Origin of the sequence: Bradyrhizobium sp. AUGA SZCCT0160, from assembly GCF_018130105.1 — a bacterium.
Lineage (GTDB): Bacteria > Pseudomonadota > Alphaproteobacteria > Rhizobiales > Xanthobacteraceae > Bradyrhizobium.
In genome coordinates this window covers 55,375-111,970 of the sequence record NZ_JAFCMD010000019.1, presented here as the reverse complement: position 1 = coordinate 111,970, position 56,596 = coordinate 55,375, and the positions used below count along the sequence as shown (strand labels likewise).

Below are 56,596 nucleotides of genomic sequence, written 5' to 3'. Positions count from 1 at the left end.
AAGATGGCTGCGGCCAATTCAGGCCGGCGGCAAACCGAGCGCCTGTCCGGCCTCGATCCAGACCGGCAATTCGCGCTGATACAAGGCGTTGCTTTCCTTGAAGCCGATCGCCGGTTCGAGCACGAAGGTAGACAGAATTTCCTTCACCTTCGGATCATTATTGGCCGCCACGCAGAGTTCGGACAACCGGTCGACGATCGGCTGCGGCGTCGCCTTCGGCACCGCCCAGCCCGAGAAGCCGCTCACGGTGAAGAATTTCGAGGTCGCGCCGAGTTCAGGCAGCGTCTTGACGTGCGGGATCGCATCGACCTTCTTGGAATGCACCGCGAACACGACGCCGGCGTTGCTTTGCAGCACGGATTGCGCGGCCGTGTAGCTGCCCATCGCGACGTCGAGGGTGCCGTCCGCGATGCCCGTCCACATCGGCGCTTCACCCCGGTAGTGGATCGGCTCGATGTTGAGACCATACTGCTTGTTGAGTTCATTGATGGTGATGTGCGGGGATGAGCCGGCGCTGTAGGTGCCGAAGTTCATCTTGCCGCTCTTGCGCGCGAAAGCGACGAAGTCGTCGAATGTCTTGATGCCGGATTTCGTGCTCGCGACCAGCAGCAGCCCGGCGCCCGGGATGATGCTGACGAGCGCCAGGTCCTTGTCCATGTCATAGCCGGGGTTCTTCATCATGACCCGGTTCATCACGAAGGTCGTCGAGATCGAGCACAGGATGGTGTGGCCATCCGGCTCCGCGCGCGCGACTTCCTGGGCGCCGATCGAACCGGAGGCGCCTGCCTTGTTTTCGATGACGACGGTCTTGCCCACTTGCCTCGAGATGTAATCGCCGAAGCCGCGCGCCAACAGGTCGGTCTGCCCGCCCGCCGGGTAGCTGCAGACCATCCGGATTTGCCGCGACGGCCACGCGCCCTGCGCCGACGCCCCGCGCAACAGGAACGGCGCCGCGGCGGCGGCGGTACCGGCAGCGATGAAGTGGCGGCGATTGAATTTCGTTGACATGATTCCTCCCTGAATTGGCGGAGAGGGTATCGCATCGTCGGGCTTCCGCCATGCGCGAAAGGCGGGACAGATTGGCGCAGCGGCGTAGTGGTGTGCTTCTTTGCATGATTAGCGCACGAGCCTGCGGGTGCAGCGTGCACCCGGTATCCCCTGCGCTCTCATCGAGGATGATCGATTGCCAAAAATTCGGACATGTCGTGCCGCGAGAAGGCGGACGCACATCCAGTTGTCGTCACCCGCGAAGGCGGGTGATCCAGTATTCCAGAGACGTCAGCGATAGAACCGAGGAGCCGCGGCGTACTGGATACCCCGCATGCGCGGGGTATGACGGCGGAGGGGGACTCACGGCGACGTGAAAATGACGGCTTCAATGCGGGATTGACAATGACTGACCAGTCAGTCATATATAAATCATGAGCAAAATACGCCCCAACACCCCACGCCCGACCAAGCCCGCCAAAAAGCGGGTTGTGAGCCGGGCTGCCGACGCCAGGACGCCAAAGGTGGTCTCGGCGAAGGTTGAGCCCTCAAAGCCCGCTTCGAACCGGGCCGAACGCGCCGCCGAGCGCCGCGAGGCCATTATCGAGGCGGCGATGGATGAATTCATCGCGCGAGGCTTTGCGGCCACAAGGCTCGACGACGTCGCCAAGCGGGCAGGCGTCGCCAAGGGCACGATCTATCTGCACTTCAAGGACAAGGAAGCGCTGTTCGAGGAATTGATCAGGACGGCGATCGTTCCGGTGGTCAACCGTCTTGCTACGGCGGGGCCGCCGCCGGCCGGTGCCTCGATCCGCGACATGGTGGAGAATTTCGCCCGGGCGTTCATCCATGACGTGGTGACGACGCGGCGCGGCGACATCGTGCGCCTGATCGTTGCCGAAGGGCCGCGATTCCCCGAAATCGCCGATTTCTACTACCGCGAAGTGGTCTCGAAGGGGATCGCCGGCATGCGCGCGCTGATCGAACTCGGCGTCATCAGGGGCGAAATCCAGCAGAAGGATTTGGCGCGCTTTCCGCAGATCCTGGTAGCGCCCGCCATCGTCGCGATCATCTGGCAAAGCCTGTTCAGCAAACACGCGCCACTCGATGCGAACGAGATGTTTCGCGTTCATCTCGATCTGATTTTTGGCGAGCGGAGGACGACATGACCTCGTCGCGGATAACGAGCCTTTTCGCCGCGCTCGTGCTGGCCGCCGTGCTGGCCGGCTGCAAGGAGCGCAAGGATCCCGGCTTTCAGGGTTGGGTCGAAGCCGACATGATCTTCGTCAGCCCCGACGAATCCGGGCGCGTGACCAAGCTCAGCGTGCGGGAGGGCGACGAGGTGAAACCCGGCATGCAGATTTATTCGGTCGATGACGATCTGCAGAAGGCCGATCTCAACCAGAACAATGCGACGCTGGCCAATGCTCAGCAGACCTATGACCGCGCGGCATCGCTAAGCAAGACCGGTTCGGGCACCCAGGCCAATCTCGACTCCGCGGTCTCGGCGCTGCGCGTGGCGGAGGCGCGCGTCAACACTTCGCAGACGCGGCTGGCCCGGCGCAACGGTTTCGCGCCGGTCTCCGGCACCGTTCAGCAGATATATTTCCGCGAAGGCGAGATGGTGCCGGCGCAGCGGCCGGTGCTGTCGATCATGCCGCCCGGCAACATGAAGCTGCGTTTCTTCGTGCCGGAGACGCAATTGCCGAAGCTTGCGATCGGCGACGAGGTCAAGGTGACCTGCGACAATTGCGCGGCGGATCTCACCGCAAAGATCTACTTCATCGCGACGACGGCGGAATATACCCCGCCGGTCATCTACAGCCTCGATGAACGCAACAAGCTCGTCTATTTGATCCAGGCGCGACCGAACAAGCCGGCCAGTCTGCGCGTCGGCCAGCCGATCAGCGTGTTCGTCAATGCGCCGATACCGGTGGCGGACAAGCGATGAATTCAGCCCCATCGACCGCGCCGGATGTTGCCATCAATGTCGAGGGTCTGTCGAAATCGTTTGGCGGCCGAGCGGTCGTGCAAAACCTCTCGATGCAGGTCAAGCGCGGCTCGATCTATGGCTTCCTCGGCCCCAACGGCTCCGGCAAGACCACGACCATCCGCATGCTCTGCGGCCTGCTGACGCCGGATTCCGGCGAGGGCACCTGCCTCGGCTACGACATCCGCCGCGAGGCGGACAAGATCAAGCGCCAGGTCGGCTACATGACGCAGCGCTTCAGCCTGTATCAGGATCTCTCGGTACGCGAAAACCTGGAGTTCGTGGCGCGGCTCTATGGCCTGCCCAACGCGCGGCAAGCGGCGCGCGACATGATCCAGCGCATCGGCCTGAGCGGCCGCGAGGGACAGCTTGCCGGCGAGCTTTCCGGCGGCTGGAAGCAGCGGCTGGCGCTCGGCGCCTGCACGCTGCCCAACCCGCAATTGCTGCTGCTGGACGAGCCGACCGCCGGTGTCGATCCCAAGGCGCGGCGCGATTTCTGGAACGAGATCCATGCGCTCGCAGCCGACGGCCTGACGGTGCTGGTCTCCACCCACTACATGGACGAGGCCGAGCGCTGTCACGAGATCGCCTATATCGCCTACGGCAATCTGTTGGCGCATGGCACGGTCGACGAGGTGATCGCGCAATCGGCGCTGTCGACCTGGACGGTCACGGGCGACGATCTCAATGGTCTTGCCGCTGAACTGTCAGGCAAGCCCGGCGTCGACATGGTGGCGCCGTTCGGCACCAGCCTGCACGTTTCCGGCCGCGACAAGGCCGCACTCGAATCCAGCGTCGCGTCCTACAGGGACAACAGGGGGTGGAACTGGCAGCATGGAGATCCGTCGCTGGAAGACGTGTTCATCGATCTGATGAGCCGCTCAAAGGACAATTTCCAATGACTACGACCGACACAAACAGCGCACGCCGCAATGTCCGGGAGCCGTCATTCGGCTTCTGGTGGCGCAGCTATGCGATGCTGGTGAAGGAATTCATCCAGCTCCGCCGCGACCGCGTTTCGTTCGCGATGATCGTGATGCTGCCGGTGATGCAACTCGTGCTGTTCGGCTTTGCGATCAACACCACGCCGCGCCATCTCCCGACCGCGGTGTTGCTGCAGGAAGACAGCGACCTGGCGCGCTCGATTCTCAAGGCGATGGAGAACACTGCCTATTTCCGCTTTACGCATGAGGTCCACAGCGTCGCCGAGTTCGACGACCTCCTGCAATCCGGCAAGGTGCTGTTCGGCGTCGAAATCCCGCGCGGCTTTGAGCGCGCGGTGCGGCGCGGCGATCACCCGGCATTGCTGGTCGCCGCCGATGCGACCGATCCGGTGGCGGCGGGCTCGGCGCTGGGCACGCTCAACGGCATCGTGCAGACCGCCTTGGCGCACGATCTGCAGGCGGGCGACCCGCCATCGACGCCGTTCGAGATCCGCGCCCATTCGCGCTACAACCCGGCGGCGTCCTCGCGGCTCAACATCGTGCCGGGCCTGGTCGGCACCATCCTGACCATGACCATGCTGATCTTCACGGCGCTTTCGGTGACCCGTGAGATCGAGCGCGGCACGATGGAGAGCCTGCTGTCGATGCCGATCAAGCCGGTCGAGGTGATGTTCGGAAAGATCATCCCTTACGTGATCGTCGGCTTCGTTCAGGCAACGCTGATCATCGGCATCGGCGTGTTGTTGTTCGGCGTACCCATTCTCGGCAGCCTGGCCACGCTTGCGCTGCTGACGACGCTGTTCATCACCACCAATCTTGCGATCGGCTACACCTTCTCGACCATCGTGCAGAACCAGTTGCAGGCGATGCAGCTGTCGATGATGTTCTTCCTGCCCAGCATTCTCTTGTCCGGCTTCATGTTTCCGTTCGCCGGCATGCCGAGATGGGCGCAATATATCGGCGAGTGCCTGCCGTTGACGCATTTCGTTCGCATCGTCCGCGCCATCATGCTGAAGGGCGCGACCATCCAGAATTTGCAGTACGACACCATTGCCCTCATTGCACTGATGCTTTTGGCGATGACGATCGCCGTGACCCGCTTCCGTCGCACGCTCGATTGATGCAGAATATGATACGCGACGTCATTCCGGGATGGTGCGCCAGCACCAGACCCGGAATCTCGAGATTCCGGGTTCGATGCTGCGCATCGCCCCGGAATGACAGGGTGGGGAAATGTTTGGTTTCTGGGGCAACACAAGCGAGAAGCCGGTGGTGTCGGCTGATTTTCAGCGCGCGCTGACGCAGCAGATCCTGCGCACCGAGCTGATCCGGATCAAGGCGCTGATCGGGACCACCGTCCTGATCGGGGTACTGATTCTCATTGTCCATGCCCTCGATCCCGATGCGATACAGAAGCTCTGGCATGGTCGCTTCGATCCGAGCGAGCTCTTCATCGTCCTGGTCCCGTTCGTTCTGTTTGAACTCTGGGTCCACTTTGTCATCACCCGGCACCTTGGCACGGACCATGACCTGCCGGTGTACCGGCGCTATATCGGTGCGCTGGTTGAAACCTCGATGCCGACGCTTGCTTTGGCGATGCATATCGACAGCATGGGCCCGGTGGACGCGCTCGGCTTCGCAGTGCCGCTGACCTATTTCATCTTCGTCATTCTGTCGACGCTGCGGCTGGATTTCTGGCTTTCGACCTTCACCGGATTTGTCGCCGCGGCCCAGTTGCTCGCCATGGCGATGCTCTATCATCGCGCCGGCAGCACCGATCCACCGCCGGATCTGTATTATCACTCGGTGCGCAGCGTCATCATCCTGATTTGCGGGATGCTGGCGGGCGCAGTCGGCGTTCAATTGCGCCGGCAGTTCGAAGCCAGCATTCTCGCCGCGACCGCGCGCGACCGCATCACCAACCTGTTCGGCCAGCACGTCTCGCCGCAGGTGGTCGAACGGTTGATGGCAGAGGGGGCGGCGACCGGCAGTGAAGTCCGGCGTGTCGCGGTCATGTTCGTCGATTTTCGCAGTTTTACCGCGGGTGCCAGCACCCGCACCCCACAGGAAGTGGTGGACCGCCTCGATGGTGCGTTTGCCGTGCTGGTCGACATCCTCGACCGCCACGGCGGGATCGTGAACAAGTTTCTGGGCGACGGCTTCCTGGCCCTGTTCGGCGCCCCGTTCGACGCGGGTAACGCCGCGCACCGCGCCGTGGCCGCCGCGCGCGAAATGCTTGAGGCGAACGAACGCGCCAACCAGGCGTCCAGCTGGCCGCTGCGCATCGGCATCGGCATTCACGTCGGCGAGGTCGTCGCCGGCAATATCGGCTCGCCGCGGCGCAAGGAATACACCGTGATCGGCGACACTGTGAATTTCGCAAGTCGGCTCGAGGCGCTGAACAAGGATTTCAATTCGCAGTTCCTGATCTCGGCGGCGGTTCACGACGCGCTCGGAGAGGAATGTCGCGATGCCGTCGCGCTCGGCGAGGTGCCGGTCAGAGGCTATGAGCGGCCAGTGACGGTCTGGAAAGTGGCATAGGAGATGGCAATGCAACGGCGTTACATCACCGTCGACGTGTTTACTGATCGCGCCTTCGGTGGCAATCCGCTTGCCGTGGTGCTCGACGCCGGCGGGCTTTCGACGGCGCAGATGCAGGCGATCGCCACCGAGTTCAATTATTCCGAGACCACCTTCGTGCTGCCGCCGGCCGACCGCGCCAATGACGCGCAGGTTCGTATCTTCACCGTGAACCGCGAGCTTCCGTTTGCCGGCCATCCCAATGTCGGAACCGCCTACGTGCTGGCGACGCAGGCCGCAAAACCGCCGGCGCGACTGCTGTTCGAGGAAGGGGCGGGTCTCGTCCCGGTCGAAATTGCGACCGAGCAGGGCAGGGTCGTCAGCACCGAATTCACCGCACCGCAGCCGCTGAAGCGGATGTCGCATCTTGACGCCGAACAGGCGGCTTCCTGTCTGTCGCTGTCGGCGAGCGACGTGAAGGTTGATCGGCATCCGCCGCAGATCATCTCGGTCGGGCTGGCGTTCCTCGCCGTCGAACTCACCTCACGCGAGGCGCTGCGCCGCGCGAGGCCGAATGCGGAGGGATTCGCGAAGACCTTCCCGTGCGATGGCAGCGATGCGGTCTATTTCTATACGCGCGACGTGCCGCCTGGCGAAAAACCCTGCGAGTTGCAGGCGCGGATGTTTCATCCCGGCGCCAGCGGGCTTTCCGAGGATCCCGCCACCGGCAGCGCCACCGCCGCTTGCGCGGCGCTGCTCGCGGACATCGATCTGTTGAAAGATGGCGAATTGAAACTAACGATCGGCCAGGGCGTCGACATGGGGCGGCCGAGCCTGTTGCTGACGCGCGTGCGCAAGCAAAACGGCGCAATTTCGTCGATCCATGTCGGCGGCGCCAGCGTGCAGATGATGGAAGGCACGTTCCGGCTGGCGGGCGAGGGGTAAGAGATTGGGCATCGTTCGTCATTGCGAGCGGAGCGAAGCAATCCATAGTGCGGCATATGCGGATGGATGGATTGCTTCGTCGCTTCGCTCCTCGCAATGACGGCTAAGGTCATACTTGTTTGGCCGTCAGATTCTCCACCTTCACGCCGTCGCGATCTTCGATGATCTCGGCGATCCATTGCCGGTGGCACTGCTGATGGTCGCGCTCGTAGCAGAGAATGCAGACCGGACCGGACTTCTTCACCAGCGCCGACAATTCGTCGAGTTCTTCCTTGGCCTGCGTGGTCTTCAGATGCGCGGAATAGATTTTGTGCAATAGATCGAACTTGCCGCTGCGCGCCGCCTCGCGGCCGGTCTTCGGCGTACCCAGCCCCTTCAGATGCAGATAGGAAATGCCACGCTCGTCAAGGCCGGCCGCGAGCTGGTTCTTGGAAAAGCCGGGCCGCCGCGACGCGGCCACCGCGCGCACGTCGACCAGCAGCTTGACGCCGGCGCTCTCCAGCTCATCGAGCACGGCCTTCGCCGGCGTCTGCTCATAACCGATGGTGAAGAGGCGATTCTTGCGTGCCATGTCGGTGTCCCGGCGCCGTTACGTCCCGACGTCAGGCTAAGTCACCCCGCAACGGATTTCCATAACCGCGGAGGTTATGCCGCAGCTGCCCGGCTGCCAGATGCGTTGCCGCCGGGGGCGCCATATCGCATAGTCGCGAAAACAGCGCCTGTTGATGGCCGGTTATATCGGGGGAAATACGATGCATGGATTTTGCCACTCGCTGGCGTGGATGGCCGCAGTCGCGCTGCTGGTTTGCGGCGGCGCGGCGCGGGCGCAGGGCACCTATCCCGACCGGCCCGTGAAAATCATCGTCCCGATCGGTCCCGGCGGCAGCTACGATCTGGTCGGGCGGCAGATTGCCGACGTGCTTGCGAAACGCATGGGGCAGGGCTTCGTGGTCGAGAACAAGCCCGGCGCCGGCACCGTCGTCGGGACGCAGGCCGCGAGCCAGAGCGAGCCGGACGGCTATACGCTTGTCGTCGGCGGGCTCTCCAACATGGCCTTTAATTCGGCGCTGTATTCCAAGCTCGGCTACGACCCACTGAAGGATTTTGTGCCGGTCGCGCTGGTCTACAAGTTCGGCTATGTGATGGTCGGCCGCAAGGATCTGCCGCAGCCCAAGCTGGCGGACATCGTCGCGGCGGCGAAAGCCAGTCCGGGCTCGATCTCGGTGGCGACCGCCGGCGTCGGTACCGGTCAGCAACTGGTGGCGGCGGCCTTCATGAAAGCCGCGGGCGTGAAGCTGCTGGAAGTGCCCTACAAGGGCTCGCCGCCCGCTTTCACCGATCTGCTGGCGGGCCGCATCGATCTGTTCTTCGACTCGATGGCGGCAGGCCTCCCCCATGTGCAGTCCGGGCAGGCGAAGGGCATCGCCGTGCTGGCGTCCAAACGCAGCCCGCTGGCGCCTGACGTGCCGACGATGTCGGAAGCCGGCGTTCCCGGGCTCGATGTCGATTCCTGGCTTGGAATCTTTGCGCCCGCCAAAACGCCGCCGGAGGTGATCGCAAAACTGCGCCGCGATATCCGCGCCTCGTTGCCCGATCTCAAGGAGCGCTTCGAGAAGAGCGGCGGCGAAGTCTGGGACCTGCCCGACGACAAGCTCAATGCCTTTGTCGCGTCCGAATACGAGACCTGGACCAAGCTGATCCGCGAGGCCGGCATCAAGCTCGACTGACGAGGAGCGTTATTCCGAACGCGTTTTCTTTACGCGAACCGGGTCCACTTCGCTTGAAAACGCTATGCCTATTTCACCCGCTCGATCAACTCCATCGCGCCCGCGGGCGCGCGCACCTTGCCCTCGTGGATCACATAGGCGAAGACGTCGCGCGGCGTCTTCTTAGGCTTGGTCGCATCGACGCGCGGCAGGTCGTCGGGTTCACTTCCCGAAGCCCAGGCCTGAAACCGCTTCGCCCAGGCGTCGAGCTGTTTTGGCGGGTAGCAGGTCTTGAGTTCGTCATTGCCCTTCTGCAGCCGCGCATAGACGAAGTCGCTCGCGATGTCGGCAATACCAGGATACTTGCCGTGCTCGGCGAACACGACGGGCGTTTCAAACTTTCGCAGCAGCGCGATGAAATCGGGCACGCAAAAACTGTCGTGGCGGACCTCGACCACGTGACGCAGCGCGCGGCCTTCGAGCTTGCGCGGCAAGAGTTCGAGGAACTTGCCGAAATCGGCCTCGTCGAATTTCTTGGTCGGCGCGAATTGCCACAGCACGGGGCCCAGCCGGTCGCCGAGCTCAAGCACGCCTGAATCATAGAACCGCTTTACGGAGTCGCCGGCTTCCGCCAGCACGCGTCTGTTGGTGGCGAAGCGCGGTCCCTTCAACGAGAACACGAAACCGTCGGGCACCTCACGCGCCCATTTGCGAAAACTCTCCGGCTTCTGCGAACCGTAATAGGTGCCGTTGATCTCGATCGAGGTCAGCTTCGACGCGGCGTAGGACAACTCCTTCGCCTGCGTCAGCTTCTCTGGGTAAAATACACCGCGCCACGGCTCGAAGGTCCAGCCGCCGATGCCGATAAAAATGTTGCCGCCGTTCTTTGCGGACGATTTTGCAGGTTTGCTCACCGGGGACTCGTACGAAGGAGGGATGATTGCGGACCGATCTTAATCCAGATCGGGCCCAATTGGCCAGATTGCCGCAGGCAAAGATGAGCGTCCGGAAGTGCGGGATAGAAGCGGGGCGGGGCGGCGCGATATATGGACACGGACGCCGGTTCAGCCGACAATACAAGCAGAACTTGGCGCGCCAATTGCAGGCCTTTGCAATGTAGCAGGCCGTAGGCCCAGGAACTTTTCCGTTCATATCGACGCAGGTTCAAAGTTGGCTACGAGCGGATACATGACAGGCAAGCATCAACCATCGCAACGAGAGACCAAGGGCGGCGGGCAAGCCCAGTTCGGGGCCTTGCTGATGACCGATGGTGGAACGCAACGGAGCGGGCCGCCGTCGCTGTTCCATGGCCTCACCGAGTCCGAAATCGCGCAGGTGTTGGGCTCCGGAAAACGCAAAGTGCTCTACCGCGGCGCCCAGCTGTTCAGCCAGGGCAGTCCGCAGGACGGCATCTTCCTGATCGAGAGCGGCCGCATCAAGGTGTTCTACATCGCCCCGTCGGGCCGCGAGATCACGCTCGCCTATTGGCACTCCGGCAATTTCGTCGGCGGCCCCGAGGTCTTCAAGCAAGGCCTGCACATCTGGTCGGGGGTCGCCGCCGTCAACAGTACCGTGCTGCATTTGCCGGGCGATATCCTGCGTCGGATGGTGCTCACGATTCCCGCGCTCGCGATCGGAATCATCGAGGGCCTGACTTTCAAGGGTCAGTGCTATTCGGCACTCGCCCAGATGCTCGGGACGCGCTCGCCGACCGAAAGGCTGGCGCAACTGCTGCTGCATCTGATGAACCTGTACGGCGTTGAGGAGCGCGAGGGGTCGTTGATTGCGGCGTCATTCACGCATGCCGATCTCGCGCACATGACCGGTGTGACGCGCCAATCCGTCACCATCAGCCTGAAGCGATTTACCGAGCTGGGGATCCTGCACGCGCACGGCTCAAACCTCGTCATCAAGGACGCGGATAGGCTGAGCGATATCCGCGACGGCAAGCTCGCCAAGGCCGCGGTCTCTGACGACATCTGAGGCGAGGGACCAAGCGAGTCCCGCGTCAAACCGCCGCTGATATCGGCGGGCCTCCAGACGCCCGGCGGGCTGAGTCCCGTCTGGTTGCAATGACTAATTAATAGACATTTAGCCCGCCGGATAACCAAGACGGGCGCAAAATCTGTTCATTAATTGAGCATCCGCAAATTTCTTAGCAATAGGTTGCTGGTTCGAAGCGTTCGTCGTTTCGGATTCTGAGGAGGCCGTTCAGAACTTGCTGACCGGACGTGATCGCGTCCGTGATGGAAGCAAGCGAGTTAGCGGCAAATGACGCCTACCACTCCCTTCGTTAGCCACGCCCTTCGCGAACCGGGCCTTCGCGAACCGAAAGCCGTCCCCGCCGTCAGAATTGGTCTGATGGCATGTCGTTTGCACCATCAAGGTCATCAAGCCAGTCAGTCTGCTCAGCGCCGAGTAACCCTGCCGCCCTTCGCTGCGGCCGGGGGATTCAGCTTGGGCCATGCAAGTCACACCGCACAGTTAGGTTCGAAAGGATTTGTCTCATGAGCATCGGCCCTGCGTCTAAACTCTCTGGCTTCCTTCCTGTGATCGCCGCGGCAGCCATCGCATTGGCGCCCGGACAGGCGAGCGCGCAGACGCTCGAGATCGGGATCGGCACACAGAATACGACGACCAACACCGTGACCGGCGGCGTCGTGCTGAAGGAGCTTGGACTCCTGGAGAAGCACCTGCCGAAGACCGGCAAGTACAAGGACATCCAGTACAAGCTGAGCTGGCAGAACGCTACTTCCGGTCCGCCGATCACCAACGGCATGATGGCCAACAACATCCAGATCGGCATGATGGGTGACTACCCGTTGATGGTGAATGGCGCCACCGGGCAGGCGACCAAGAACGAAACGCAGCTCGTCGCGATCATCGCCTATAACGCCTATGGCGGCGGCAATGGCATCGTCGTCCACAAGGACTCGCCGTTCTACGAACTCGCCGATCTCAAGGGCAAGAACGTGTCGGTGCCGTTCGGGTCCGCCGCGCACGGCATGATGCTCACCTCGCTGCAGAAGCGCGGCCTGCCGCCCGATTTCTGGAGCCTGGTTTCGCAATCGCCGGAAGTCGGCACCACCAATCTGCAGGAAAAGCGTATCGACGCGCATGGCGACTTCGTGCCGTTCGCCGAACTGCTGCCGTTCAAAGGCTTTGCCCGCAAGATCTATGACGGCGCCGAAACCAAGGTGCCGACCTTCCACGGCGTCGTCGTGCGCAAGGATTTCGGCGAGAAATATCCGGAGATCGTGGTGGCCTACATCAAGGCGTTGATGGAGGCGAACGACTGGATGCGCAAGAACCCGAAGTTTGCGGCCGAGAAGATCGAGGAGTGGACCAAGATCAACAAGGAAGTGATCTACATCTTCCTGGGTCCCGGCGGGGTGCACACGCTCGATGCGACCATAAAGCCGAAATGGGTGGAAGCTGTCGGCGCCAACTACGCGATCCTGCAGAAGCTCAACATGATCAAGGAACTGAACATCGGCGCCTGGGTCAACGACAGCTATGTACGGACGACCTACAAGGAACTAGGGCTCGACTACGACAAGCAGCTCGCTTCGTATGACACCTATAACGTCACCGGCACCGATCCGGTCTGCAACGCGCCGGTCAACAATCCCCTGCAAACCGGCGAGATCTGGATCCAGGGCGGCGACATCGTGCCGTTCAGCTCACCGGTCTGCACGCTGCTCGGCGTGAAGAAGTACGGCTCCGAAGGCAAGAAGTTCAACGCCGTCTATCTGGTCGACCGCGAGCTCGGCATCAAGGTGTTCGCCGACGCCGCGTTCTATTCGGTCGGCGGCCAGGATCCGAAGAAGCCGGATGTCGTGCCGTTCCTGCTCAAGAAGGATGCGGAAGCCTATGCGGCCAAGAATGGCGGCAAGCTTGCCACCTATGCCGAAGTCCTCGGCGCCATCAACCTGGGGCAGTAGGGGAATCCGATGGGCAGCACGGCAACAGCCAAGATTGTGGCGCTCCCTATGGTCGACAAGCACGCCGATCCTGAGCCGGTGGCAGCGGAGGTGAAAGCCTCAGCAGCCCAAATGCCCGCAGCGGAAATTCCGGTGCCGGAACCGGAGCCGATCCCCACGGTCTCGCTGACCAAGGTGTTTCTGGGCCTGCTCGGATACGTGACTCGCGAGCGGATGGTCACGGCATTGCTTGCCTGCATCTCGATCGGGGCCCTGTTCCTGTTCTGGTATCTCGGCACCAAGTACAGGCTGGAATTCTACATCCGCTTCAAGAACGTTCCGACGCCCTATGAGGTATATCAGCAGCTGACGCAGGTCGGGCTGTCGAACAAATACCTCTTCAATATCGCCATGAGCGTGCGACGCATTCTGCTCGGCTTCATGATCGCGACGATCATCGGCGTGCCGCTCGGGCTGGCGATCGGCAAGTACCAGCGCGTGCGTGACTTCTTCATGCCTGTCGTCGAGATCACGCGGCCGATTCCGGCGATCGCCTGGGTGCCGATGTCGATCATGCTGTGGCCGAACAACGAGGCCAGCATCGTCTTCATTACCTTTATCGGCGCGTTCTTTCCGATCCTGCTCAACACCATTCACGGGGTCCATTCACTGGATGGCGTGCTGGTACGGGCGGCGCGCTGTCTCGGCGCCAGCGAGATCCGGCTGTTCATGAACGTGATCTTGCCTGGCTCGCTGCCGCACATCTTCACCGGTCTTGCCGTCGGGATGGGCGTGGCCTGGGTCTCGCTGATCGCCGCCGAGATGATCTCGGGCCAGTTCGGCGTCGGCTACTTCACCTGGGAAGCCTACTCACTGGTGGACTATCCCGCGATCGTGCTCGGCATGATCACGATCGGTGTCCTTGGACTGGCGTGCAGCGGCATCATCCGGATGGTTGGCGTCCTCCTGATGCCCTGGCTCGCATTCGCACCCGGAGGCCGGCGATGAGCATGACCATGACTGAAGCCGAAACCCACAAGGGCTTCATCGACGTTCGCGATATGGGCGTGACGTTCGGTGCCAACGACAACAAGGTCGTCGCCGTCGATAATGTCTCGCTCAACGTGCAGCCGGGCGAGTTCGTCTCGCTGATCGGGCCTTCCGGCTGCGGCAAGTCCACCTTGCTCAGCATCGTCGCCGGCTTCGTCAAGCCGACCCGCGGCGAGGCGTTGCTCGATGGCAAGGCGATCACCAAGCCCGGTTCAGACCGCGGCGTCGTGTTCCAGCAATACTCGCTGTTTCCGTGGCTGTCGGTCCGCAAGAATGTCGAGTTCGGCCTCAAGATGGCCGGGGTGGAGCAAAGCAAGCGCAACACCACGGCGCGGGCGCTGCTCGATCTGGCCGGGCTGCTCTCGTTCGAAGACCATTATCCGGACCAGCTGTCCGGCGGCATGAAGCAGCGTATCGGCATCGTCCGCGCGCTGGCGACCAGCCCGCAGGTTCTGCTGATGGACGAGCCGTTCGGCGCACTCGACACGCAGACGCGGGTCGTGATGCAGGAGATCCTCACCAACATCTGGCAGCAGTTCCGCATCTCGGTGCTGTTCATCACGCACGACATCGAGGAATCGATTTTCCTCTCCGACCGCATCTACGTCATGACCGCGCGGCCGGGCCGCATCAAGGCTGTCATCAAGGTGCCGCTGCCGCGGCCACGAACGGCCGAGATGACCGACACGCCGGAGTTCATGAACCTGGTTCAGGAGCTCAAGGGCCTGATCCGCGAAGAGTCGCTCGCCGCTATGGCGCCGGAGATCAAGGATCGAGGCCTATCTGGCTTTGGAATGAAAGTGGGACCGAAAGGAGTAGGCGAAATCTTCTGAAGTAACTTGAACGTCGCGGCCTGACAGGCGCGAACCCTAAAAATCGATCACAGCAATCAAGCACGGCCGCAAACAGGCGCGCGCGTCAACGATGACTCACGCCTGGCGTCCATCAAATCGGAGCATTCAATGGCAAAGAAACCAAACATTCTGTTTTTCCATGTCGACAATCTGGGCATGGGCGAACTCGGTTGCTACGGCGGCGGCATTCTGCGCGGCGCCGATACCAAGCGCATGGATCAGTTCGCAAAGGAAGGCGCGAAGCTGACGCACTACGTCGTCGAGCCGCAGTGCACGCCGACGCGTTCGGCGCTGATGACCGGCCGTTTCCCGATCCGCTCGGGCAACCACACCATCGCGCTCGGCGGCAATGGCGGCGGCATCGTCAAGTGGGAACGCACCATCGGCACCATCCTGTCGGATGCCGGCTATGCGACCTCGATCTACGGAAAATGGCACATCGGCGCCGAGGACGGCCGCTTCCCGACCGACCACGGCTTTGACGAATGGTACGGCCCGTTGCGCACCTATGACGAATGCATGTGGCTGACCGACCCGCATTATGTCGCGGAGCGCGACGGCTTCTCGCACATGCATGAAGGCGTCAAGGGCAAGGGTGCCTGGCCGCTGCTCGATGAGCAGCTCACCATGGACACCAAGAAGACCTGCGACCTCGAGTACCAGAAGCGTGCCATCAAGTTCATGGAAAAGTCCGTCAAGGCGGACAAGCCGTTCTACTGCTACTTCAACCACTCGCTGATGCACTTCCCGATGAGCCCGCGCGACGAATTCGTCGGCAAGAGCACCAATGGCGACTGGGGCGATTGCCTCTTGATGCTGGACCATGATTTCGGCGTGCTGCTCGACAAGCTCGACGAACTCGGCGTTCGCGACAACACCATCGTCGTGATGTGCGGTGACAACGGCGCCGAGGACCACCTCGCCGGCCGCGGCACCGGCGGCTTCTTCGACGGCTCGTATTTCAGCTCGGCGGAAGGCGGCATTCGTACGCCGCTGTTGATCCGCTGGCCGGGCCACATCAAGCCGGGCACCGAAAGCAACGAGATGGTTCATGTCACCGACATGTTCACGACGCTGCTGTCCATGACCGGCTGCGAGGCACCCAAGGATCGGCTGATCGACGGCGTCGACCAGAGCGAGTTCTTCCTCGGCAAGAAGGAAACGTCGAACCGCGAGTCCTGCATCGTCTGGCTCAAGGACGAACTGCACGCCGTGAAGTGGAAGGACTTCAAGATCAACTTCAAGCGGCAGCAGCACTTCCATGATCCGGAGCTGGCGCTCGGATTTGCCCGCATCACGCATCTGAAGGAAGACCCGAAGGAGCGTGACGCCGTCAACCAGCGCTACGTTCGCTGGTGGGTGATGCAGCACGCACAGCGCATCATCCGCGACTTCGAGGAGAGTGCCAAGAAGGAGGAACTGATTCCGCCGGGCGCGGCACTCGATTTCGTGCCGAAGCAGCGCCAGAAGGCTTGAGCACGATGTCTGCACCGACGATAGCGGCCGACGTCGCGCAGGGTGCAGCCGGCAATCGCCGGGGAGCGGGCTGCTGCTCGCTCCCTGGCAAACCAAACACAGGCGTGACGCCTGGCACAATCAACCGCGATTCCATGGTCTGGATCCCGGGCGGCTCTTTCCTGATGGGCTCCAACAGCTTCTATCGGGAGGAGCGCCCGGTGCGTCCTGCCTCCGTCGACGGTTTCTGGATCGACACCTATCCCGTCACCAATGCCGAGTTTCAAAAATTCGTCGAAGCGACCGGATACGTCACCTATTCCGAACGCCCGCCGAACCCTTCGATGTATCCCGACGCCGATCCGCAAATGCTGGTGCCGGGCTCGCTGGTGTTCAAGAAGCCCGATCGTCCGGTTAACCTGCGCAACAACCTCGCCTGGTGGGAATACAAACCCGGGGCCGACTGGCGGCATCCGCAGGGGCCGGAGAGTTCGATCGCAGGCTGCGAAAATCATCCGGTCGTGCATGTCGCCTATGAAGATGCGTTCGCTTATGCGGCGTGGGCCGGCAAGGAGCTTCCGACCGAGGCGGAGTGGGAATTCGCCGCGCGCGGCGGTCTGGAAGGGAAGGCCTATCCCTGGGGCGATGCCTCCAATCCGGACGGGCAGTTCATGGCCAATACCTGGCAGGGCCATTTCCCTTACCAGAATTCGGCCGACGACGGCTACGAGGGCACGTCGCCGGTCGATGCGTTTCCGGCCAACGGCTACGGCCTGTTTGACATGGTCGGCAACACCTGGGAGTGGACGTCGAGCCCGTATGGCGCCGAGCAGGAGCAGCAACAGCAATCGTGCTGCCATCCGAAGCCCGGTGACGACAAATCAGTGCGCCGCGTGGTGAAGGGCGGTTCGCATCTGTGCGCGCCGAATTATTGCCTGCGCTACCGGCCGTCGGCGCGCCAAGGCGAAACCGTCGATTCCTCCACCTGTCATATCGGCTTCCGCTGCGTCGTGCGTCAACCGCCGGGCACCTGACGAGAATCCCTTTCGCGACCGGCAAGGCCGGAGCACCGCCAAACATCTTTCGGAAGTTTCCCATGCAAGCCGCCAGCACAACGACCAACGCGCAACTCCAGTTTGAAGACTCGCCGTCGATCGGCGCGGTGCTGCGCGCGCCCAACCTGTTCGTCCGCGAGTCGCTGGCCGGCATTGTCACCGCGCTGGCGCTGATACCGGAGGTGATCTCGTTCTCCTTTGTCTCCGGTGTCGATCCCAAGGTGGCGCTGGTCTCTTCCATCGTGCTGTGCCTGGTGATGTCGGCGCTCGGTGGCCGACCTGCGATGGTCACGGCGGCGGCAGGCTCGATCGCGCTGGTGATCGGTCCGATGGTGAAGGTGCATGGCGTCGGCTACATCCTGCCGACCATCCTTTTTGCCGGCATCATCCAGATCGTCTTCGGGCTTGCCGGACTGGCACGGGTGATGCGCTTCGTTCCGCGTTCGGTGATGATCGGTTTTGTGAATGCGCTCGGCATTTTGATCTTCGCCGCACAGGTGCCTCACATCTTCAATGTGCCTTGGCTGGTCTATCCGCTGTTCGCGCTGACGATCGCCGTTGTCCTCATCATGCCCCGCTTCACTACGGCCGTGCCGGCGCCGCTGGTCGCCATCATCGTCGTGACCGCGATCGTGATGGTGGGGCATCTGACCGTACCCAATGTCGGCGGCGAGGGCGCCATGGCGCCGGGACTGCCGGGCCTTACGGCGTTTATCGTGCCACTCAACCTTCAGACGCTCAGCATCATCTGGCCGACCGCGCTCAGTGTCGCCTTTGTCGGCCTGCTGGAGACGCTGCTGACGGCCAAGCTGGTCGACGACCTGACCGACACCCGCTCGCACAAGGGCAAGGAGTCCTGGGCGCTCGGCGTCGCCAATATCGCGGCCGGGTTCTATGGCGGCATCGGCGGATGCGCGATGATCGCCCAGACCGTGGTCAACGTGAAGATCGGGCAGGGCCGCACCAGGATATCGACGGCGGTCGCCGCACTCGTGCTACTGGTGCTGGTCACCGCGCTGAGCGACCTGATGGCGCAAATTCCGATGGTGGCGCTCGCTGCCGTCATGATGATCGCAGCCCTCAAGACCATCGATTGGCACAGCATCACGCCGGCGACGCTGAGGCGCATGCCGATCCCGGAAACGCTGGTGATGGTCCTGACCGTTGCCGTCACGGTTGCCACCGGCAATCTCGCGATCGGGATCGCTGTCGGGGTATTGCTGGCGATGGTGTTGTTCGCGCGCCGGGTCGCCCATGTCATCCGGGCCGACCGCACGCTCAGCGAAGACGGCCTTTCGGTTCGCTATCACGTCCATGGGCCGCTGTTCTTCGGCAGCAGCAACGACCTCGTCGAGCGCTTCTCCTACGGCGCGGATCCCAAGCGCGTCATGATCGATCTCACTTATTCCCAGATCTGGGACGCTTCGAGCGTCGCGGCGCTGGATTCGATTGAAACCAAATACCGCGACCATGGCGCGTCAGTCACGTTCGTTGGGCTCGACCAGCGCAGCTCCTTGTTCCACGAGCGGCTGACCGGCCAGCTCGGCGCCTGAATTTCGGAACGCGGAACGAGAAGGAGCTTCCGATGATGATCTTCGAATGGCTGTCGACATTCGTCCGCAGGATGATGCGAAACTGGTCCGGCCGCTATCGGCCGGAGCGGCATTACATGCGCGGGGCCGGGCCGGCGTCAAAGCGAAGCGCGCGCCACGGCACAAGCTCCTGATATGCGTTGATCGCGGATCCGGCACCTTCTCCGACAGCTCGTACTCCGACCAGCCAAATCAATCGTGATTGGCCAATTCGCTGAATCCGTGCTGTGCACGCTTGCCTCGATCAGGGATCGGGCTACGCAAAACAAGAATGGAGAAAAGGATGCGCATCCTGATCGCCGCATTGGTCGTGATGACGAGTTTCCCTGTTCTCGCCGACGAGGTTGGTGAGGCGCGCAAATTGGCGGTTTCGGGGCGTGACGCCTACTGGAACTGCTTGGCCCGCGAGTATCCGCGGGAGAGCAACAAGAACATGCCGGAACAGGAATTTGGCGCCTTGATCGCAGCTGCCTGTGCGTCAGAGCGGCAGAATTTCCGGGTGGCGCTGGTCGGCTTTCTCGCGATCCAGTCCCCGGACAAGGATGCGGGCGCGAACCTGACGACGGCCAACGATGCCATCGCCTTCGCCCAGAAGGACATCGTGACGGCGTTCGCAAGGCGCAAAGCCGCGTCGAAGTAGCCAAGGCGGCTTTCGCCAGCCTATTCCACCATTCCGGCCTTCCGTGATATTGATTCCCGATCAGACGGGGGATTGTCGGGTATGAATTCTGAGTCGATAGCCGGTATCTTGGGTGCCATTGTCGCCTCGATCGTTTTGGTGGTTGCGATCGCCTATGGGCCGATCGGGCAGTTTGGCAAGCCGGCGCCGAAGCCCGCCGCCGTCCAGCAACCGTCCCAGATGGCGCCCGCGGCGCCCGCACCACGGGGACCGGTGATCCGGGAAGTGCCGAATTAACTGACGCAGGGCGAGGGGTTAGGCCACCCCTTGCGGAAGGCCCCTGGCATCCCTATCTTGCTCCTAACGGCGACGTTGAGCCTTAAGAAGCTCCGGCGCTGGGACGACCATGAATAGGTTGGCTGCGCCGGATGTACGCGCGCCCTCTGTTCGTGGTCGTTGGCATTTTGGGGGTCTTTTTGGCCCGTTTTCCCCGTCCAGAAACCCGGTCCCGCGCCCCTGCTTTGGCGGCGGATTCGATTGCTGGCGCCGTCTTTCGTGGCGCTGGCGGCGCCATTACTAGTGCTGGCGGCGCCTTGGCATCCCCAGCGGCTGCGGATATACGCTGGCCCCATGAATCAAGCCATCAAACCGGGCCCCGAAAACCCGTCGCAGGCCGCCGGTTTGCCTCAGCTTTCGGTCGTCGTCCCTACCTTTAACGAGCGCGACAACGTCACCGTCCTCTACCGGCGGCTGGACGCGACCCTCAAGGACATCCCCTGGGAAGTCGTGTTCGTCGACGACAATTCCCCTGACGGCACCTGGGAAGTGGTGCGCGGCCTGGCGCAGAAGGATCCCCGCGTCCGCTGCATCCGCCGGATCGGGCGGCGCGGCCTGTCGGGGGCGTGCATCGAGGGCATTCTCGCCGCCAGCGCGCCCTATGCGGCTGTCATCGACGCCGATCTGCAGCACGACGAGGCCCAGCTGCCGAAGATGGTGGGCCTCTTGCAACGTGGCGAGGCCGAGCTTGTGGTCGGCAGCCGCTACGTCGAGGGCGGCAGCGCCGACAGTTTCAACAAGGGACGCGCCGGCATCAGCGCGCTCGCGACCGAAGTTGCACGGCGCGTGCTCAAGGTCGAGATCGCCGATCCCATGAGCGGCTTCTTCATGATCCGCCGCGACCGCTTCGAGCAACTGGCGCCACAGCTTTCGATCCAGGGCTTCAAGATCCTGCTCGATATCGTCGCGACCGCGCAGGGCAAGCTGCGCACGGTCGAGGTTCCCTTTACCTTCGGCTCGCGCCAGCACGGCGAGAGCAAGCTCGATTCGATGGTGGCGCTGGATTTCCTGGGTCTGGTGCTGGCCAAGTTCACTCACGACGTGGTCTCGCTGCGCTTTCTGTTGTTTGCGATGGTCGGCTCGATCGGCCTCATCGTGCATCTCGCGGCGCTGTTCATCGCGAACCAGCTCTTCAACATGCCGTTCGCGGAGTCGCAGGCCGTCGGCGCGCTGGTGGCGATGACCAGCAACTTCATCCTGAACAATTTTCTCACCTATCGCGATCAACGCCTGAAGGGCTTTGCCATCCTGCGCGGCCTGCTGCTGTTTTACCTCGTCTGCAGCGTCGGCCTGTTCGCCAATGTCGGCGTCGCGTTCTCGGTCTACGACCAGGAGCCGATCTGGTGGCTGGCGGGAGCGGCGGGCGCACTGATGGGCGTGGTCTGGAACTACGCGATGTCCGGACTGTTCGTCTGGCGCAAGCGATGATCCAAAAATGAATCCGAACGAGGCGCGGCTTGTCCTCAACACGGTTCTGACGATCCTGGCGCTGGTCGCGGTACGGCTGGTAGCCGCCGCCTACACGCCGATCACCTTCGACGAAGCCTATTACTGGATGTGGTCGAAGCATCTGGCCGGCGGCTATTACGACCATCCGCCGATGGTGGCATTCGTGATCCGCCTCGGCACCATGATTGCGGGCGACACCGAACTCGGCGTCCGTCTGGTCTCGATCCTCTTGGCATTGCCGATGAGCTGGGCGGTGTACCAGACCGCGGCCGTGTTGTTCGGCGGCAGGCGGGTGGCGACGACGTCGGCGATCCTGCTCAACGTCACGCTGATGGCCGCGGTCGGCACCATGATCGTCACGCCGGACGCGCCGCTCCTGGTCGCCTCGAGCTTCGTGCTGTTTTCGCTGGCCAAGGTGCTTCAGACCGGACGCGGTGCCTGGTGGCTGGCGGTCGGTCTCGCCACGGGCGCTGCGCTGTTGTCGAAATACACCGCGCTGTTCTTCGGCCCCGCGATCCTGATCTGGCTGGTGGTGGTTCCGAAACTGCGGCGCTGGCTGATCTCGCCATGGCCCTATCTCGGCGGCCTCGTCGCGCTCCTGATGTTCTCGCCGGTCATTCTGTGGAACGCCGATCATCACTGGGTGTCTTTCATCAAGCAGATGGGCCGGGCGCGGATCGAGGATTTCAGGCCGGCCTTCATCGCCGAATTGATTCCGACGCAGATCGCGTTCGCGACGCCGCTGGTATGGATCCTCGGCGCGATGGGTCTGTATGCGTTGTTTCAGCGCCGCGCCGGCGCGCTGCCGGCGCGCGTGCTGGTCAGCACCATGTTCTGGACCATCGTTGCCTATTTCGTCTGGCATTCGCTGCACGCCCGCGTCGAGGCCAACTGGTTCGCGCCGGTCTATCCGGCGTTTGTGGTCGCGGCGGCGTATGCGGCCCATCTGGTGCCATGGGAAAAGCGCGAGCAGCGCACCGTCAATTTCTGCCTGCGCTGGGCGGCGCCGACAGGCATCGTAATGTTTGCGCTGCTGATCGTGCAGGCCAACACCGGCATGCTCTCGGGTTATCGCCGCGACGCCACGGTGCGAAGCGTCGGCGTCGGCTGGCGCGAAATCGCAGGCGAGATCGAAGCGGTGCGGGCGCGCGCGGGCGCATCCTGCGTGCTCGCGCCGGATTACGGCACCACCGGCTGGCTTGCGTTCTATCTGCCGAATGGAACTTGCGTTGCGCAGCAAAGCCAGCGCATCCGCTGGGTCAACATGCCCGAGCCGACGGCGGCGCAGCTCGGCGGCAGGCAGCTGTATGTTCGCGAGGCCTTGCCCGGCGTTCATCCGTTGAAGGACGAGTTCGCCCGCGTCGAAAGGGTTGGCGAGGTCACTCGCAAGCGCGGCCCGCTCGTGGTCGAGACCTACGCGCTCGATCTGCTGGAGGGACCGAAGGGGGGTGTGCTCGACCGTTCCCCGCCGCCGGAACTGGCGTTGGAAACCAGCATTTTGCCGGCTTGGTTGCGCCGAAAATAGTCCGACGGTCATGTCGGAACGGCCGCATTGGGATCGTCTTGTAGGGAACCCAGCACGCCGTCCAACCGTGAGGTCATGCCCATGTCCGGTTCCAGCCTGAAGCCCGCCGCTGAACTCGCCCGCGGCAATACCGCGCGCATTCCCAACGAAAGCGCTGAATATCGCCGTGCCCGCGAGCAATTGCTCGCTGAGGAAATCGAACTCCGTCGCCACATCGAGCGCGTCGCCGAAATGCGCCGCGCATTGCCGCCCGGCGGTGAGGTGACGAAGCCCTATTCGTTCGAAGGCGAGGGCGGCCCTACCACGCTGTCGGGCCTGTTCGGCAACAAGCAGACGCTCGTGATCTACAGCTACATGTTCGGCCCGCAGCGTGAAAAGCCGTGTCCGATGTGCACCTCGTTCATGAGTACGTGGGAAGGAAAGCTGCCCGATGTCGAGCAGCGCATCGCATTCGTATTCGTGGCGCGTTCGCCGATCGCGCGATTGGTGGAAGCCAAGAAGGCGCGCGGCTGGACGCGGCATAAAGTCTATTCCGATCCGTCTGGCGATTACACCCGCGATTACGTCAGCGCCGCAGATGCCGATATGCCCGGCTATAACGTGTTCACGCGCCGCGACGGTTCGATCCGTCATTTCTTGTCCGGCGAAATGGGGCAGGGTACCGCCGACCCCGGCCAGGATCCGCGTGGGGCACCCGACCTCGATCCGCTGTGGGCCCTTCTGGACACCACGCCTGAAGGCCGCGACAAGGACTGGTATCCAAGCTTGAGCTATTGAAGGCTCGCTTTGCGAGCCGAAGTGAACGCGATGCTGACGGCGGGCCGCGTCCTATCAAAGCATCGCTGCCGATGAACCTAAGCGAGTTTTGGTGCGACGACCTATGCTCGGTGTAAGGTATGGCCGGCGACGTCCGGCAACCGTGGAAGAGGAAGATGCAATGCGGCTCGATCCCTATCAGGAGCGTGCAAGGGCCCTGGCGGTCGAAGCCGGGCTCGATCCCGATGCGAAGATCGATCGCCCCGGTCAGCGGCCGATCCCGGTCTGGTGCACGTTCCGCGACGCTGCCCGCAAGGCACAATTCACGGCGCAGGCCGCGCAATACCAGAACAGCCCGCGCAAGATCTTCGGCCGGCACGAGGATGCCACGATCGCGCAGATGCGAAACTGCATGGCGGTCGGCAATGCCGTGGCCGGTGTGATCTGCGCGGACGGTCACCTGGGATATGCCCAGCCGGTCGGCGGCGTCATCGCCTATGAAAAGCAGATCAGCATCTCCGGCGTCGGCTTCGACATCGGCTGCGGCAACATGGCGGTGCGTCTCGATACGCCGTTCAGCCGGATCGAAAGCCATGTCGGCACGATCATCAAGGACGTGCACAGGACGATTTCCTTTGGCGTCGGGCGGACCAACGAGGAGCGCGTCGAGCACGAGCTGTTCGACGACGGCGATGCCTGGCGCGAATCCGACATGGGCGCGTATCGGCAGAAGGCGGTGTCGCAGCTCGGCACCGTCGGATCCGGCAACCACTATGTCGACCTGATGCGCGACGAAGCCGGTTTTGTCTGGATCGGCGTTCACTTCGGCAGCCGCGGTCTCGGCCACACCAGTGCGACCCGCTACCTCAAGGCTGCGGGCGGCAAGGATGGCATGAATGTGCCGCCGGCTGTTATCGACGAGGACAGCGAGATCGGACGACGCTACATTGCGGCCATGCAACTGGCCGGGCGCTATTCCTATGCCGGCCGGGAGTGGGTGATTGAGCGCGTGCGCAAGATCATCGGCGGCAACGTCACCGACATGGTTCATAACCATCACAATTACGCCTGGCGCGAAAATCACGCGGGTAAGGATTTGTGGGTTGTGCGCAAGGGCGCGACGCCGGCCTTTCCGGGACAGCGCGGCTTCATCGGCGGATCGATGGGAGATGACGCCGTCATCGTCGAAGGCGTCGATGGCCCCGAAGCGAAGGCGTCGCTCTACTCGACGGTTCACGGCGCGGGCCGGATGTTCGGCCGCAGGGAAGCCAAGCGCAGGTTCACGCGCGTCGAGATGGATGCGTGGCTGCAGTCGCGCGGCGTGACATTGATCGGCGCCGATCTCGACGAAAGCCCGATGGCGTATCGAAGGTTGCCGGAGGTGCTTGCCGAGCATGCCGGCTCGATCAAGGTGCAGCACACGCTGCGTCCGTTCGCCGTCGTCATGGCGGGCGAGAATGAATTTGATCCGTTCAAGGATTGATTGCCAAAATGGGACACCCGGCCAACGGCCGGAAGTCCCGATCGCAGGGCAACCCCGCATGTTTACGGGCTGATTTGCGCATAACTTCCAATGATTTGCGCATGCCTTACATCTGCCCGCGTTTAATCTGCATTTAACTAAAACTCGCCTTAATGACGCTCCGTGTCTTTGCGAGATGCTGCCTGGGAACCTTTCGGGCGCGGCACCAAACAGGGACTTAGTAGAGTTGTTGTGGACGCAAGGCGAATGAGTACGAGTACCGGCGCGTTTGGCCTTGCGGCCCACAACCGCAAGAAATCTTCCCGGAAAGCCATTCCTCAGCATTTCCTCGGCGGCGTCGCGATCGCAGCCGTGGTGCTCGGCTGCGCCTGGACCGTTTACAGCAATATTTTCGCCTCCAGCATCTATCCCTCGGTCAACAGCGCGGCGTTCGATCCGCCCGTCGTCAAAAGCTCCACGATTGTCGCGTCGCGTCCGGCGCGGCGCGCCTTCAACGACGTGTTCGCGTCGCTGCCGCAGCCAGCCCCGAAAATTTCCGCGCCCGAGACCGTCTCTCCTTTGATTATGTTTAACGAAAGGTTTGCAGCCTCGGCGCCACAAGGCCAGGCGTCCAGGGCGATCGAAGCCACGCAAGTGGCGGAGGTCTCGCCGCCGGTCGATGTGAAGAAGACTGAAGCGCCCAAACTTGCCGAAGCGCCGAAGCCGAAGGAAGCCGCGCCGCAGGCGCCGACCCAGGTCGCCTTGAACGTTCCGGCTCCGGCGACCAAGCAGGCTGAAGCCAAACCCGCCGCGAAGGAATCCGGGGCTTCGGTCCGCGACATGGCGCAGCGCGCCAAGGCGGCGGTGATGTCGATTGCGTCCAACGACAAGCCGAGCATGGTCGAGAAATTGTGGGGCAAGCAGCACGCGCATGGCGGGTTGTTGGCCTACGCTTCCGCCGACGCCAGCGTCACCGGAAGCATCCCCGATACCCGTTCGCAGAATCCGATGCTGGGCGGATCGCCGCCCTACGACAAGCAGACCGCGGTCTACGACATCGCGGCGAAGAAGGTCTATCTGCCGGATGGCACCGTTCTCGAGGCGCATTCGGGCCTCGGCGCCAAGATGGACGATGTGCGCTATGCGCATGTGCGGATGCAGGGCGTGACGCCGCCGCATATCTATGACCTGAAGCCGCGCGAGGCGCTGTTCCACGGCGTGCCGGCGCTGCGACTGACGCCGATCGGCGGACAGGACAAGATCTTCAACCGTGACGGCCTCCTGGCACACACCTACATGCTCGGCGCCCGCGGCGATTCCAATGGCTGCGTTTCCTTCAAGGACTATTACGCGTTCCTGAACGCGTACCGGAACCAGGGCATCCGGCGTCTTGCGGTGCTTGCCAGGATTCAGTGACGTCGCTCGTCGTCCCTCCGAACGCAGGGGCCCATACCCCGCAGCGATCATTGTTGCAGAAGGTATCCAACGCTGGCGATCCTAACCGATCGGCCGTGGATGGGTCTCCGGGCGCGGCCTTAGGCCCACCGAAGAATGTGATTTTCGTAACAGTGCGACCGCCGCCGATCGATCATCGTTCCTATCACCGAGGCACTGGTGCATCGGTATCATTCAACCCAAGGTAGGAGGCGTAACTATGGATGAAATCGAAATCGCTGCGTCGGATACCGTGACTGATGCGGAACTCGATGAGGTCAATGGCGGCTTTATCTTCATTTTGGTGGGTGCGGCGGCGTTCAGCACCGGCTTTTTCGCCGGCTACGGGGCGGTCAGGTTTGCACAGGACATGTCGAAATAACGCAGTCCGTCTGAAAGAAACGAACGGAGGCCCCGTCCCACTTGCGGGGCTTTCTGCGCTCCGGGCCGCAACGTAACAGAGGCTCGTCCCTGCGATGTACAGCCTCCTTAGGCTGTATGTCGAAGAGAACTTCCATGATGCTTGAAGAATAGGTCAAGCTTTACAGGTTCGCCGCTATCTCGCCAGAACAGTTTTCGATTGAGGCTGGCCGCCACCGCGAGGCGGTGGTGGCCGCCGATCAGAACATGGTCATCCGTTGCTTTGGCGATGATTTCTCCGTCTTCGTCCACGATGATTTTCATCTGCCGCCTCCAATCCAAGGCCACCGATCAGCGCCGCCGCGATGGTGCGCATGCTATCTAACCTCGTAAGGGCTCCGGGCGTTCCATCCCACGAAGATCACTCTTTCCGGATAACAGGCGCCACAGGTCCCCGCACAAAGCCGCGCCCCCAGGAGCCTGCTTCGGATTACGGACGAGCGCCATCGTTCGACGGTCCCGCGCCTACAGGTCGTCACAGTTCTTCTTGTTTAGCCCTAAGTGAGTTGCCGCATAATCTGTTGAAACATTCGGGCCGGATCGTTCTGGCCACCCGCTCCTGCTTTGATTTGGGTGAAGGCGCGCAAGGGGAGCGGGAGCCAGCCGCCAGCCACCGCATCGAGCGCTTCGGCGGACAGCTCGCGCGCGCTCTTCGCATTGATTGCATTTCCAGTCATCACAGTTCTCCTTTGATTTAGCCGGCGCGATCATCCAACGCTGGTGCGGCCACGTTTAGCGTCAACCCTCTCGTCGCGAAGTGACGGCGACCACACCGCCGGCCGTCGCGCGCATCGACAAGGCGCGACACGACGCGGGTAGGCTTCGCGAGTGCATCAGCGTCACGGCGCGGACAGCCGAGCGGACGGCACCACGTCATCGAAGTGCGCCGAATGGGCACGTTGGTTCGCTGAATGGCTGTGACGGGGAGTCACAGCACATCCGGAATTTGAAAAACACGCTTGCAACTGAAAGATGTTTCGTTTATTAGCCCGCTCCTTCGCTAGGCCATGGGTTCGGGCTCTCTGAGATCCCGACTGGCGCGAGCCGGTGTCCGGTTTCGTGTTCCGCCGAATGAAGACGCGAGGTGTAGCTCATGGAGAGCATCGGGGTGATACCCGAAGGCATCGGTTCGATTCCGGTCTCTTGCATAACCGAAGGATAGCTCAGTGGTAGAGCAGATGACTGCTAATCATCGTGACGCGGGTTCGAATCCCGTTCCAACGCTCCGGTTCAGTCTAAAAAACTGAATTTCCCATTGAAGGGGACCGGACGCGCGCTTCAGTCGCAGTCCGGCCGCATTGCCGCAAGGCTCTTCGTCCGAACCTAGACACTGTACGAACGGCTCTGCGCCGCGGTGGATACCGCTTGCGCTGACGCCGGGAATACCGTTCGAACGCCCGACCTTCGTCGGGCGATTGCGCGCGTGCGCCCGTCGTCATGCAAGCTCAAACCACGGCCCGCCGGGCTTTCAGGAAGCGCCGTTCGCGTCCTCCGTTCCTTCTCGACGGAACCAGCTTTCCGACCTCTGGCCGGAAAGCCCATGATGGAGGCGTGCCATGAACTGGCATTTCCTGATGACGCATGTGACGGTGAAGGATGGTGAGCGCGCGTTGCTGACGCGGAACGGCAGGCTCGAGCGCGTGCTTGGTCCCGGCCGGCATCGGCTGTTCGATCCGCGCAACGAACTGACGGCAGAAGTATTCAAGGTGGTTCGCGCCGAATTTCCGGCGGAGCGTTACTTGGTGCTGAAGGCTGCGCGGCCTGATCTGGCGGCCGAGCTGTTCGAGCTTGTCGAGACCAAGGCAGACGAAGTTGCCATCGTCAACCTCGACGGCCGTCCGATGCAGCTGATGACGCCCTGGCAGGCGCGCGTCTACTGGAAGGTCGCGACATCGGTCGATGTCGAACGCATCGACCTGACCGGCGATGTCAGGGTGACGGCGCGTCATCTGGCGATGATTGATCGTAACCGTTCGGTGGTCGTGACGGAGGCCGTGGTCGAGAACCACGAAGCCGGTCTGCTCTATGTCGAGGGCCGGCTGGTGGAGCGGCTTGCGCCCGGCCGGCACGCGTTCTGGATCGTCGGCCGCAAGGTCGAGGTCAAGCGTCTCGATCTGCGGCCTCAGGCGGTCGAGATCACCGCGCAGGAAATGCTGACCAGGGACCGCATCGCGCTGCGGGTGACCTTGACGGCGTTTCGCCGGATCGTCGATCCCGAGCGGGTCGTCGCCGTGGTGCCTGACGTGGATGCGTGGCTGTACCGGCTGGTGCAGTTCGCGATCCGCGAAGCGGTTGCAGGCCGCACGCTCGACGAGGTGCTGTCAGCAAAGGCAGCGCTCGATGCGGAGCTTCGCGACTATGTCCGCGAGCGTATCGCGGACAGCGGTGTCGAGGTGACCGAGCTCGGCGTCAAGGACGTGATCCTGCCCGGCGAGATCCGTGAGCTGGTGAACAAGGTGGTGGAGGCGGAGCGGGTGGCGAAGGCCAATTTGATCCGCCGGCAGGAAGAGACCGCGGCGACGCGGTCGCTTCTGAACACCGCCAAGCTGATGGAAGAGAACCCGCTGCTGCTGCGGCTCAAGGAACTGGAGTCGCTCGAGCGGCTGGTGGAGAAGGTCGGCCGCATCGACCTCCACGCGGGTGACGGGCAGGGCTTTGATGCCCTGCTCACCAAGCTGGTTCGCCTGAAGCCCGCGGAAAGCGCGTAAGCAAAGAAGGGTCGCCTACGGGCGGCCCTTCGCCTGCGGGACGGGCGGGGTAGGCCGTCAGTTGTGCGCTATTCGTAAACTCGTCAGGCCGCCGAGCGTGGCACGATTTTCTTGTAGCTATGGGTCTTCTCGGCCTTGGAGAGATCGTATGCTGCTTGCAGGTTCAGCCAGAAGCGGGGGTCGGTACGAAAATAACGCCCAAGCCTGATCGCGGTGTCAGCCGTGACATCGCGCGTGCCGCGCATGATCTCTGTCAGGCGGTTGGCCGGAACACCCAGCTCTTTCGCCAAGGCTCGTGCAGAGAGACCCAGTGGCACCAGATATTCTTCTTTCAACACTTCGCCTGGATGGGTTCGTAACCGCGCCATCGCCGTCTCCTTAATGATAGTCCACGATCTCCACCGCCTCCGGACCGTCTGATGTCCAGCGGAAGCAGACACGCCACTGCCGGTTGATACGGATGGAATGCTGACCGCGGCGGTCGCCTTTCAGTGCATCGAGCCGGTTGCCAGGCGGCGAGAGCAAATCATCCAAGCGGGTCGCTGCGTCCACCATATCGAGCTTGCGCAACGCGACAGCCTCGATGCTCCGCCAGCGCGCCGGACAGGCGCCATCACGAAACAATTGTTCCGTACCCCTGTCAGCAAAGCTGCGGATCATGGAAAATAGTATCCGATACGTATCGCATAACGGTCAAGAGGCATTCAGCGCGGGGCGTCCTCGGCCCCTACAAACAAAAACCCCGGCATCGCTGCCGGGGTTTTGCATTCTTTTGACGTTCGCCTGGATGGCTGGACTTAGAAGTCCATGCCGCCCATGCCGCCGCCCGGGGGCATGCCGCCCGCGCCGCCGCCGGCGTTCTTCTTCGGCAGTTCGGCGATCATGGCTTCGGTGGTGATCAGCAGAGCCGCAACCGACGCTGCGTTCTGGATCGCCGCACGAACCACCTTGGTCGGGTCGATGATGCCCTTGGAGACCAGGTTGCCGTATTCGCCGGTCTGCGAGTCGAAGCCGTAGTTATACTGGTCCTTCTCGAGGATCTTGCCGACGATGACGGAGCCGTCTTCGCCTGCGTTGATCGCGATCTGGCGGGCCGGCGCGGACAGCGCCTTGCGCACGATCTCGACGCCGGTCTTCTGGTCGTCGTTCGCGGTCTTGATGCGCTTGAGCTGCTCGGAGGCGCGCAGCAGGGCGACGCCGCCGCCCGGCACGATGCCTTCTTCAACCGCCGCACGGGTCGCATGCATCGCGTCATCCACGCGATCCTTGCGTTCCTTGACTTCGACTTCGGTCGCGCCGCCGACGCGGATCACCGCGACGCCGCCTGCGAGCTTGGCCAGACGCTCCTGCAGCTTCTCACGGTCGTAGTCCGAGGTGGTTTCCTCGATCTGCGCCTTGATCTGCTGCACGCGCGCTTCGATGTCGGCCTTCTTGCCGGCGCCGTTGACGATGGTGGTGTTTTCCTTGTCGATCATCACCTTCTTGGCGCGACCGAGCATCTGCAGCGTGACGTTCTCGAGCTTGATGCCGAGATCTTCCGAGATCGCCTGACCACCGGTCAGAACCGCGATGTCCTGCAGCATGGCCTTGCGGCGATCGCCGAAGCCCGGAGCCTTGACGGCCGCGACCTTGAGGCCGCCACGCAGACGGTTGACGACGAGGGTGGCGAGAGCTTCGCCTTCGACGTCTTCCGCGACGATGACCAGCGGCTTGCCGGTCTGCACCACGGCTTCGAGCAGCGGCAGCAGCTCGTTCAGCGAGGAGAGCTTCTTCTCGTTGATCAGGATGTAGGCGTCGTCCATTTCAACGCGCATCTTGTCGGCGTTGGTGACGAAGTAGGGCGAGATATAGCCGCGGTCGAACTGCATGCCTTCGACGACGTCGAGTTCGGTTTCGAGCGACTTGGCTTCTTCAACCGTGATGACGCCCTCGTTGCCGACCTTCTTCATGGCGTCGGCGAGGAACTTGCCGATTTCGGCGTCGCCGTTGGCGGAGATGGTGCCGACCTGGGCGATTTCCTCGTTCGAGGTGACCTTCTTGGAGTTCTTGACGAGGTCGGCGACCACGGCTTCCACCGCCAGGTCGATACCGCGCTTCAGATCCATCGGGTTCATGCCGGCGGCAACCGACTTGGCGCCTTCACGGACGATCGCAGCCGCGAGCACGGTTGCGGTGGTGGTGCCGTCGCCGGCAGCATCTGCGGACTTGGAGGCGACTTCGCGCACCATCTGCGCGCCCATGTTCTCGAACTTGTCGTCGAGCTCGATTTCCTTGGCGACGGTGACGCCGTCCTTGGTGATGCGGGGAGCGCCGAACGACTTGTCGAGCACGACGTTGCGGCCCTTGGGGCCGAGCGTGACCTTCACGGCATTGGCGAGAATGTCGACGCCGCGCAGCATGCGGTCGCGGGCATCAACGCCGAATTTGACTTCTTTAGCTGACATATTTGATTTCCCTGAGTTGAACTTGGTGTCTCACCTCTTCGAGGGGCGCCGCGCAGGCGCTCCTCAGGGGTGAGCGTGTGCGGACTTTGGCTTAGGCGGCCTTCTTCTTGGTCGCGGGAACGTCGGTGAGGACGCCCATGATGTCGCTTTCCTTCATGATCAGCAGCTCCTGGCCGTCGATCTTGACCTCGGTGCCGGACCACTTGCCGAACAGAACGCGGTCGCCGACCTTGAGGTCGATCGGGATCAGCTTGCCAGCTTCGTCACGGCCGCCCGGGCCCACGGCGACGATTTCGCCCTGCGAGGGCTTTTCCTTGGCACTGTCCGGAATGATGATGCCGCCAGCAGTCTTCTCTTCGGCGTCGATGCGCTTGACCACGACGCGGTCGTGAAGCGGACGGAATTTCATGCAGTCCTCCTAAACTTTTGCAAATGTTGTCGATTTTGGCGTCTTGGCAGTCCGGGCAGGCGAGTGCCAGCCCGGCTGCGGGTGATTTAGGCCAGTCTTGTTCGGGGGACAAGGGCTTCTAGCAGAAAAATTGGCACTCAAATATGACGGCTGCCAATTTCATTCATCATAATTAATCACGGTAAACGCCCGCCGACCCCGTATTAGCACGTGCGGTAAGCTGCTGCTAACGCATGAATTTTCAACAGTTCATTAAACATTTAGGCTTGTGATGGGTTGGTATCGTGCGTCACATTTCTCTCATGTGAGCGCATCTCCGCCGGGGTGGCTCGGTGTGGCCACCACGTGAAATGCGCTTCCGACAATGGAGGTTGGCATGGTCTCGCGGGTTGGGGTTGTTTCCGACGATTTCCGGAAGCAGGTGCTGGGTTATGGACTGACGACGGCGGAAATTCTCTATCGGCTGCCGGATCATCCCTCACTGCTGCAAACCTACGTCTGGCAGAACTACGATCTGTTTCCGAAATTTCCGGCGCTGAAAGATTTTCTGGCCTTCTGGCAGGAAAAGCTCGACGGCCCGCTGTATTCGGTCACGGTCGCGCATTCCAAGCTGATCAAGCCAGCCGAGCTTCGCGCCGTGGACGGCGTGTTCAGGCTGCATTGAGCGGAAAGGATTGTAGTTTGTAGGGTGGGTTAGGCGAAGCCGTAACCCACCATCATCAGTCGCTGCATCAACGGTGGGTTACGCCTTCGGCTAACCCACCCTACGAAACCGATTTTGTGCTAGCCTCTCCCCACCAAACGATCAGGGGAGGCAAGAAAAATGGCCAAGCAAAAAGCGACATCGAAAGCCGCAGCCAAAACCGCGGTGAAGAAGAAATGGACGGGCCTCGGCACGGCAGCCAAATCCACAGCCCGCAAGACCATCGCATCAAAAGGCCGCGTCGCCACGGCCAAATCGAAGGCGGCAGCCAAACCAGCGGCGAAGGCCGTAGCAAAGCCGAAGGCTCGGCCGAAGCAGCGCATCGCCATCAGCCATCACCGAGATGAGGATTTCAAGGCCGACGGCCTGCGTACCTATGCACAGTACCGCGATCTCGGCATTGCTGCGGCGACCCATGGCCTGGCGCAGGCGCATGTGATCCGGCTGATCGGACCCTGCAACCCCGAGGAAGTTTCAAAACTGCATTACCACGACGTCGAATTCCAGATGGTCTATGTGCTCAAGGGTTGGGTGAAGACCTACATGGAAGGCCAGGGCGAGACCTTGATGAAAGAGGGCGGCTGCTGGACCCAACCGCCGCGCATCAGGCATCTGATCCTGGATTATTCCGACGACGTCGAATTGCTGGAAGTGATTTTGCCGGCGGAGTTCAAGACGGTGGAATTGGGGACGTAAGACGCCGTCATTCCGGGGCGACGCGTAGCGTCGAACTATGGTGCGCAATTGCGCACCTGAGAATCTCGAGATTCCGGGCTCGTGCTTTGCACGCCCCGGAATGACGAAGGGGCCTCACGCCCGTTTCGTTTCCGGCATCACGAACGCGATCAGGCAAAGCCCTAAACATCCGATCGCGGACAGGCCGAGGAAGGCCGTGCTGTGTCCGAAATGGTCGCTGACATAGCCGGCCAGGACATTGCTGCAGGAAGCCCCGATGCCGACCGCCGTCCCCACCACGCCCTGGGCGAGGTTGAAATGGCCGCTGCCGAAGGCGATGTCGGCGACGGTCAACGGGATGAGAACGCCGAACACTGCGGCGGTAACGCCGTCAAAGAATTGCACGGCGACCAGCAGATAGGGATCGGTGACGGTTGCGAACAGCACGCCGCGGATGGCGAGCGCGGTGAAGCCGATCAGCAGCAGCGGCCGGCGGCCCCATTGCTGGGCCTTGCGGCCGACCGATGGCGACGTCAGCGCCACGATCGCCTGGGGCAGGATGATGCACGCCGCGATCAGTACCGGCGCCCACTGGGTCGAACGAGTCGTCACGATACCGGCCATCAAGGGCAGCATCGCCGCGTTGGCGAGCTGCAGCAACATCACGGCGCCGGCAAAGATCAGCAGCGGGCGCTGGCGCAGCAGATGCAGCACGCTGGTGGCTTCGGGGTCCGGCTTGGCGCGGACGATCGCGCCATGGGCCTGTTCCGGATCGATTTCGCGATCTTTGATCCGGGATAGCGCTATGATGGTGAAGATCACCAGAACGAAGGTGGCGAGAAACACCGAGCGGCTGGAGATGAAATAGCCGCAGGCCCCCATCAGCGCCGCGGCAACGCCGTTGCCGATTGACGCGAACCGCGCATTGCGCCCGAGCCGTTCGCCGATCGCGGCCGGTCCGACCAGTCCAAGGCTGATCGCGGCGATCGCCGGGCCGAGCACGCAACTCGCCAAGGCGTGCAATGTCGCCGCTGCCGCGATGACGGGAAAGATCGGCCATGCCGCATAGGCCAGCGCTGCGACTCCGATCGCTGCGACCGCGAAACCGGCGACCAGCCGTTCTCTCCGGGCAGCGTCGATGATGGCGCCGCCCGGCATCTGGCCGATCAGCCCGACGATACCGCCGATCGACAGCACCAGCCCGATTTCGACCTGGGTCCATTTCTGCGTCGTGAGGTACACCGCGACGAACGGACCAAAGCCGGTCTGGACGTCGGCGAGAAAGAAGATGAACCAGTCGAGGCCGCGCTGGCTTTGCGCCGAAGGGTGCGGCTCGGGCGATGCCGGCGGCGGCGGTGACGTGTCGCCGCGTTCATCGATGGACGGCGCGCCCCGCGTCTCACCGGCAAAATCCTTGCCAAGATCTTTGGCAGAATCTTTGGGATATGGGTTCGGGCGCGCGGACAGTGGCATTCTCCTCCGCGGTCAGTGATCGAATTGCAGGGGTTGCAGACTGCCGGTGGCGCCGAGCACCACGATCGGCGTATCTTCCTTGTATTCGGGTGCGGCCTTGACCTGTTCCAACGTCAATTCGAGCGTCATGCTTTCCTTCTTGTTGGTAACTTGTCCGAAGTGGAGTGCGTTCCAGTCGACGACGATCTTTCGGCTGCCGACGCCGAGAAAGCCGCCGAAATCGATCACCGCGGCGCGCACGGTTCCGGAGCGATCGACGATCACGTCGACGATGCGCCCCATGTTCTCGCCCGCCGTGCTGCGGACATCGCGTCCGAGAATCCCGCGTGCGTCCGCCGCCCGGATGACCGTGACGGAGGGCGGGGGCGCCGGCTCTTTCGGCGCATCCGGCGAGGCCTTTGCCGCCGGACTTGGTGCGGCGGGAGCCGGCGGACCCTTGTCTGGTTCCTGCGCTACCGCCAGTGCGCCGAGAGATATCGCGCTCCACACCAGAACGGCTGCCGTGATTTTTTGCCCTGAACGCATGCGGTCTCCTGAACCTCTCACGGTTGCGCAGAGGTGACGAACCGGCCGCAGCTGGTTTCGTCACCATTTCCCCAAGTACGGTCGCGGTCAGCGCGACAACACGATCGAGACCTGAACCCGGCCGCGCGTCCGCATCATTTCGAGCGATACGTCGTCGCCGTGACGGCGCAGGCGAAGGTCCACGCTGGAATCGCCAAGCCGCAAGTCACGCAGCACGACCTCGTTCAGGAATTCCGGCAGACGGGGATTCCGCAGGCGGATTTCGCCGGCCCGCGCATCGAATTCAAGGCCCAGCGAAGCTTCCAGCAGCGTGAACGGCGTCGCGCTCGCCCATGCCTGCGGCGAGCACGCCACGGGATAGAGCGTCGGGCCAAACCGCCGCTCCCGATGGAAGCCGCAGAACAATTCCGGCAATCGCCGCAGGTCCATGTAACTCGCCGCACCGAACAATCCCTTGAACAGGTGTTCGACGGAATGTTTCAGGCCGTAGCGCGCAAGGCCCAGCGCGATCAGCGCGTTGTCGTGCGGCCAGATCGAACCGTTGTGGTAGGACATCGGATTGTAGCGGGACTCGCCCAATGCCACGGTACGAATGCCCCAGCCGGTGAAGAAGCGCGGCCGCATCAGGTCGGCGGCGACCATGCGCGCGCGGTCCTCGCCAATGATGCCCGTGAACAAGAGCTGGCCGGCATTGGATGTCCGCACCTTGCACGGCCGCTTGGCGCCGTCGAGCGCGAGCGCGTAGGTGCCCATATCAGGGCACCAGAACGCCTCCTCAAAGCGTGCGGCAAGCTCCGTTGCCTCCTCATCGAGCCTGCGCGCCTTCTCCGCAAAGCCAAGCTGGCGCGCGCAACGTGCCGCCAGCCGTTTGCCGGCGAAGACGTAACCCTGAACCTCGCACAGGGCGATGTGGCCTTCGGCCAACTGGCCATCGGCATGAAAGATCGCGTCGAAGGAATCTTTCCAGCCCTGATTGGCGAGGCCCTGGTCGGATGCGCGCTGATATTCGACAAAGCCGTCACGATCAGGGTCGCCGGGACCGTCGATCCAGGCCAGCGCGGCCTCGATCGCGGGCCACAGTTCGCGCAGCGTGTCCTCGTCGCCGGTGCGCTCGAAATAGAATCCCGCCAGCAACACGAACAGCGGCGTGGAATCGACGCTGCCGTAATATTGCGCGAACGGCACTTCGCGCAGCGCCGCCATTTCGCCGCCGCGCATTTCATGCAGGATCTTGCCGGGTTCGGCATCGTTCAGGGCATCGACGGTCGTGGCCTGATAGGCAGCCAGCCGTTTGAGCACGCCGCAGGCCACACGCGGGTCAATCCACAGCATCTGCAGCGCGGATATCAGGCCGTCGCGGCCGAACGTGGTTGAATACCAGGGAATGCCGGCATAGGGATAGCGGCCATGCGCGGTGTCGGTCATCAGCATGTTGAGATCGGCCATCGACTGGCACAGCACTTCATTGAAGATGCTGTTCGAGGTTTCGACGCTGGCGGCGCCCGCGGTCGAACGGCGCATTTCGCGGCGATGTGCGAGCAGGCCATGCATGAACGGCGCCGGCCGATGCTCCGCGGCATAGTTGCAGGTCACCGCAACGAACACCGAGGTAAGCTGCTGCGGCTCGAGCGCGAAATGATAGCTGCCGCTGTTCACCGCCAGCAGGGTCGGGCGCGGGTCGAAATGCAGATTGGTCGTTCGCGCCTCGCCGTCGAGGCCGCGATACTCGAACCTGACATCGGCGGGGCTGAGCAGTTCGCTGGTGCCGGTGCCGCGGCGCGGGCGCCTGGCGCCGCGCACCTCGAACAGATCGGCGAAATCATTGTCGAACAGGAAGGTCAGATCGATGTGTGCGGCCCGGTCGCCATGGTTCTGGACGGCGATCCGCTGATAGGCGGTGCCGCGCCACAGGAAGATGGTGCGCACGATGTGGATCAGATCCTTCTGCAGGACGATCCGGTCGCCGTCATAGATGTCGGGATTGGTGAGGTCGATCGTCAGCGCGGAATTATCGTCGCGCAGGTTGGAGCCGAGCAGCAATGGCTGGGTCTGGTTCAGCAGGAGCTCGAGCCGCGCCAGATAGCGGGTATCGGCATTGAACAATCCATCGGGTCCACCGGCCGAAGCACCGATGTCGCCGTGGCTGTCGAGGACGATGAACGTATCGTCATGCTTGAGGGTGCGGCGCGGCCGTGCGGCCTGGCCGGTCATGGGAATGTAGAACGGCGATTCCGTGATCTGCTCGGCGAGAGGAGTATCCGCCCGCTGGACGTTGGCTTTGGTGGCCATGCGTAACCTCTGTCCTGTAACTCTAGAGCCTTTTCCGTTCCGATTAAACGGAACGGGCTCTAGATTCCTGATTTGACGCGTTTCATTGACGCCAACCGGTATCCAATTCGCTGGAAAGCACTCTGGCGGATACCGCTCCGCACGCCGCGACGCCGATCTGACTGTGCTCTACATTCGTTTCTGCGATTTCAGGCTGCGTGGATCGCGAGACGGTTCATTTCCTGCGTCACGAGCTGCCGGTACGGACCGGTTTCGCGCATCAGGCGGTCCGGCGGACCATCCTCGATGATCTTGCCTTCCCTGAGAACCACGACGCGATCGAAGTTCCGCAGCGTGGCGAGACGGTGGGCGATCGCGATCACGGTGCGGCCGCGCATCAGGCGGCCGAGCGCCTCGCGGATCGCTTCTTCTGACTCGCCGTCAAGCGCGGCCGTCGCCTCGTCGAGCAGCAGGATCGGCGCGTCCTTCAGGAACGCGCGCGCGATTGCGATGCGTTGCCGCTGGCCGCCGGAGAGTTTGACGCCGCGATCGCCGACCATGGTGGCAAGGCCGTCGGGCAGATTTTCGACGAAGTCACACCGCGCCGCGATCGCCGCGCGCAGGACCTCGTCGTCGCTTGCCGTCGGACGGCCATAGCGGATGTTCTCCAGGATCGTGCGGTGGAACATCGAGATGTCCTGCGGCACGACCGAAATGGCTTCGCGGAGGCTTTGCTGGGTGACGCGCGAAATATCCTGGCCGTCGACGGTGATACTGCCATTGTCGACGTCATAGAAGCGCTGCAACAGCACAAACAGGCTGGATTTGCCGCCGCCGGATTGGCCGACCAGGCCGACGCGCTGCCCGGGTTTGAGGTTCAGGTTGAATTTGTCGAACACCTGGACGCCGCCAGGATATCCGAACGAGATGTTCCTGAAGGTGATGGCGGCACCGCTCTTGATCAGCGGTTCGGCCTCGGGATGGTCGCGCAGTTCATGCGGCTGCAGCAGCGTTGCGATCGCCTCCGAGAGCCGGGCCGTGTGCTGGGTGACATCCACAAGTGCGACCGCCAGATCGCGGGTCGCGTGCAGGATGGAAAGACCGAGCGTGCAGACCAGCACCACGTCGCCGGTGGTGGCCTTGCCGCTCTGCCACAGCGTGACCGCCCAGTACAACAGGGCCACCGTCAGTGCCAGCGTGATCACGGCATGCGTGAGCCGAAGCTTTTCCAGATAGCGCAGGCTGCGGCCCCGTGCGGTCAATTCGCGGTCGACGGTGTTGTCGAAGCGGTTGTGCTCATGGTCGAGCCCGCAGAACGCCCGCACCAGCGGCATGTTGTTGATGACGTCGACCATTTCGCCGTCAACGGCGGCGGCCTTGTCGGCGTAGTCGTCATGTAGCGGCTTGCCCGCGGCCGCGATCCGGAACATGGCGATGAGGACCACGCTTGCGATCACGATCATGCCGGCGGCCATCGGCAGGCTGACGGTTCCGATCAGCGCGATTGCCACAATTGTGGCGATGCAGGGCGGCAACACGTTCCATACGAACATGTTCTCCACCGTGAATACGGCATTGGAGGTGGCCGTGATCCGGCTTGTCAGCATGCCCGGGAGCCGGTCGATGAAATAGCTCGGGGCGTGTCCGGTCAAATGGCGGAACATGTCGCGGCGCAGATCGCCGGTGACGCCGACAAACGTGAAGCTCGCTGTCCAACTCGCGATGCGCCACAGCAGGACGTCGGAACCAATCAGCGCTATGAGAAAAACGAATGCCAGCCATACACCGCCGCTATGCGCAGGTCCGGCGGCGAGGGCGTCGACCAGATACTTCACGCCGTATTGTGTGCCGACCGAGCAGGCAACGGCTGCCACCACCGTGAACAATATCACCAGATGCGACGCGGGCCGCCGGCGCAGATAGCGCATTACAAAGGGGAATGGTCGGTTCGCGTATCCCGATAGATTGTCCATGTGTCTGCTAAACCTGTTGGAGATTAACGGGAAATCCTGGCGGAACCCCGACCCTGTCGACGGGCGTCATTCGATTGGCGCGGCAACGCCTCAACTGCACAACAATTTCGCAGCAAAGGTCGTTCAAGAAGTCTGATCACGTGTGATGGCATCAGCAAGACGACAGTGTGTGAGAAGTGAGCGCACCAATGTGGGAACTTCGCATCTGCGTAAACGTTCCCGCTCTGGCGATGCCGCGCCACGAGGGTTGAGGGCTTTCAAGGTAAAATCACGATCAGGAGGTTGTTAGGATGCGCATCGCGCAGGTTGCTCCGTTGACGGAGGCTGTTCCGCCCAGGCTGTATGGCGGCACCGAACGCGTCGTCTATTGGCTGACCGAGGAACTGGTCGCTCTGGGCCACGAGGTCACGCTATTCGCCAGCGGCGATTCCCGAACCTCCGGCAAACTGGATGCGACGTGGCCGAAGGCGCTGAGGCTGGACGGGTCGGTGCGGGATCCGAACGCACTTCACATGCTGATGCTCGAGCGCGTACGGCAAAAATGTGACGATGAAGAATTCGACTTTCTTCATTTCCATCTCGACTACTATCCGTTCTCGCTGTTCGCCCGGCAGCCGACGCCGTTCGTGACCACGCTTCATGGCCGGCTGGATCTTCCCGAGCATCAGCCGGTGTTCGCGACATTCTCGAAGATTCCGCTTGTTTCGATCTCAAATGCGCAGCGGCGGCCGGTGCCGAAAGCAAACTTCATCAACACCATATACCACGGCCTGCCGGAGAAGTTGCTGACGCCCCAGGCGGTGAAGCCGAGCTATCTGGCCGTCCTCGGCCGTATCGCGCCGGAGAAGGGCGTGGACCGGGCGATCAGGATCGCGATACGCTGCGGCATCCCGCTCAAGATTGCGGCGAAGGTCGATCGCGCCGACCAGGAATATTACGATGCGATCATCAAGCCGATGATGGATCATCCGCTGGTCGAGTTTATCGGCGAAATCGGGGACCACGAGAAAGCCGAGTTCCTGAGCGGGGCGATCGGGTTGCTGCTGCCGATCGACTGGCCGGAGCCGTTCGGCCTCGTCATGATCGAGGCCATGGCCTGCGGCACGCCCGTGATCGCCTACAACCGTGGATCGGTTCCTGAAATCATCGACGACGGAAAGACCGGCTTCATCGTCGAGGATGAAATCAGCGCGGTCGCCGATGTCGGGCGGCTGGGGGAACTGGATCGCCAGGCCATTCGCACGCATTTCGAGACGCGCTTTACGGCTCGCCGTATGGCGCTCGACTATGTCAACACCTATCAGGGCATGATCGAGGCGGTGAAGCCGCGGATGAAACTGGTCAGCAGCGCCGAATAACGTTGCCGGAGCAGGGCGCTCGATTCTTAAACCCGTCGATGGCGTGCGTCATCGACGGGACGCGCTCGCGCGTCAGGACGCGGTGTTCGATTGACCGTTCGACACCGGGTCGTCGCCGACGGCGTGCAGCACGAATGGTCTGGCGACACGCCCAGGTTCGGCGACAGGAATGGACGATCTGCGACTTGCGCGCTTTGGCCGTGGTGCGGTCTGATTTTCGGTGGAGCGAAACAACGCGTAGTCGCGGCTGAATAGCCAGCGCGATGTTTGAAAGACGCCGTGGGTGATGAACAGAGCGGCGAGCACGTCGATCGAATAGTGGTAGTGGCCGAGCAGCACGACCGCGCCGAAGAACGCGGTCAGCGCGAGAAAGAATACCCGCCATTGCAAGATGTGCCAGAACGCCAGCGCCGCCAGGAACGGCATTCCGGTGTGACCGGAAAAGAAGAGATCGCTGCCGTAAAAAATGGAGTTGAAGAACGGCGCCGGCTGCTGCGGATCGATCGGGGACGGCGCCATGTGGGTGAGCGCCACGAATACGGCGCGGACCACCAGGAACAGCGCGGTGGCCTTCAGCGCGAACGGCAACCGGTTCGGCCGCCAGGCCAGCACTCCCGCCGTGATGACGAAGGCCGTGAACGTACCGTAGATGAACAGAAAGCGGACGTTGTAGGGCCCGACGCGGCTCAGCACAAAATCCGTGACGTGGTTGCTGGCATGGACCGTAGCATAGGTGACAGCGGCGAAGATCGCGATGCTGCTGGCAGAGAGGAAAGCGGCGCCCTCGCACAGCGAGCGGACATACGCGCGCGTGCCAAACAGCGTACGGTAAGCCCGAATAGTGTGTTCCATGGCGCCTGCTCCTCCGTTCGCGAAATCTGCTACGGCTGGCATCACGCGGCCGCCAATTGCGGCGGCTCATCGGCGGTCTGTTCGCAGGATTGGATAGCAGGCGGCTCTAAAACAAAGGCGGTCTGCCGCTGCTTGCCTACGCTGTTATCGGTAGCCGAATGCGACAAACCCCGGCGGAAGCGGCTGCGGATTGAGAGCGACCCGCTCGAGCGCGGAGGTAAACCGGTGCTGCAGTCCGCTGACGATGATGATGCCGCCCGCAACACGGTCGAGTTCATCTGATGTCAATGCTTCGTCTTTGACAGGAACTGAATGGGTCATGGTTGTTTCCCTTGGTGAGGCGGGCACGGTGCCGTCGCCGAGCGGACATTACCTCGCTCATCCTGATTGGTGTGTGAGCCAAATCACTCAGGGCTGGCGCGGCCTCTAGCTGATCGATCCCACGATCGCGCCCATCAGGCAGGTGGCCAGCGTGCCCGACACGATCGACTTCAGCCCGAGCGCGTTGATTTCTTCGCGGCGGCCGGGTGCCATGGTGCCGAGGCCGCCGATCATGATGCCGAGGCTGGCGAAGTTGGCAAAGCCGCACATGGCATAGAGCATGATCAGCCGCGAGCGCGGATCGAGCGCGTCGGGACCGAGCTTCGACAGATCGACATAGGCGATCAACTCGTTGAGCACGGTCTTGGTGCCCATCAGGCTTCCCGCCGTGATCGCCTGCGACCACGGCAGGCCCAACAGCCAGCATACCGGCGCCATCAGATAGCCGAGCAGCCGCTGCAGCGAAATCTTCGCGCCGCCGATCTCGGGCAACAGGCCGAGGATGGCGTTGGCGAGATAGACCAATGCCACCAGCACCAGCAGCATGGCGACGATGTTGAGCAGCAGCTCCAGTCCGGACGTGGTGCCCTTGACGATCGCATCCATGGTGCTCTTCACTTCCATGTCGGTGTCAGCAGCGGCCAGCATTCCGCCAGTCCGCTTGTCAGACGTCTCCGGCACCATGATCAGGCTGATCAGGATCGCCGCGGGTGCGCCGAGCACCGAGGCAATGACGAAATGCGCCGCCGCATCCGGGATCAATGGCGCGAGAAACGTGGCGTACAGCACCAGCACGGTGCCGGCGATCCCGGCCATGCCGCCGGTCATCACCATGAACAATTCGCTGCGCGTGAGTTGCGAAAGGTATGGGCGGATGAACAGGGGCGCCTCGACCATGCCGAGGAAGATGTTGGCGGCGGCGGACAGCCCGACCGCGCCGCCGACGCCGAGCGTGCGTTCCAGAAGCCAGGCCATGCCGCGCACGATCGGCGGCAGCACCCGCCAGTAGAACAGCAGCGTGGTCAGCACGCTCATGACCAGGATGATCGGCAGCGCCTGAAACGCCAGGATGAAATCGGCGCCCGGCGCCTTGAGGTCGAAGGGAAGCGTGCCGCCGCCGAGATAGCCGAACACGAAGGAGGTGCCGGCGCGGGACGCTGCCGCGATGGTATTGACCGCGTCATTGATGGCGCCGAACGCCTTTGCGACCAGCGGCAGCTTGAGCAGCACCAGGGCGGTAAGCACGGTAACCGCAAGCCCGACCGCCATCTGCCGCCATGACACCGCGCGGCGGTTCTCGCCGAGCGCCCACGCGATTCCCAGCAACGCCAGCACGCCGAAAGCCGATTGCAGTTGCAGCATGATCTCGAAGTCCCCCGGTCGATTATGGCAGCGGGGGACTTGCAAGCGCAATGCCGGGCAGCCCTTCGCCGCCTGGCATTGACAGCCCGCGGGCATTGACAGCCCGTGGGCATTGACAGGGGGATCAGGGTCGTTCACGGCGTAACCAACAACAATGCGAGCGGACGCACGCTTCGAAAAGCAGGATACCGGCCTCAAATGTCTTCCCTGATGCCTGTCGGCGCCGGCGATCTGCTCAGGCATCCCTCCTTCCTGTCGTTTCTGCTGTCGCGCAGCCTGTCGCGTTTCGCCAGCCAGATCGGGGCCGTTGCCATCGGCTGGCAGGTCTATGACATGACCGGCAGCGCCTTCGATCTCGGCATGATCGGGCTGGTTCAATTCCTCCCCACGGCGTTGTTTCTGTTCGTGGCCGGCCATGCCGCCGACCGCTACGAACGCAAACGGGTGGTGCAACTCTGCCAGATCGCCGAGGGGCTGACGGCGCTGTTTCTGGCCTGGGGCGCCTATGCGGGTTTTCTTAGCGTCACGCAGATCTTCATTGCATCCTTCGTGCTCGGTATAGCCGGCGCCTTCGAAAGCCCGGCATTGGCCGCGCTGCTGCCGCTGATCGCGCCGAAAGGCGCGCTGCAGCGTGCCACCGCGGTCTCGAGCGGCGCGGGGCAAATCGCCACCATCGCCGGTCCTGCACTCGGCGGCTTGGCCTATGCCATCGCCCCCAGCGCAGCCTATGGGGTCATGACTGCGTTTTTCCTATTCGGGGCAGCAATCATGGGGGCGATCCGGCTGACGCAGCCGGCTGTGGTACGGGATGCCGCGACACCGGATGATATCTTTGCCGGCGTCAAATTCGTCCGCAACAACCCGGCGATTCTCGGAACGATTTCGCTTGATCTGTTCGCGGTGCTGCTCGGCGGCGCCACCGCGCTGCTGCCGATCTATGCCCGTGACATCCTGCAGACCGGCCCGCTCGGCCTCGGCATCCTGCGCGCCGCGCCCGCGATCGGCGCGCTGCTGATGACGGTGTTCCTCGCCCACCACACCATCAACCACCGCGTCGGAATACGGATGTTTCAGGCCGTGATCGTGTTCGGCGTGGCGACGGTGGTGTTTGCGCTGTCGCACTGGATGTGGCTGTCGGTGCTGGCGCTGGTGGTGCTGGGCGCCGCCGACGTCGTGAGCGTCGTGATCCGCTTCTCGCTGGTGCAGCTCGCCACGCCCGACGAGATGCGGGGCCGGGTCGGCGCGGTCAATTTCCTGTTCATCAACGCGTCAAACCAGCTCGGTCAGTTCGAAAGCGGCGTTACCGCCGCTTTGTTCGGCGCGATGCCGGCCGCCGTGCTCGGCGGCGTCGGCACGATTGCGATCGCGCTATTGTGGATGAAGCTGTTTCCGACGCTGCGGAATGTGGAGAAGCTGGAGTAGGGCGACGACCCTCACCACGTCGTCCCGGCCTTGAGCCGGGACCCATACGCCGTGCATTCTCGATGAGAACGCGAATGACAAACGCCTCGTAACCCAATCACCGCCGCGGAGTATGGGTCCCCCGATGCGCAATTGCGCATCTGAGCTCAAGGCCGGGACGACATCGGTGGATTTGGCTACCCCCGCCCGACGAACGGCATCTTGGTCGCCATGACCGTCATGAACAGCACGTTGGCATCGAGCGGCAGGCCGGCCATGTAAGCTACCGCATCGCCGACCGCTTTTGCGTCCATGCGCGGCTCGTGTTTCATCGTGCCGTCGGGCTGCATCACGCCGGGCCCGGCGACCATGCGGTCGGTCATCGGGGTTGCCGCGTTGCCGATGTCGACCTGGCCGACCGCGATGTCGTACATGCGGCCGTCGAGGTTGGTGGCCTTGGTCAGGCCCGTGATGGCGTGCTTGGTCGAGGTGTAGGCCGACGAGAACGGCCGCGGCGCGTGCGCCGAGATCGAGCCGTTGTTGATGATGCGGCCGCCGCGCGGGTTCTGGTCCTTCATGATCCGGAAGGCATGCTGGGTGCACAGGAAGGGGCCGGTGAGGTTGGTGTTCACCACTGCCTGCCACTGTTCGAGGCTGAGGTCCTCGAAGTTCACCGGCGGCGCGCCCATGCCGGCGTTGTTGAAGAGCACGTCGAGCCGGCCGTAGGTTTCCTTGACCTTGTCGAACAGGGCGGCGATCGAGGCTGGGCTCGTCATGTCGGCGGAAACGCACAGGCTCTTGCCGACATTGTCGCCGAGCTTCTTGGTCTCTTCCAGCATCTCCATGCGGCGCCCGGCGAGCACCACGGTGAAGCCGGCATTCATCAGCGCCAGCGATGCCGCGCGTCCGACGCCGGTGCCCGCACCGGTGACGACTGCGATCTTGTTTGCTGCTTCGGCCATTGTTCCTCGCCTTTACTTCTTTGTTTCTGTTTCTGATTTGTAGGGTGGTCTTGGAATATTCTGGTGCGCCGCGCGCAGCGCCGCCGACCAGCGTGAACGCAGATCGTGGAAATAGGGCTCGCCGGCCTCGATGCGGTGATTGAGATCGGCCTCGCAGGCATCCGCGCGCACCACCAATACGTCGATTGGCAGGCCGACGCCGAGATTGGAGCGCATCGTCGAATCCATCGAGATCAGGCTGGTCTTCAGCGCCTCGTACAGTTCGACATCGTAATGCATGGCGCGGTCGAGCACCGGCTTGCCGTATTTATGCTCGCCGATCTGCAGGTACGGCGTGTCGGTCGTGCATTCGATGAAATTGCCGGCGGTGTAGACCATGAACAGCCGCATCCGCGAGCCCTTGATCTGGCCACCGAACAGGAACGAGACGTCGAAACTGACGTCTTCGGAGCGCAGCGCGTCGCCCTCGGTGGCGTGGACGCTGCGAATGGCGCGGCCGATGCGCTGGGCGGCCTGGAACATGGTCGGCGCGTTCATCAGCGTTTCGACCTCGCCGTTGTGCGGGTCTTCGATGCCCTCGGTCAGGGTTGACAGCACCGACTGGCTGATCGCCAAATTGCCGGCGCTGGCGATCGCCATGATGCGCTCGCCCGGCTTTGAGAAAATGTGCAGCTTGCGAAAGGTCGAGACGTTGTCGAGGCCGGCATTGGTGCGGGTATCCGCGATCATGACCAGACCGTCCCGTACCAGCACTCCGCAACAATAGGTCATTCCACGTCCCCGAAACCGTCCGAACTACCGGCGGGGCACTAGTAGCCAATTTTTCGGGGGCATCCAACCCCAATTCCCCAGGCCGTGGCATGCGCTGGATGGGTAAAAAGACGCATTGCGCGGAATGAGGGCTCGATCGGCGCTGCGGACCGAACCCTACGACACGCCTCCGTCGTTCTATTTGCCACCGACAAGGAGGTTCTTGTAGATTTTCCCGTCCTTCATGATGACGACGAAATTCTTTGCCGGGTCTTCGATCAGCTTGATGTTATCGACGGGGTTGCCATCCACCAGCAACAGGTCGGCCAGCGCGCCTTCTTCCACCACGCCGAGCTTGCCGGGATAAGGATTGCGAAGCCCGGACATGGCAAGCAGTTCGGCGTTTGTCGATGTCGCCATGACCAGCGCTTCAGCGGGGGTGTACCAACGGGTAAGCGCGGCCAGAATTGCCCCTTGTTGTTGCGCCAGTTCGCGGGAGAACAGCACATCCGTGCCCCACGCCGTCTTGATCTTGTATTTCTTAGCCATCTCATAGGCGCGGGCTATCCCGGGCCAGACCTCTTCCGCTTTGGCTCGCTGGACAGAACCTTCAGGAAGGCCCAGCCTCATCCCCTCCGGCAGTGGCTGCATGCTCAGCCAAACACCCTTGTCCGCGATCAATTTTGCGGTTGCGTCGTCCATCAGGAAACCGTGCTCGATACACCTCGCGCCGGCCGCAATAGCGCTCCGGATCGCAGTCGACGTAAAGGCGTGCGCGGCGACGTATGTCCCCCAATTTTCGGCCGCTTCGGCCGCGGCGCGCATTTCGGCCTCCGTGAAGGTCTTAACGTCGATCGGACTGAAGGGGGACGACACCCCGCCGCCCGCCGTCAACTTGACTTGTGAGGCGCCCTGCATGAGCTGTTCGCGTACGCGCACGCGCACCTCGTCAGGGCTATCGGCAACGATGGCGCCGCCAATCTGCTCCATGCGGGTAAGCATGCCGCCGATCGTTCGCGGCAGATCAGTCAGCTGCCGGAAATCCCCATGCCCGCTCGTGACAGTGATCATGGCGCCGGACGGATAGATACGCGGGCCCTTGACGATGCCTTCATCGATGGCGCGCTTGAGGCCGAACACCGGCCCGCCCACGTCGCGAATGGTGGTGAAGCCGCGCATCAGAGTATCTGTCGCTTCGTCGCCAGCCACCAGATTGTTGAAACCGACGTCACCGAACGCCTCTACCGGGTTCGTGCGGATCAGCATCGCGTGCCAATGCGCATCGATCAGGCCCGGCATCAGGACGCGGCCGGCACCATTGATCGTTGCGGTTTGAGCGTCGACCGCGATCGGCGCCGTCGAAACCTTCTCTATCGTGTTGCCTCGGATCAGGACGTTGGACGGCGCTGAAACCGCGCCACTCTTTCCGTCAAAGATCCTGACGTTCTGAAATAATGCAGCTTGCTGGGCTTGCGCGGAGGGCGGGGCGGAGAAGCTCATTCCGATTGCAGCCAGAACTACCAGCACGGAACTGCCGGGGAATATTCTCAAGCAAGACATTCTCATAGCCGTGTGCCCCCGTTATCTGATCTGGTTAGCGAATCTGACCGTTCTCATTGCGCCTGATGATCTTGAGAACCCAGAAGATCACGCCGGCAATCAGGGACAGGACGCCAAGAAACGATAACGCCATTGACTCGAGGTTCATGCCTGCGACCAGCAACACGCATCCCAGGACGATCAGAACCAGACCGCCGAGCTTTTTCGCGAGAAAAACGGACCCTTCGTCAGCACGTGCAACCATAGCGACCACTCCCTTATGCCGTTTTCGCCGACGGCCACCACGCATAAGCCAGCCACGCGATGCCGTGAGATATCAGATCGACGCCGAGGACAAATCCAAGCACCCAGAGACCGGTCACCGGGAATCCCGTCAGAATGACGAGGCCGGCCAGGACGCCGAAGGCGCCGGACAGCAGCATGATCCAGCCCGCATCTTTCCAGTGGCCGAAGCCCAGCAGAATTCGAACGATGCCGGATATCAGCAGCAACAGGCCGAGGACATAGGTGAGGATCAAGGCGCTGGCGACCGGCTGGCTCACCAGCACCGCGCCGAACGCGATGTACAAAATGCCGAGCAGCACCTGCCATACGAAGCCGCCCCATCCCTTGGTCCAGAACGCGTGAATCACTTCGAAGGCGCCCGCGATGATCGAGATCCAGCCGATGAACATCGTGCTGATGACGGTCACCAGAACGACGTCACCCAACACCAGGATTCCCGCGGCGATCATCACCAGTCCAAGGAGGATGCAGATCCAAAATGGTGGCGCGGACAAACCATCGGCGCGCAGTCGTGAATTACCGTCGTAAGTGGTCATGTTGTCCTCCTCGATTCGGATCCCTTCGATCGAATGAGCGGCGCAGTGCCGGCCGCTCGGGTCTCATCAGCATCCTGAAATCGGCTATAGCCATCGCCAGCCGCAAACGCGGCGCCCGCGGTGCCAATAACAGACCCAACGGCGCCGGCGGTGACGGTGGATTGGGCGCCGTCGCGGCGGACGTGCCTCAGGGCGCGGGGGCGGCCGGCGGGTGGCGGCCTGAACATGTACCGTGAGATCATCCGTCTCGCCGGCAGGATCCTTGCTGCCGAGATCTTTGCCGAGGTCCTTCTGTGGCGCGAGGGGCATGGCCTCGACCACGGTCGGCAGCGAACTTGCGGCCAAACCCGCGGCTGCGGCCACACACAAAATGCCCCGTAATACGCTGCGACGCTCGATTGCATCCATTGGGCTCACTCCTTTGACCGGCGCCTTGTTATTTTTTCTCCGCGGAGAAACACACGTCTCGCAATCGGTGATCAGGTCGATTTCGCGCCTTCGACCGCGGGGTCGTCACTTGGGATTTCTCCCGGCAGGTAATTCGGGAGCTGTCCGGCCGGAAACACCGCGAGCAAGGCAAGGCCGGCCATGATGAGCAGGCCGATCTTCAGCGCTCGCAGCCGCGCCTCCGTGTTCACGCGCACCGCTTCCTGCACCTGCTGCGGCGTGGCGGTGGTGTTCTCCATCACGGTCCGCAGGCGCTCGTTGCTGACGAAGGTGATGTTGTTGAGATCGACCTGGCTCTGCAGTTCCTTCGGCAGCACCGGATTTGCGGCGATGCTGCTGACGGCGATTGTGCTCAAGAGGCCGACAAGCAGCGCGCCGGCGACGGCTGTTCCGACTGCCGCGGCGAGATTTTGCGTGGTGCCGCGCGCCGATCCGACGTCGCCTGCCAGTACCTTGGGCGAGGCGGTGACCAGTACGTTGAACAATAGCGTGACCAGCGAGCCCTGGCCGATACCGAACAGGACAAGGCCGAACAATACGGGAATCTCGCTCCAGTCGTTCCGCACCACGAATGCGAGCCACACCAGTGCAATCGTGCAGAGAGCGAAGCCATAGCGGCCGATCTGGCGGGGTGTCAGTTTGTCGTAGACGTTGACGATCAGCATCGCCGTGAAGAACACCGTGAGATTGAACGGCATCATCGCGATCGCGGTCGCGAGAGGGGAGCGGCCCTGTACGATTTGAATGTACAACGGCACGGAAAAGTTAAGCGCCGCCTCCAGTGCGACCACGGCAAACAGCCCGTAGACCGCCGCGCGTTCCTGCGGCGAGTCGATCACCTCGAGGGCAAGCAGCGGCGTCTTCCCGGCCGCCTGGCGCTGATGCGTCCACATCAGAAAGGCCTGGCCGAGTACGATACCCAGAACGATCATGACCGGCGCAGGCGAAAGGCCGAGCAGGTCGAACGGCGCATTGGATGTTGCCAGCGCCAGACCCCAGCCGTTCAGGTTATTGAAGCCGAAACTGATGAGGATGATGGCTGTTGCCGCCAGCACAACGCCTGTGACATCGATCTGCACGTCCGGCCGTCCGCGGTCGGGCCTGAGGCGGAAGCTCAAAACGAAAACAATGGCGGAGGCGGCGATCAGGATTCCGAACGCCGGACGCCAGCCGATATATGTGCCGAGGACGCCGCCAATGATGAATGCCAGCACGCCGGCAGCGGCCCGCGCCGAACCAAGCGCGCCCACGGCGGTTGCCTGTTGGCGCCCGGTATAATTCTCGGCGATCAGCGCCACCAGCGATGGCACGATCACGGCCCCTGCCGTGCCGCAAAGCGCCTGGGCCGTGATCATCAGGGGCGCGGTGGGGCTGAATGTCATCAATATCTGCGCGGCACAGAACAAGACGACGGCGGCGCGGAAGACCTGGGCGGCGCCGAACCGCTGGGCGAGTTTCGCGCCCAGCATCACGAAGCCGGCCACCAGCATGGAGTAGGCCACGATGCCGGTCGCCACCGTCGTCGGCGGGACGCCGAAGCTCTGCACCATGCCTCCCATCGCGACCGGCAGCGAAGCGACGTTGAAGGACATGATCATCTGGCCGAACGCAATGGCGATCATCGGCACCCATGACGCCTGCGCGTCTTCGCGGATGTCGCCGATTGAAATCGAGTGCGTTGCCATGGCGTCCTCCGGCTTGCTCGGTTCCGGATCGGTCGGGTCTTACGGCCCGTCCCAATCCCTTTGGCATCTGATTCATTCTTCCGGTTGCGACACGAACAGATCCATTCCCAGCCGCTGTGACAGGAATTTTGCGGCGAGCTGTCCCTTGACGCTGTTGCCTGCGGCGTCGAGCGGGGGCGCAAAGGTTCCGAAGCCGCCTTTACCCGGGGAAACGGCGACGATGCCGCCACCGATTCCGCTCTTTCCAGGCAAGCCGATGTCGTAAAGCCAATCGCCCGAAGTTTCGTACAGTCCGGCGGTGATCATCACCGCGAGCGCGTAATGACAGACCGCCGGATCGACCACGCGCTTTTTGGTGATCGGGTTGACGCCGCCGTCAGCCAGCGTCGCGCCCATGACCGCGAGGTCCCGCGCGCTGACGTTCAGCGAGCACTGCCTGGTGTAGAGGTCGGTCGCTTCCTTTGCGTCGCAGTAGATCCGATCAAAACTCTGCAGCAGGCGGGCAATGCTGCGGTTGCGGAAGTTGGTGTCCGACCCCGAGGCGTAGACCTCTGCATTCAGCGGCAGCTTTCGGCCCGCGAAACGCGACAGTCCGTCATGGATGAATTGCCATTTTTCATCCGCGGTCGTGCCCGGCGCAAGACTCGTCGTTGCGATGGCGCCCGCATTCACCATCGGGTTGGTCCGGCCGCCGCCGTGCTCGATGGCGGCGAGGGAGTTGAAAGCAAGGCCAGTGGCGTTTGCTCCGAGCTTGGCGCGCGCTTCTTCCGGTCCGATCGTCTCGCAGATCAGCGCGAACACGAACGGCTTCGACACGCTCATGATCGAGAATTCGTAGTCGGTGTCCCCGGCGGCATAGACGCGTCCGCTGGTGCCGACGACGCAGACCCCGAACAGATCACTGGGGATCCTGGCCAGCGCCGGATAGACTTGCGAGTTTTCGCCGTCGCTGTTCGATTTGAAGCGCCGCTGCGCTTCGGACACGAGTGCCTGAACCGTCTCTGGCTCTGGCAGATGCCCTGTCGAAACATATGGCCGCTCGGCTTGTTGCGTGATCGATGGCGAGTCCATGGGACTCCTCCTCAATCCTGTTTATACGATCCCGCTCGTGGGTGCCGGGACGTCGGCAACGTTGGCTGCTCATTGAGCAAGCGATCACGTGGGATCTTTTCAGCTCTTCTTATTCGGCCCGACAAACAAGCGCTCGTAAGTGCACGGAGTCAAGCATACAACCTGACGCAGTAGTTTGCGCATCGTGTGCTTCGTCATAAAAAGTTGTAGCAAATCCGCCCAACGCGATGGCACAAACTGCACATGCCGGGAACTAAGTCGCGCCACGTCCATGCCGGCGGCAGGCACCGAAGCCGCTAGTTTCCCTTCGGCCCGGCTGGGCCCATAGGTCCTGCGGGGCCTGGAGGACCTGCCGGACCGGGCGGCCCAGCAGGTCCGGGAAGGCCGCAGTTCTGTATCACCACGTCTCTCGTATCCGGCCCGGACGTGATCTTCACGATACAAGTAGAGGGGAATTCTGCTCCGATCCACCTGAAACCACCCGTCGATGTGCTCTCCACCTGCACCGTTTTAGTTGGGTTGATTTTGATCTCCACATTGGGTTCGCGCGGTCGCCTGACCCGTCCGGCGACAACCAACTCGCCTCGCGATATGGTGGCGGTCGTGATCAAGATTTCCGCCTGGGCATTTCCGCTCAACGTGACCAGACAAGCGGTCGAAGCAACTGCCGTGCCGATAAGCTTTGTGCGCATAGCAAGTCTCCCTTGCCGTTTGTAATGCGGGACTTGATCACTAGCGCTCAATGTTAGCGGTGCTATCGAATGGAAGGGTTTGCGGCTTGTGTGCTTTGCTACAAAAGTTTGTGACAAATTACGGGATCCGGTGGCGCTAACTGCATATTCGTCGAAACTTAGAATGTGTGTCGCGAGGCGGAGGAGCGGCGCCGGGGGAGCGGATGCGCGTTGGTATTCCGTCGAGAGGCTGGTAGCGTCGGTTAAGCAGCAGGCACTCCTATCGCGGATGCAAGATGCGCGCTCCGATCATGACGCGGCTGACCGCGGAACCTGATTCAACTCCTTCTCAGGACGGCTCGCTGGTCGATCCGCGCCAGGGCGATATCGAGGACGACGCCTCCAGTCCTGGACAGAGATCGCTGCTTGCGATCGCCGGCAGTCTGCTGGTTGAAATCAGTCTGCCGAAACTGCTGTTCGCCTGGACCGTCTCGCTGCTGTTACCGGCGGTGCTGCTCGGTCTCGCGCCGCTGATCGCGACGGCCTGGTTCTCATCCTTATCCGAACACGTTCTGGAACTGACCGGGATAGGCGCTGCGCTGGTGCTCGTCACGGTCATCGCGCTCGGATGGTTCGGATGGCAGCCGCTGTTTCGGGCCGCTGAGACAAATTTCTGGTCGCTCAATGCGCTCGCCGTCCAGCCCGGTTACGCGTTTGGCCGCGAAGCGCTGCGGCATCTGGCGGAGCTGGTGTTCGGCAGGAACGCCGACGCGGCGGGGCGGGCACGGCTGCGTGCGGCGAGCTCCGCCGGCGCCGGCATTATGCTCTGCCTATGTGCGGCGGCAGTCGCGATTCTCGTTTGGCCTTTCTCGCGGTGGATCGGTTCGGTGTCCGACCTTGTGCTTCTGCACCGCCTGATCGTTCCGACGTTGGCCAATGCGGTCATATTGGTATCGGGTTATCTCGCATTCGCGTCGCTGGTCTGGGGCTTTGCGGATGCCAGCATGGATCAGCCGCTGGATCTTCCCGGATTCGACGACGCGCCGTCCGGTTGCCGGACCTGGCGTGTCGCGCATCTGTCGGACCTTCACGTGATCGGCGAGCGATATGGTTTCCGCATCGAGAGCGGACGTGGCGGCCCGCGTGGTAACCAGCGCCTTGCGCGGCTGATGGTCCGTCTTGCGGCGATCCACGCCGCTGACCCGCTCGACCTCATCCTTGTGACCGGAGACATGACCGACGCCGGCCGCGCTACGGAATGGGCCGAATTCCTCGACGCGGTGGCGCAGCATCGTGAACTCGCGGCTCTCATGGTCATGCTGCCCGGCAATCACGATGTGAACATCGTCGACCGCGCCAATCCGGCCCGGCTCGATTTGCCGTTCAGCCCCGGCAAGCGGCTGCGACAGATGCGAACGTTGTCGGCAATCGCAGCGGTGCAGGGGGAGCGCGTGCATGTCGTCGACGACGCGGGAAAGCCGGCAGCCACCCTCAACGAGGCGCTGGCGTCGCATCGAAAGCGGATCGCCGCCTTTGCCGAACGCGGTGGCTTGCGCCGCGCCGCCGGACTGGTCGGGCTGTTCGACGACCTGTTTCCGATGCTGTTGCCACCCGATCGGGAAGACGGATTGGGCGTCCTGATCTTGAACTCCAACGCCGATACGCATTTTTCCTTCACCAATGCGCTCGGTTTGGTTTCCGTAGAACAGATGCACCGGCTCGCGGCGGCGCTGGGTCGTTTTCCCCGTGCGCAATGGATCGTCGCGCTGCATCATCATCTGATAGAATATCCGATGCCGGTTACGAATTTTTCCGAACGCATTGGAACCGCGCTGGTCAATGGCAGCTGGTTCGTTCGCAAACTCAGGCCTTTCGCGAAGCGGGCCGTGGTCATGCACGGCCATCGTCACATCGACTGGATCGGCGCGTGCGGCACGCTGAAGATCATCTCTGCACCGTCGCCTGTCATGGGCGGCCCTGACGCCAAATCGACGCATTTTCTGATCCATACGCTGGCCGCTGGTGCAAGCGGGCAGCTCTGTCTGCTCCCGCCGCAGCGCGTCGAGATCGCCGGCGAGACCGGCGATTAGCTTTTTTCGACACTTAATTGCTTCGATCCGCCGAGCAGATCGGCTATCCAGCGGCTTGACGGATGCTGGGCGCAGAAGGTGAGGATCGCGAGTGCGATCGGCACGCCGATAAAGGTTCCGAACAGGCCCCACTGAAAAGTCCAGAAAAAGATCGCGAACAACACCACCAAAGGCGATATCGCAAGCATGCTGCCGGCAACGCGCGGCTCGACATAGCTGCCGACCACGAACTGGATGATGTTGAGGTACGCGAAGAGGGCAAGAACGGCTTGCCAGCTCTCAAATTGAGTCATCGCCAGCAAAGTGGGAAACAGCGTTGCGATGAAGGGCCCGATAAAGGGGATGTAGTTCAGCGCGAAGGCGATCACGCCCCACTCCAGCGCGAACGGCAATCCGGTGATCCAGGCGAACACACCCACGAGCAGGCCGGTGATGGCGCTCATCTGCGTCCGAACCAGGAGGTATTTACGGAATTTGGCCGCGGTCGCCGCACTGCCGTCCAGCAGCACGCGCGCAACCTCGGGCTTGCCGAGCGTCTCGATCCTCCGTCTTGCATCCTCTACTTCCAGAAGTCCCAGCACGACATAGACAAGTGCGATCACCCAGAAGCTGAGTGTGGTATTGACGCGGCCGGTGACGAACTGCGTTGTGCGCATCAGCCACGTGACGTTGAAATGCTCGGCCCACAAGCCGGCGACGGAGACGCCATGGCCGTCGAGCCACGTCACCATGGCGCCATAAAGCGCCTGATAGCGCACCGTATCGGCCATGAGTGATCGTCCCACCCGCCCAAAGCCCCAGGCCGCGAGCGAGGCGAACGCGAGACAGACTGCGATCGTGACGACGATAGTGAGCGCCAATGCCAGCAGTTTCGGCATTTTCGCCTGCAGCCGGCTCTGCAGCGGCCAGACGATCGCGATGATGAAAAGCGCCAGCGCCAAAGGCGCGAACACTGCGCTTGCCTGCCTGACAGCAGCTGCCAGCAGCACCACTGCAATGATTCCGACCGCGAACTTCATGCGACGCCTGCTAGGCTCATTACCGG

Annotated in this window: 52 protein-coding genes and 2 tRNA genes; 30 read left to right on the top strand and 24 right to left on the bottom strand. The window is 62.5% G+C overall.

The features are described 5' to 3' along the window. Positions 1-18: 18 nt before the first annotated feature. On the bottom strand, positions 19-1,008 hold the full coding sequence (locus tag JQ558_RS26820; RefSeq protein WP_212204636.1) for a tripartite tricarboxylate transporter substrate binding protein: 990 nt from the start codon (positions 1,006-1,008) through the stop codon (positions 19-21). A gap of 413 nt (positions 1,009-1,421) precedes the next feature. On the opposite strand from JQ558_RS26820, the gene JQ558_RS26815 reads away from it, so the two are divergent. From JQ558_RS26815 to JQ558_RS26790, 6 genes are all read left to right on the top strand, one after another. Then, complete coding sequence (locus tag JQ558_RS26815; protein WP_212204640.1) at positions 1,422-2,156, top strand: TetR/AcrR family transcriptional regulator; 735 nt, start codon at positions 1,422-1,424, stop codon at positions 2,154-2,156. Further along, positions 2,153-2,938 (top strand): HlyD family secretion protein, encoded by a 786-nt coding sequence (locus JQ558_RS26810; protein WP_212204642.1) that lies wholly within the window; start codon positions 2,153-2,155, stop codon positions 2,936-2,938. The genes JQ558_RS26815 and JQ558_RS26810 overlap by 4 nt, the downstream gene beginning before the upstream one ends. After that, positions 2,935-3,879: an ABC transporter ATP-binding protein gene (locus tag JQ558_RS26805; protein ID WP_212295663.1), complete on the top strand. Its 945-nt coding sequence runs from the start codon at positions 2,935-2,937 to the stop codon at positions 3,877-3,879. Before JQ558_RS26810 ends, JQ558_RS26805 begins: the two co-directional genes overlap by 4 nt. Beyond that, positions 3,876-5,042: an ABC transporter permease gene (locus tag JQ558_RS26800; RefSeq protein ID WP_212204660.1), complete on the top strand. Its 1,167-nt coding sequence runs from the start codon at positions 3,876-3,878 to the stop codon at positions 5,040-5,042. Before JQ558_RS26805 ends, JQ558_RS26800 begins: the two co-directional genes overlap by 4 nt. 112 nt (positions 5,043-5,154) lie before the next feature. Further along, complete coding sequence (locus JQ558_RS26795) at positions 5,155-6,462, top strand: adenylate/guanylate cyclase domain-containing protein (protein ID WP_212295662.1); 1,308 nt, start codon at positions 5,155-5,157, stop codon at positions 6,460-6,462. 9 nt (positions 6,463-6,471) lie between these two features. After that, complete coding sequence (locus JQ558_RS26790; RefSeq protein WP_212295661.1) at positions 6,472-7,386, top strand: PhzF family phenazine biosynthesis protein; 915 nt, start codon at positions 6,472-6,474, stop codon at positions 7,384-7,386. A 109-nt stretch (positions 7,387-7,495) separates the two neighbouring features. Here JQ558_RS26790 and JQ558_RS26785 read toward each other — a convergent pair whose 3' ends face one another. Next, positions 7,496-7,957 (bottom strand): DUF488 family protein, encoded by a 462-nt coding sequence (locus tag JQ558_RS26785; protein ID WP_212295660.1) that lies wholly within the window; start codon positions 7,955-7,957, stop codon positions 7,496-7,498. 181 nt (positions 7,958-8,138) lie between these two features. Between JQ558_RS26785 and JQ558_RS26780 the strand changes: the two genes are divergently transcribed. Next, the gene (locus JQ558_RS26780) at positions 8,139-9,113 is read left to right on the top strand and encodes a tripartite tricarboxylate transporter substrate binding protein (protein ID WP_212295659.1); all 975 of its coding nucleotides are present in this window, start codon (positions 8,139-8,141) and stop codon (positions 9,111-9,113) included. Between the two features lie 68 nt (positions 9,114-9,181). Here JQ558_RS26780 and JQ558_RS26775 read toward each other — a convergent pair whose 3' ends face one another. After that, a complete protein-coding gene (locus JQ558_RS26775) occupies positions 9,182-10,006 on the bottom strand; it encodes a DUF72 domain-containing protein (protein ID WP_212295658.1) in 825 nt (274 codons plus the stop codon). Between the two features lie 346 nt (positions 10,007-10,352). On the opposite strand from JQ558_RS26775, the gene JQ558_RS26770 reads away from it, so the two are divergent. The 15 genes from JQ558_RS26770 to JQ558_RS26700 all read left to right on the top strand — a co-directional run bounded on the left by JQ558_RS26770 (position 10,353) and on the right by JQ558_RS26700 (position 26,984). Continuing rightward, positions 10,353-11,075, top strand: coding sequence for a Crp/Fnr family transcriptional regulator (locus JQ558_RS26770; RefSeq protein ID WP_249119479.1), 723 nt, complete (start codon positions 10,353-10,355; stop codon positions 11,073-11,075). A 524-nt stretch (positions 11,076-11,599) separates the two neighbouring features. Continuing rightward, positions 11,600-13,036: an ABC transporter substrate-binding protein gene (locus JQ558_RS26765; RefSeq protein ID WP_212295656.1), complete on the top strand. Its 1,437-nt coding sequence runs from the start codon at positions 11,600-11,602 to the stop codon at positions 13,034-13,036. A 9-nt stretch (positions 13,037-13,045) separates the two neighbouring features. After that, positions 13,046-14,023 (top strand): ABC transporter permease, encoded by a 978-nt coding sequence (locus tag JQ558_RS26760; RefSeq protein WP_249142648.1) that lies wholly within the window; start codon positions 13,046-13,048, stop codon positions 14,021-14,023. Positions 14,024-14,025: 2 nt separating this feature from the next. Continuing rightward, positions 14,026-14,898, top strand: a complete 873-nt coding sequence (locus tag JQ558_RS26755) for an ABC transporter ATP-binding protein (RefSeq protein ID WP_409410587.1) — start codon at positions 14,026-14,028, stop codon at positions 14,896-14,898. A 129-nt stretch (positions 14,899-15,027) separates the two neighbouring features. Further along, complete coding sequence (locus JQ558_RS26750) at positions 15,028-16,395, top strand: arylsulfatase (protein ID WP_249119459.1); 1,368 nt, start codon at positions 15,028-15,030, stop codon at positions 16,393-16,395. Between the two features lie 134 nt (positions 16,396-16,529). Next, positions 16,530-17,408, top strand: coding sequence for a formylglycine-generating enzyme family protein (locus JQ558_RS26745; RefSeq protein WP_212295654.1), 879 nt, complete (start codon positions 16,530-16,532; stop codon positions 17,406-17,408). 62 nt (positions 17,409-17,470) lie between these two features. Continuing rightward, the gene (locus tag JQ558_RS26740; RefSeq protein ID WP_212295653.1) at positions 17,471-18,982 is read left to right on the top strand and encodes a SulP family inorganic anion transporter; all 1,512 of its coding nucleotides are present in this window, start codon (positions 17,471-17,473) and stop codon (positions 18,980-18,982) included. Between the two features lie 322 nt (positions 18,983-19,304). Beyond that, on the top strand, positions 19,305-19,661 hold the full coding sequence (locus JQ558_RS26735; protein ID WP_212204688.1) for a hypothetical protein: 357 nt from the start codon (positions 19,305-19,307) through the stop codon (positions 19,659-19,661). A gap of 81 nt (positions 19,662-19,742) precedes the next feature. After that, positions 19,743-19,937, top strand: coding sequence for a hypothetical protein (locus tag JQ558_RS26730; protein ID WP_192734088.1), 195 nt, complete (start codon positions 19,743-19,745; stop codon positions 19,935-19,937). Positions 19,938-20,270: 333 nt separating this feature from the next. Continuing rightward, positions 20,271-21,404: a glycosyltransferase family 2 protein gene (locus JQ558_RS26725; protein ID WP_212204691.1), complete on the top strand. Its 1,134-nt coding sequence runs from the start codon at positions 20,271-20,273 to the stop codon at positions 21,402-21,404. 7 nt (positions 21,405-21,411) lie between these two features. Next, positions 21,412-22,950, top strand: a complete 1,539-nt coding sequence (locus JQ558_RS26720) for a glycosyltransferase family 39 protein (RefSeq protein ID WP_212295652.1) — start codon at positions 21,412-21,414, stop codon at positions 22,948-22,950. Between the two features lie 81 nt (positions 22,951-23,031). Continuing rightward, positions 23,032-23,727 carry a DUF899 family protein gene (locus tag JQ558_RS26715; RefSeq protein WP_212295651.1) on the top strand — a complete coding sequence of 232 codons (696 nt, stop codon included), beginning with the start codon at positions 23,032-23,034 and terminating at the stop codon, positions 23,725-23,727. A 160-nt stretch (positions 23,728-23,887) separates the two neighbouring features. Continuing rightward, on the top strand, positions 23,888-25,189 hold the full coding sequence (locus JQ558_RS26710) for an RtcB family protein (RefSeq protein ID WP_212295650.1): 1,302 nt from the start codon (positions 23,888-23,890) through the stop codon (positions 25,187-25,189). 246 nt (positions 25,190-25,435) lie between these two features. Next, the gene (locus JQ558_RS26705; RefSeq protein WP_212295649.1) at positions 25,436-26,584 is read left to right on the top strand and encodes a tlde1 domain-containing protein; all 1,149 of its coding nucleotides are present in this window, start codon (positions 25,436-25,438) and stop codon (positions 26,582-26,584) included. Between the two features lie 238 nt (positions 26,585-26,822). Further along, positions 26,823-26,984 (top strand): hypothetical protein, encoded by a 162-nt coding sequence (locus tag JQ558_RS26700; protein WP_192734082.1) that lies wholly within the window; start codon positions 26,823-26,825, stop codon positions 26,982-26,984. A 107-nt stretch (positions 26,985-27,091) separates the two neighbouring features. On the opposite strand, the gene JQ558_RS26695 is transcribed toward JQ558_RS26700, so the two are convergent. Further along, entirely contained in the window at positions 27,092-27,286 is a 195-nt protein-coding gene (locus tag JQ558_RS26695; protein ID WP_212204707.1) for a hypothetical protein, read from the bottom strand. Between the two features lie 233 nt (positions 27,287-27,519). Beyond that, positions 27,520-27,699, bottom strand: a complete 180-nt coding sequence (locus JQ558_RS26690) for a hypothetical protein (protein WP_212295648.1) — start codon at positions 27,697-27,699, stop codon at positions 27,520-27,522. A 402-nt stretch (positions 27,700-28,101) separates the two neighbouring features. On the opposite strand from JQ558_RS26690, the gene JQ558_RS26685 reads away from it, so the two are divergent. From JQ558_RS26685 to JQ558_RS26675, 3 genes are all read left to right on the top strand, one after another. Then, positions 28,102-28,170 (top strand) — tRNA-Ser (locus JQ558_RS26685). A gap of 8 nt (positions 28,171-28,178) precedes the next feature. Continuing rightward, positions 28,179-28,242, top strand: a tRNA-Ser gene (locus tag JQ558_RS26680). 336 nt (positions 28,243-28,578) lie between these two features. Then, on the top strand, positions 28,579-29,730 hold the full coding sequence (locus JQ558_RS26675) for a slipin family protein (protein WP_212274377.1): 1,152 nt from the start codon (positions 28,579-28,581) through the stop codon (positions 29,728-29,730). Positions 29,731-29,813: 83 nt separating this feature from the next. Here the strand turns inward: JQ558_RS26675 and JQ558_RS26670 are convergent, their stop codons facing one another. The 4 genes from JQ558_RS26670 to JQ558_RS26655 form a co-directional block, all read right to left on the bottom strand. Then, positions 29,814-30,098, bottom strand: coding sequence for a HigA family addiction module antitoxin (locus JQ558_RS26670; protein ID WP_212295647.1), 285 nt, complete (start codon positions 30,096-30,098; stop codon positions 29,814-29,816). Between the two features lie 10 nt (positions 30,099-30,108). Then, a complete protein-coding gene (locus JQ558_RS26665) occupies positions 30,109-30,390 on the bottom strand; it encodes a type II toxin-antitoxin system RelE/ParE family toxin (RefSeq protein ID WP_212295646.1) in 282 nt (93 codons plus the stop codon). Between the two features lie 137 nt (positions 30,391-30,527). Further along, positions 30,528-32,174, bottom strand: coding sequence for a chaperonin GroEL (gene groL / locus JQ558_RS26660; RefSeq protein ID WP_212204715.1), 1,647 nt, complete (start codon positions 32,172-32,174; stop codon positions 30,528-30,530). A 91-nt stretch (positions 32,175-32,265) separates the two neighbouring features. Next, complete coding sequence (locus JQ558_RS26655; protein ID WP_212204717.1) at positions 32,266-32,583, bottom strand: co-chaperone GroES; 318 nt, start codon at positions 32,581-32,583, stop codon at positions 32,266-32,268. Positions 32,584-32,959: 376 nt separating this feature from the next. On the opposite strand from JQ558_RS26655, the gene JQ558_RS26650 reads away from it, so the two are divergent. Both JQ558_RS26650 and JQ558_RS26645 read left to right on the top strand, forming a co-directional pair. Continuing rightward, the gene (locus JQ558_RS26650; protein ID WP_192734078.1) at positions 32,960-33,247 is read left to right on the top strand and encodes an usg protein; all 288 of its coding nucleotides are present in this window, start codon (positions 32,960-32,962) and stop codon (positions 33,245-33,247) included. A 159-nt stretch (positions 33,248-33,406) separates the two neighbouring features. Beyond that, positions 33,407-33,982 (top strand): cupin domain-containing protein, encoded by a 576-nt coding sequence (locus JQ558_RS26645; protein ID WP_212295645.1) that lies wholly within the window; start codon positions 33,407-33,409, stop codon positions 33,980-33,982. A 114-nt stretch (positions 33,983-34,096) separates the two neighbouring features. On the opposite strand, the gene JQ558_RS26640 is transcribed toward JQ558_RS26645, so the two are convergent. From JQ558_RS26640 to JQ558_RS26625, 4 genes are all read right to left on the bottom strand, one after another. Next, complete coding sequence (locus tag JQ558_RS26640; protein ID WP_212274380.1) at positions 34,097-35,434, bottom strand: MFS transporter; 1,338 nt, start codon at positions 35,432-35,434, stop codon at positions 34,097-34,099. Positions 35,435-35,446: 12 nt separating this feature from the next. Continuing rightward, positions 35,447-35,959, bottom strand: coding sequence for a PRC-barrel domain-containing protein (locus JQ558_RS26635; RefSeq protein WP_212295644.1), 513 nt, complete (start codon positions 35,957-35,959; stop codon positions 35,447-35,449). Between the two features lie 87 nt (positions 35,960-36,046). Continuing rightward, on the bottom strand, positions 36,047-38,248 hold the full coding sequence (locus JQ558_RS26630; RefSeq protein WP_212295643.1) for an amylo-alpha-1,6-glucosidase: 2,202 nt from the start codon (positions 38,246-38,248) through the stop codon (positions 36,047-36,049). A 188-nt stretch (positions 38,249-38,436) separates the two neighbouring features. After that, positions 38,437-40,200: an ABC transporter ATP-binding protein gene (locus JQ558_RS26625; RefSeq protein WP_212204726.1), complete on the bottom strand. Its 1,764-nt coding sequence runs from the start codon at positions 40,198-40,200 to the stop codon at positions 38,437-38,439. Positions 40,201-40,490: 290 nt separating this feature from the next. Between JQ558_RS26625 and JQ558_RS26620 the strand changes: the two genes are divergently transcribed. Then, complete coding sequence (locus tag JQ558_RS26620; protein ID WP_212204728.1) at positions 40,491-41,558, top strand: glycosyltransferase family 4 protein; 1,068 nt, start codon at positions 40,491-40,493, stop codon at positions 41,556-41,558. 72 nt (positions 41,559-41,630) lie between these two features. On the opposite strand, the gene JQ558_RS26615 is transcribed toward JQ558_RS26620, so the two are convergent. From JQ558_RS26615 to JQ558_RS26605, 3 genes are all read right to left on the bottom strand, one after another. Next, the gene (locus JQ558_RS26615; RefSeq protein WP_212295642.1) at positions 41,631-42,410 is read right to left on the bottom strand and encodes a phosphatase PAP2-related protein; all 780 of its coding nucleotides are present in this window, start codon (positions 42,408-42,410) and stop codon (positions 41,631-41,633) included. A 144-nt stretch (positions 42,411-42,554) separates the two neighbouring features. Then, on the bottom strand, positions 42,555-42,731 hold the full coding sequence (locus JQ558_RS26610; RefSeq protein WP_212295641.1) for a hypothetical protein: 177 nt from the start codon (positions 42,729-42,731) through the stop codon (positions 42,555-42,557). Positions 42,732-42,836: 105 nt separating this feature from the next. Further along, on the bottom strand, positions 42,837-44,093 hold the full coding sequence (locus JQ558_RS26605; RefSeq protein ID WP_212295640.1) for a NupC/NupG family nucleoside CNT transporter: 1,257 nt from the start codon (positions 44,091-44,093) through the stop codon (positions 42,837-42,839). Positions 44,094-44,291: 198 nt separating this feature from the next. Here JQ558_RS26605 and JQ558_RS26600 point away from each other — a divergent pair, with 198 nt between their 5' ends. After that, positions 44,292-45,515: an MFS transporter gene (locus JQ558_RS26600; RefSeq protein WP_212295639.1), complete on the top strand. Its 1,224-nt coding sequence runs from the start codon at positions 44,292-44,294 to the stop codon at positions 45,513-45,515. 176 nt (positions 45,516-45,691) lie between these two features. Here the strand turns inward: JQ558_RS26600 and JQ558_RS26595 are convergent, their stop codons facing one another. The 7 genes from JQ558_RS26595 to glsA form a co-directional block, all read right to left on the bottom strand. Then, positions 45,692-46,456, bottom strand: coding sequence for an SDR family oxidoreductase (locus JQ558_RS26595; RefSeq protein WP_211996262.1), 765 nt, complete (start codon positions 46,454-46,456; stop codon positions 45,692-45,694). A gap of 12 nt (positions 46,457-46,468) precedes the next feature. Continuing rightward, positions 46,469-47,227, bottom strand: coding sequence for a proteasome-type protease (locus tag JQ558_RS26590; RefSeq protein WP_212204737.1), 759 nt, complete (start codon positions 47,225-47,227; stop codon positions 46,469-46,471). A 177-nt stretch (positions 47,228-47,404) separates the two neighbouring features. Next, entirely contained in the window at positions 47,405-48,706 is a 1,302-nt protein-coding gene (locus JQ558_RS26585; RefSeq protein ID WP_249142647.1) for an amidohydrolase family protein, read from the bottom strand. 94 nt (positions 48,707-48,800) lie between these two features. After that, on the bottom strand, positions 48,801-49,010 hold the full coding sequence (locus JQ558_RS26580; RefSeq protein ID WP_212295691.1) for a hypothetical protein: 210 nt from the start codon (positions 49,008-49,010) through the stop codon (positions 48,801-48,803). A gap of 13 nt (positions 49,011-49,023) precedes the next feature. Then, entirely contained in the window at positions 49,024-49,587 is a 564-nt protein-coding gene (locus JQ558_RS26575; RefSeq protein ID WP_212295637.1) for an HdeD family acid-resistance protein, read from the bottom strand. A 479-nt stretch (positions 49,588-50,066) separates the two neighbouring features. Next, on the bottom strand, positions 50,067-51,719 hold the full coding sequence (locus JQ558_RS26570; protein WP_249142646.1) for an MFS transporter: 1,653 nt from the start codon (positions 51,717-51,719) through the stop codon (positions 50,067-50,069). 72 nt (positions 51,720-51,791) lie between these two features. After that, positions 51,792-52,790: a glutaminase A gene (glsA, locus tag JQ558_RS26565; RefSeq protein WP_212295636.1), complete on the bottom strand. Its 999-nt coding sequence runs from the start codon at positions 52,788-52,790 to the stop codon at positions 51,792-51,794. A gap of 967 nt (positions 52,791-53,757) precedes the next feature. Between glsA and JQ558_RS26560 the strand changes: the two genes are divergently transcribed. Further along, positions 53,758-55,551, top strand: a complete 1,794-nt coding sequence (locus JQ558_RS26560; RefSeq protein ID WP_249142645.1) for a metallophosphoesterase family protein — start codon at positions 53,758-53,760, stop codon at positions 55,549-55,551. On the opposite strand, the gene JQ558_RS26555 is transcribed toward JQ558_RS26560, so the two are convergent. Beyond that, on the bottom strand, positions 55,548-56,570 hold the full coding sequence (locus JQ558_RS26555) for an AI-2E family transporter (protein WP_212295635.1): 1,023 nt from the start codon (positions 56,568-56,570) through the stop codon (positions 55,548-55,550). The genes JQ558_RS26560 and JQ558_RS26555 overlap by 4 nt on opposite strands. Positions 56,571-56,596: the final 26 nt, after the last annotated feature.

Bases quoted from the DNA above. Each gene is read 5' to 3' on its own strand.
- JQ558_RS26820 (WP_212204636.1), bottom strand. From the start codon at position 1,008: ATGTCAACGAAATTCAATCGCCGCCACTTCATCGCTGCCGGTACCGCC.
- JQ558_RS26815 (WP_212204640.1), top strand. From the start codon at position 1,422: ATGAGCAAAATACGCCCCAACACCCCACGCCCGACCAAGCCCGCCAAA.
- JQ558_RS26810 (WP_212204642.1), top strand. From the start codon at position 2,153: ATGACCTCGTCGCGGATAACGAGCCTTTTCGCCGCGCTCGTGCTGGCC.
- JQ558_RS26805 (WP_212295663.1), top strand. From the start codon at position 2,935: ATGAATTCAGCCCCATCGACCGCGCCGGATGTTGCCATCAATGTCGAG.
- JQ558_RS26800 (WP_212204660.1), top strand. From the start codon at position 3,876: ATGACTACGACCGACACAAACAGCGCACGCCGCAATGTCCGGGAGCCG.
- JQ558_RS26795 (WP_212295662.1), top strand. From the start codon at position 5,155: ATGTTTGGTTTCTGGGGCAACACAAGCGAGAAGCCGGTGGTGTCGGCT.
- JQ558_RS26790 (WP_212295661.1), top strand. From the start codon at position 6,472: ATGCAACGGCGTTACATCACCGTCGACGTGTTTACTGATCGCGCCTTC.
- JQ558_RS26785 (WP_212295660.1), bottom strand. From the start codon at position 7,957: ATGGCACGCAAGAATCGCCTCTTCACCATCGGTTATGAGCAGACGCCG.
- JQ558_RS26780 (WP_212295659.1), top strand. From the start codon at position 8,139: ATGCATGGATTTTGCCACTCGCTGGCGTGGATGGCCGCAGTCGCGCTG.
- JQ558_RS26770 (WP_249119479.1), top strand. From the start codon at position 10,353: ATGACCGATGGTGGAACGCAACGGAGCGGGCCGCCGTCGCTGTTCCAT.
- JQ558_RS26765 (WP_212295656.1), top strand. From the start codon at position 11,600: ATGAGCATCGGCCCTGCGTCTAAACTCTCTGGCTTCCTTCCTGTGATC.
- JQ558_RS26760 (WP_249142648.1), top strand. From the start codon at position 13,046: ATGGGCAGCACGGCAACAGCCAAGATTGTGGCGCTCCCTATGGTCGAC.
- JQ558_RS26755 (WP_409410587.1), top strand. From the start codon at position 14,026: ATGACCATGACTGAAGCCGAAACCCACAAGGGCTTCATCGACGTTCGC.
- JQ558_RS26750 (WP_249119459.1), top strand. From the start codon at position 15,028: ATGGCAAAGAAACCAAACATTCTGTTTTTCCATGTCGACAATCTGGGC.
- JQ558_RS26745 (WP_212295654.1), top strand. From the start codon at position 16,530: ATGGTCTGGATCCCGGGCGGCTCTTTCCTGATGGGCTCCAACAGCTTC.
- JQ558_RS26740 (WP_212295653.1), top strand. From the start codon at position 17,471: ATGCAAGCCGCCAGCACAACGACCAACGCGCAACTCCAGTTTGAAGAC.
- JQ558_RS26735 (WP_212204688.1), top strand. From the start codon at position 19,305: ATGCGCATCCTGATCGCCGCATTGGTCGTGATGACGAGTTTCCCTGTT.
- JQ558_RS26730 (WP_192734088.1), top strand. From the start codon at position 19,743: ATGAATTCTGAGTCGATAGCCGGTATCTTGGGTGCCATTGTCGCCTCG.
- JQ558_RS26725 (WP_212204691.1), top strand. From the start codon at position 20,271: ATGAATCAAGCCATCAAACCGGGCCCCGAAAACCCGTCGCAGGCCGCC.
- JQ558_RS26720 (WP_212295652.1), top strand. From the start codon at position 21,412: ATGAATCCGAACGAGGCGCGGCTTGTCCTCAACACGGTTCTGACGATC.
- JQ558_RS26715 (WP_212295651.1), top strand. From the start codon at position 23,032: ATGTCCGGTTCCAGCCTGAAGCCCGCCGCTGAACTCGCCCGCGGCAAT.
- JQ558_RS26710 (WP_212295650.1), top strand. From the start codon at position 23,888: ATGCGGCTCGATCCCTATCAGGAGCGTGCAAGGGCCCTGGCGGTCGAA.
- JQ558_RS26705 (WP_212295649.1), top strand. From the start codon at position 25,436: ATGAGTACGAGTACCGGCGCGTTTGGCCTTGCGGCCCACAACCGCAAG.
- JQ558_RS26700 (WP_192734082.1), top strand. From the start codon at position 26,823: ATGGATGAAATCGAAATCGCTGCGTCGGATACCGTGACTGATGCGGAA.
- JQ558_RS26695 (WP_212204707.1), bottom strand. From the start codon at position 27,286: ATGAAAATCATCGTGGACGAAGACGGAGAAATCATCGCCAAAGCAACG.
- JQ558_RS26690 (WP_212295648.1), bottom strand. From the start codon at position 27,699: ATGACTGGAAATGCAATCAATGCGAAGAGCGCGCGCGAGCTGTCCGCC.
- JQ558_RS26675 (WP_212274377.1), top strand. From the start codon at position 28,579: ATGAACTGGCATTTCCTGATGACGCATGTGACGGTGAAGGATGGTGAG.
- JQ558_RS26670 (WP_212295647.1), bottom strand. From the start codon at position 30,098: ATGGCGCGGTTACGAACCCATCCAGGCGAAGTGTTGAAAGAAGAATAT.
- JQ558_RS26665 (WP_212295646.1), bottom strand. From the start codon at position 30,390: ATGATCCGCAGCTTTGCTGACAGGGGTACGGAACAATTGTTTCGTGAT.
- groL (WP_212204715.1), bottom strand. From the start codon at position 32,174: ATGTCAGCTAAAGAAGTCAAATTCGGCGTTGATGCCCGCGACCGCATG.
- JQ558_RS26655 (WP_212204717.1), bottom strand. From the start codon at position 32,583: ATGAAATTCCGTCCGCTTCACGACCGCGTCGTGGTCAAGCGCATCGAC.
- JQ558_RS26650 (WP_192734078.1), top strand. From the start codon at position 32,960: ATGGTCTCGCGGGTTGGGGTTGTTTCCGACGATTTCCGGAAGCAGGTG.
- JQ558_RS26645 (WP_212295645.1), top strand. From the start codon at position 33,407: ATGGCCAAGCAAAAAGCGACATCGAAAGCCGCAGCCAAAACCGCGGTG.
- JQ558_RS26640 (WP_212274380.1), bottom strand. From the start codon at position 35,434: ATGCCACTGTCCGCGCGCCCGAACCCATATCCCAAAGATTCTGCCAAA.
- JQ558_RS26635 (WP_212295644.1), bottom strand. From the start codon at position 35,959: ATGCGTTCAGGGCAAAAAATCACGGCAGCCGTTCTGGTGTGGAGCGCG.
- JQ558_RS26630 (WP_212295643.1), bottom strand. From the start codon at position 38,248: ATGGCCACCAAAGCCAACGTCCAGCGGGCGGATACTCCTCTCGCCGAG.
- JQ558_RS26625 (WP_212204726.1), bottom strand. From the start codon at position 40,200: ATGGACAATCTATCGGGATACGCGAACCGACCATTCCCCTTTGTAATG.
- JQ558_RS26620 (WP_212204728.1), top strand. From the start codon at position 40,491: ATGCGCATCGCGCAGGTTGCTCCGTTGACGGAGGCTGTTCCGCCCAGG.
- JQ558_RS26615 (WP_212295642.1), bottom strand. From the start codon at position 42,410: ATGGAACACACTATTCGGGCTTACCGTACGCTGTTTGGCACGCGCGCG.
- JQ558_RS26610 (WP_212295641.1), bottom strand. From the start codon at position 42,731: ATGACCCATTCAGTTCCTGTCAAAGACGAAGCATTGACATCAGATGAA.
- JQ558_RS26605 (WP_212295640.1), bottom strand. From the start codon at position 44,093: ATGCTGCAACTGCAATCGGCTTTCGGCGTGCTGGCGTTGCTGGGAATC.
- JQ558_RS26600 (WP_212295639.1), top strand. From the start codon at position 44,292: ATGTCTTCCCTGATGCCTGTCGGCGCCGGCGATCTGCTCAGGCATCCC.
- JQ558_RS26595 (WP_211996262.1), bottom strand. From the start codon at position 46,456: ATGGCCGAAGCAGCAAACAAGATCGCAGTCGTCACCGGTGCGGGCACC.
- JQ558_RS26590 (WP_212204737.1), bottom strand. From the start codon at position 47,227: ATGACCTATTGTTGCGGAGTGCTGGTACGGGACGGTCTGGTCATGATC.
- JQ558_RS26585 (WP_249142647.1), bottom strand. From the start codon at position 48,706: ATGAGCTTCTCCGCCCCGCCCTCCGCGCAAGCCCAGCAAGCTGCATTA.
- JQ558_RS26580 (WP_212295691.1), bottom strand. From the start codon at position 49,010: ATGGTTGCACGTGCTGACGAAGGGTCCGTTTTTCTCGCGAAAAAGCTC.
- JQ558_RS26575 (WP_212295637.1), bottom strand. From the start codon at position 49,587: ATGACCACTTACGACGGTAATTCACGACTGCGCGCCGATGGTTTGTCC.
- JQ558_RS26570 (WP_249142646.1), bottom strand. From the start codon at position 51,719: ATGGCAACGCACTCGATTTCAATCGGCGACATCCGCGAAGACGCGCAG.
- glsA (WP_212295636.1), bottom strand. From the start codon at position 52,790: ATGGACTCGCCATCGATCACGCAACAAGCCGAGCGGCCATATGTTTCG.
- JQ558_RS26560 (WP_249142645.1), top strand. From the start codon at position 53,758: ATGCGCGCTCCGATCATGACGCGGCTGACCGCGGAACCTGATTCAACT.
- JQ558_RS26555 (WP_212295635.1), bottom strand. From the start codon at position 56,570: ATGAAGTTCGCGGTCGGAATCATTGCAGTGGTGCTGCTGGCAGCTGCT.